The sequence below is a fragment of the Pseudomonas shirazensis genome, from assembly GCF_014268785.2.
GTDB lineage: Bacteria > Pseudomonadota > Gammaproteobacteria > Pseudomonadales > Pseudomonadaceae > Aquipseudomonas > Aquipseudomonas shirazensis.
In genome coordinates, this window is sequence record NZ_JABWRD020000001.1 from 670,392 (window position 1) to 728,062 (window position 57,671).

The following is a 57,671-nucleotide window of genomic DNA, read 5'->3' on the forward strand; positions in this document are numbered from 1 at the left end:
GCCGAGGGTTTGTACCTGGCCGTGTCGCACAATGCGCCATGCAACGTGGCCGAGCTGCGCCAGCAGCTGGCGGCGAGCATGCAAGAGGTGGCCGCCGGGCCGTTGCCCGCGCAGTGGGTCATGCACAACCTGCAGCGTTGGCGCAGTCAGAACGAGCCCGGAACGTTGCCTGGCAAGCTCTGAACGTTTCAGCCAGGCGCACTCACGTTAAGCCGCGAGCACTCCGCTTCAGCCTCAGCTCGCTGATTGAAGGTCAGTTGCAATCGCAGCTTTTCAACGTTGTCGTACAGGTTGAAGCCGTTGCAGACAGCCCCCGTGTAGAACCCAATACCGTGCTGAGGGCACGGTTTTTCTTTTGGCACAGCTGGAATCACCACAAAACGCGGCTGCATGTTGAGCGCCTCCCCAGGCAGATGCTTTAACTATTAGTCTGCATCATGCAAGGGTGCAAGCAGGCTCATGCTTGGGCGACCGACGGCAGCCTGCTGCAAGGGCGCCCGTTTTGGGCGCCACGTGCTCAGGTCGCGCTCAGAAGTCCCAGCGGGTGGTCAGCATGTAGTTGCGCGGCTCGCCATAGGCGCCCGCTTTGTAGAAGCCAAGGTTGGTGTAGTAGCTCTTGTCGAACAGGTTGTTGGCGTTGACGGTCGCCGACAGCTGTTTGGTGAACTGGTAGCGGGCCATGGCATCCACCAGCCAGTAGGCCTTCTGCGAAAACTCTTCGTAGCGTGCCTGCGGCGTGTTGTAGATGTCCTGCCAGGCCACGCTCTGCCAGCGCGCGCCGCCGCCGATAGTCAGCTTGTCGAGTGCACCGGTCAGCTTGTAGCTGGTGTACAGGGTGACCTGATCTTCCGGTTCGAAGGTGGAAATCTTCAGGTTGTTGTCATCACGCACGATCTTGTGGGTGTAGCCGGCCTGGACCTGCCAGCCCGGCGCAAGCTCGCCGGACGCTTCGATCTCGTAGCCTTTGGTGACAGCCTGGGTGCCCTTGAAGGCATAGTTGTTCGGTGTTGGCACGCGGTCGTTGTATTCGTCATCGGAGATCGAGCGGTTGTCCTCGTGCACTTCGAAGTACGCAGCACTGGCGTTCAGACGACCGTCGAGAAACTCGGCCTTGAGGCCGATCTCGTAGTTCTGGCCTTCGTCCGGCTCGAGCATCTTGTTGTCGCGATCGCGGTTGAAGGCTTCCTGCGGCATGAAGATATCGGTGTAGCTGGCGTACACCGAGTACGTGTCGTTGAGGTCGTAGATGGCGCCGACGTAGGGTACGAAGCGGCCGCTTTCCTTGTAGGTCGGGTCGAGGCCACTGATGGTGTAGTTGACCACCCGACCGCCGAGCAGCACTTTCAGGTCGTCGGTGACGTTCAGCCGCGTGGTGAAGTAAGCGCCGGTTTGGCGCACGGTATCGTCGGTGCGCTGCGAAGGCCTGCCCCAATCTGGCTCGGCAATGTTGCCGTGCCAGTTGTTGAAGTCGACCACGTTGGGCTCGCGCAGGGTGTAGTTCCAGTAGCCTTTGCCATCCCAGTTGGAGTGGGCGATGGAGCCGCCGACCACCAGTTCGTGTTCACGCCCAAACAGGCTGAACGGGCCGGAGGCATACAGGTCGGCCGAGTCGCTGACAGTCTCGCCGGTGAACTTGCCGGGGACGATCGCCGAGGTGCCGTCGGCATTCGGCGTGGTGCCCTGGATGGTGCCCATCACCGCGTGGTAGCCGTTGATCTTGTGATCGACCTGCAGTTTGCTCACCCAGCCGTTGTCGAAGTTGTGCTCGAGCATGGCGAACACGGTGCGGGTGTACTGCTCCCAACTGCTCCAGTCAGCCGCATTGTTGAACGAGCGCGAGATGTTGTTGTGCTGGCCTTGGGCGTTGAGCAGGGGGAAGCTGCCTGACCACGACGAGGCCTTGGGCAGGCTGTCCTGATAGTCGCCGCCGACGGTGAGCAGGGTGTCTGGCGACAGGTCGAACTCGAGGATGCCGTAGTACACCGGGGTCTTGCGCGAGTAGCGGTCCATGAACGAGTGCTTGTCCTGATAGGCCGCTACCGCTCGCCCACGCACGTTGCCGCTGTCGTTGAGCGGGCCGCTGACGTCCAGCTCGCTGCGGTAGTTGTCCCACGAGCCTGCGCCCAGCGTCGCGTGGCCCTGGAAGTCAGCCGTAGGCTTTTTGCGCACCAGGTTGATGGTCGCACCCAGCGAGCCTGCGCCGGTGAGCAGGCCAGTCGCGCCCTTGAGCACCTCGACGCGGTCGTAGATGGCCATGTCACTGAGGGTGTTGCCGGCTGAATAGCCGACGTTGCGCGCGGTCGAGGGGATGCCGTCGTACTGGAAGTTGTTGATCGAAAAGCCGCGCGCGTAGTAGTTGCTGCGCTCGCTGTCGAAGGCTGAAACGGTAATGCCCGGGGTGTGACGCATGACGTCGTCGACGCTGTTGAGGCCGAAGTCATCCATGTGCTGACGGGTGACCACGGTGATCGACTGTGGCGTCTGGCGCGGGGTCAGTACCAGCCGGGTGGCGGTGGCGATCGAGCCTGGGGTGTACGAGCCGGTGCCTTCGCTGACGGTACCCAGCTGATTGGAAATCACTTCGGTCGCGCCCAGCTCCAAGGCCGCGCCGTCCTGTGCGATCGGGTGCAGCGAGTAACGACCGTCGCCCTCGCGCACCGCTTGCAGGCCGGAATTAAGCAACAGTCGTTGCAGGCCTTGATCGGCAGCAAAACTGCCATCCAGGCCAGCCGTAGCCTGACCCCGCGTCAGCGCTGGGTCGAACGACAGCACCACGCCGCTTTCAGCAGCAAAACGGGTCAGCGCAGTGCCCAGGTCACCGGCCTGGATGTGGTAATCGCGCACGCTGCTGTCGGCGGCCTTGGCGGGCATGGCTAGGCCCAGCCCAAGCAGGGTGGAGAGGAGCAGGGCGCTGCGAAGGCTGGCGCTGAGGCGGCCAACCGGGAAAGGGGCGGTCATGGCGTGAAATCTCGTTGTGGGTGGCAGGCGGGCTTATCTGCCCTTCGCTGAGTAAGTCGAATGGGAATGAGAAAACCTATCATCCAGGCCGAGATTTTTTTCAGCAGCGATTGCCGTTTGGCAAACGGATGGAACCTGGCCAGCACGAGCAACTCAATCCTACGCGACGCCGTGATTCCAACCGGGTACTGATGAGGTGCTGAATGAACGCTATCGAACTGCTGGAACAAGACCACAAGACAGTGAAAAAGCTGCTCGAAGAGCTGTCCAACACCACTGAACGGGCATTGAAAAAACGCACCGAGCTGTTGGCGCGGATCGAGCTGGAGCTGCAGGCGCATACCACTATCGAAGAAGAGATCTTCTACCCTGCACTGACCCAGGCCGGCGACAAGGAAGACGCCAAAATGTACCACGAGGCCAAGGAGGAGCACCGCACGGTGGATGCGCTGGTATTGCCTGACCTGCTCAAGACGCCACCCGAAACCCTGGAGTTTTCCGGGCGGATGAAGGTGCTCAAGGAGCTGCTCGAGCATCACATCGAAGAGGAGGAGTCGGACATGTTCCCGCGGGCCAAGGAGTTGCTCGACAAGGCGACCCTGGAGCAATTGGGCGAGGCCATGCAGGCGCAGAAAAAACTGATCAAAGACGATCATCGCGTCGCTTGAGGCAACGTACGAAGAGCCAGCCGCCAAGTGAACCCTGGCGGCTGGCTCTCCACGTTCTGATTTAGAAGCTGTACTTGGCAGTCAGCATCATGTTGCGCGGCGCGCCATAGACATCGCCGCCGTATTGCCAGGATTGCGAGATCGCCGAGTAGTACTTGCGATCAAAGATGTTGTTGGCATTGAGCTGCAGGTCGAGGTTGCGGTTGACCTGATAGCCGGCCATCACGTCAGTGACTGCATAGGCACCTTGTTCAAGACGGTAGTTGCCACCGTCGACCAATGCGATGTCGTTGTACATCCGGCTCTGCCAGTTGACGCTGCCGCCGACTCGCAGTTTTTCCAGAGGGCCCTGGAAACGGTAGGTCGTGCTGATCTTGAACTGATGCTCAGGGGTGTCCGTGTCGAACTGCTTGTTGACCAGCGCCGGCTGCGCGGCATTCTTGGTGGTATGGGTGCGAGCATAGGTGTAACCGCCGCCGATCTGCCAGTTGTCGGTGAGTGCGCCTTGCAGCTCCATGTCGATACCCTGACTGCGGATCTCGCCAGAGGCTTCGTAGCAGGTAAGCTGAGTCGACGAACAGACAGTACGGTCGAGCACTTCCACCGCACGGTTCTCCTGATCGACGCGGAATACCGCCAGGCTGGCGTTCAGGGCACCGTTGAAGTACTCGCCCTTGATACCAACCTCGTAGTTCTTGCCTTCAATCGGACGCACCGGCGAATTGCTCGAGCCGCGCTCGGTCTGTGGCTGGAAGATATCGCTGTAGCTGACATACACCGAGTGATTGTCATTGAGCTCGTAGATCAGGCCGGCATAGCGGGTCACGTTGCGGGTGACCTTGTAATCGCCCTGGCCATCCTTGTCGTCGTAGTCATACCAGTCCAGCCGGCCGCCGAGGATGAGCTTGAGCGGGTCGGCCAGGCTCAGGCGGGTGGTCATGTACACGCCGTCCTGGGTAGTGACAGCACGGTCATCGGCGGTATGCAGGAAATTCGGTTTACCCGCATCGATGGGCCAGACCATAGAGTACGGGCTGTAATTGTGGTTGGTCATGTCGTAGATGCGGCGGCTGGCACCAACCACCAGTTCATGACTGCGCCCCAGCGCCTGGAACGGGCCGCTGGCAAATGCGTCCACCCCCGCCTGGTTTTCATCGTGCTTGGACTGATAAACCGTACGCTGTAGGGTTGCGCCGTCCCAACGCGACTGGTACGACCCCGAGAACAGCGCGTTCTGCTCGGCATAGTTGGCATTGACCTGCAGCTTCCAGTCATTGGCCAGGCGCTGGCGCAGCTCGGCAAACACCGTGTTGATTTCCTGGTCCTTGTTCTCCCAGTCGGTGCTCGGGTTGTACGAGCGCGGCAGGTCGAGGTGGTGGCCATCAAGGCCAACCATCGAAGAACCCCAGAAGTAGTTGGTCTTGTCCTTCTGGTGCGACAGGCCCACGGTCAGCGTGGTGTCTTCGCTGAGGTCCGCTTCGGTCACCGCGTAGAACAGGCCGTGGCTTTCTTCGGCATCGTCGACAAAGCTGTTGGCGTCGCGGTAGGAGGTGACCACACGGCCGCGCAAGGTGCCGCTGTCATTGAGCGGGCTGGAGGCATCGACCTCGCCGCGGTAGTCGTCCCAGCTGCCAGCAGCGCCGGTCAGGGTGACTTTCTGTTCGGCCAAGGGCCGCTTGCGTACCATGTTGATCGCCGCCGACGGATTGCCCGCGCCGGTCACCAAACCTGTAGCGCCGCGTACTACTTCAACCCGGTCGAACATCGCCAGGTTTGGCTGCACCCCGGCCGTCCAGCCCGAGTAACCGCTGGGGATGCCGTCATACATGATGTTGTCGATGTCGAAGCCACGCGCGGTATAGGTCTGCCGGCCAGGGCCACTGGAGAAGTTGAGGAACAGCCCCGGCGTGGCCTTGACCACGTCATTGATGCTGGTCATCGCCTGGTCGTCCATGCGCTGGCGGGTAATCACCGTGACCGCCTGTGGCGTCTCACGCATGGTCAGCGGCAGTTTGGTCGCCGTGGCCATGGCACCGGTGGTGTAGGAGCGGGTGCCTTCGGTGGTACTGCCCAGCCGCTCCGAGCTGACTTCGGTTGCGCCTAATTCCATGACAGTCGATTGCGTCCCATCCTTGGGCTTGACGGCTTCTTCGGCCACGGCATGGGCCATGCTGGCCATGCAGATGGCGGAAGCCAAGAGAGTACGCGACGGGCTGAAACGACGTTGCGGAGTAGGGCAAGACATGGCAAACGATTCCTGACGTTCTATTTGTAAATGATTCTGCGTATGAGAAACATTACCAATTAGTTTGTCAGAATTTTCCGAACGGAAATAGCCACACTCGGAAAAAAATCCAATGAATTTTTCACATTTGCCGGACTGGCGGGTTCAGTAACTGCGGCGACTGGCTCAGTCTCTGGCTTTGCCGATACGCTTGCCGGCCTGCTGGGCAACTTCCAGCGCCTGGCCATCGCGCTGCTTGCCTTGGCGGGCCTGGCCCATCAGTTGCGGGATCAGCATGCCTTCGGGCAAGTGCCGCCAGAACCTGCCCGGCATGTGCATGCGCATTGCATCGGGGTTGAGCCGGGCCGGATTGAAGATGTGCCGGTAGTAGGTGCGCCACAGATCCGCACCGGGGTCGTCGGCGTGCTGCGCCCATTGCCGCCAGGGCTCGGGGCAGTGGCGCCGGTAGTCTAGTGTATGGCCGTCGAAGCGAATGCCGTCGCGGTCGGTGGCGATCAACCAGCGCTGGCGGCCGAGGCGTTCGGCAAAGTGGCCGCTGGCACTTTCAAGAATGTCGTGGGCCGGCTGATGATAGGCGACCAGGTCCAGTTGCAGCTGCGCAGCCAGTGCTGCCGGCAGCGGCACGAAGCGCACAAACGCATGCAAGTGATGGGCTTCGCGGCTGACCTGCTTGATCCGCCGGTGCAGCTCGCTGCCGAGGCGGTCGCCGGGGAGCATGGCGGTACGATCGCCATGGGCGACCCGCCAGAGCACTTCATACAACAGGTTCCAGCGCTGCTCGCCGCAGTAGCGCGAGGCCTGTTCCAGCTGCGCCAGCAACGCCGCTGGCACCTTTGCCCGAAACGGCCCCGGGCCCTCTGGCAGGGGCGCCGGCACTGCCAGCAGATCGTCCATCGGCCCTTGCGCCCAAGTGACGTCGGCGGGGTCGATGCCATGCCCGAGCAGCGCGCGCGCCTGTTCGCGCCAGAGGCTGAATTGCTGGTCGCAGTCGAGCGCGATCATCCCCACAGGCCCATCTGCACTGGCGCTTGCGGTTCGCGCAGGCGCGCACGCAGCAGGCCGCTGCGCAAATCGGCCTGCGCCGGGCGATAGTCGCTGGTGACAATGAAAGGCCGCGCCTTGTCGAGTACGCAGCGCAGCTGGATCAGGTCGTCATAACGGATACGCCGCTCCCGGCGCAGCGCTACCAGGCGCTCGACACTGCGCAGGCCGATGCCGGGAATCCGCGCGAGCAAGGCGGGCTCGGCGCGGTTGAGGTCCAGTGGGAACACCTCGCGGTTGGACAGCGCCCAGGCCAGCTTGGGGTCGATATCCAGGTCTAGATTGCCGGCCTTGCTGAGCAGCTCGCCAGCCTTGTAGCCATAACCGCGCATGAGGAAGTCAGCCTGGTACAAGCGGTGCTCGCGCAGCAATGGCGGGGCGGCCAGTGGCACGCTGCCAGGGCTGTCGGGGATCGGGCTGAAGGCCGAGTAATACACGCGCTTGAGGCCAAACCCCTGATACAACGATTCGGAATTGCCAAGCAGGGTCCGGTCATCGGTCTCATCAGCGCCGACAATGACCTGGGTACTTTGCCCAGCAGGGGCAAAACGCGGCGCCCGCGGCTCGCCGGCTACGGCCTGTTGGCCGCGCTGGATTGTGCCCATGGCCTGGCGGATGGTGTGGCCCTGTTTTTCCGGGGCCAGGCGCTTGAGGCTTTCATCAGTGGGCAGTTCGACATTCACGCTCAGCCGATCCGCCAGGCGGCCGGCCTGCTCGATCAGTAGCGGGTCGGCATCGGGGATGGTCTTGAGGTGGATGTAGCCGCGAAACTCGTGCTCTTCACGCAGCAGCCGGGCAACTTCGATCAACTGCTCCATGGTGTAGTCGGCCGAGCGAATGATGCCGGAACTGAGAAACAGCCCGCTGATGCAGTTGCGCCGGTAGAAATCCAGGGTCAGCCGCACCACCTCTTCAGGCGTGAAGCGCGCCCGCGGCACGTTACTGGTACGGCGGTTGACGCAGTATTGGCAGTCGTACAGGCAGAAGTTGGTCAGCAGCACCTTGAGCAGCGAGACGCAGCGGCCATCCGGCGTGTAGCTGTGACAGATGCCCATGCCATTGGTCGCACCAAGCCCGTCGCGGCCGCGCGAGCTGCGCTTGGGCGCACCGCTGCTGGCGCACGAGGCGTCGTACTTGGCGGCGTCAGCAAGGATGCCGAGCTTGGCGATGAGCTCCATTAGTCGATCTCGATGCACTGAATATTCATACAGTATTTGTAGATCGGTCTGGTTGCAAGTGTTGGCCGTCGGCAATTGTCAGATGGCCCTGAAGCCCTTGCGGCAAATGCGCCGCAGCGGCTTCAGGGCCGTAGGCATCAATCGCGTTTAGGCAGTACGCCGCTGAGCAATTGCTTGGCGGTTTGCTTGATGATCCCGGCCTGATTGGGATCGCCCTGGAGCAATGCCGAGGCAAATTTCTTCGCCTGCTCAAGGGTCATATGTGGCGGCAGCGGGGGCACATCCGGGTCGGTGCGGAAATCGATCAGCACCGGCACATCACTGGCTAGCGCTTCTTCCCAGGCGGGCGCGACGTCTTCTTCACGGCTTACATAAATGCCCTTCAAGCCGATCGAAATGGCGAATAGGTGATAGGGCACATCAGGGATGTCCTGGCTGGCGGCGAACTTCGGGTCGCCCTCCATCACCCGTTGCTCCCAGGTCACCTGGTTGAGGTCCTGGTTGTTGAACACCGCGCAGATCCAGCGGCCATTGCCCCATTGCTGCCAATACTTGGCCACGGTGATCAGCTCGGCCATGTTGCTCATCTGCATCGCGCCGTCACCGACCAGAGCGATGACGCTGCGCTCCGGATGGGCGAACTTGGCGGCAATCGCGTATGGCACTGCTGCGCCCATAGACGCCAGCCCGCCGGAGAGCGAGCACTGCATGCCCTCACGGATCTGCAGGTCGCGGGCGAACCAGTTGGCGCACGAGCCGGAATCGCTGGTGATGATGGCGTTGTCGGGCAGGCGTGGCGACAATTCGTGCACCACTCGCTGCGGGTTGATCGGGTCGGCCGAGGTCAGCGCTCGCTTGGCCAGCTTCTTGTCCCAATCCTTGCGCCAGCTTTCGACCTTGTGCTGCCAACTGCGTTGGGTTTTTTCTTCCAGCAGTGGCAGCAGGGCTGCGAGGGTGTCGGCGGCATCACCGACCAGATTCACTTCCATTGGGTAGCGCAGGCTGAGCATGTCGGGGGCAAGGTCGATCTGCACGCCCCGAGCCTGGCCCTCCTTGGGCAGGAACTCGGCGTAGGGGAAGCCCGAGCCGATCATCAGCAAGGTGTCGCATTCTTCCATCAGCTTGAAGCTCGGTTCGGTGCCGAGCAGGCCGATGCAGCCAGTGACCCACGGCAGGTCGTCAGGCAGGACCGCTTTACCGAGCAGGGCTTTGGCGACACCTGCGCCGAGTTTTTCGGCAACTGCCTGCACCTGCTCACCCGCCTGCAAGGCACCGGCACCGACCAGAATCGCAACTTTCTTGCCAGCATTGAGCGCATCGGCTGCGCGCTGCAGATCGGCATCGTACGGAACTACTTTCGGCTTACTGAAGCCGATACCCGAATGCAGCGTGCCATGGGCCCGGGCTGGTTCTTCATAAGCCAGTTCCTGCAAGTCGTTGGGCAGGATCAATGCCGTGACTTTGCGCTCGCCGATGGCGGTGCGCACGGCGCGGTCGACCAGGTGGCGCACCTGCGACGGCGCGGCGGCCTGCTGCACAAAGGCGCCGGCGACGTCTTTGAACATCGACACCAGGTCCAACTCCTGCTGGTAATGCCCGCCCAACGCCGTGCGCGCCTGTTGGCCGACGATGGCCAGGACCGGCATGTGGTCCATGCGTGCGTCATACAGACCGGTCAGCAGGTGCGAGGCGCCGGGCCCGGAGGTGGCGATGCACACTCCCAGCTCGCCGGTGAACTTGGCATGCGCGCTGGCCATGAACGCGGCCATTTCTTCGTGGCGGCACTGCACGAAGTCGATCGAGCCGGCCCGCCGCAGGGCGCCGAACACGCCGTTGATGCCGTCGCCGGGGTAGCCAAAAATGCGCGTGACACCCCACTGGCGCAAACGCTCGACGAGAAAGTCACTTACGGTGATGGCCATCGGTTTCTCCTTCATTGATGCGTGGATGAAGGTTGGGACTGGCCCTGTCCCGGCGCGTTCAGATTAAACCGGCCAGAGGCGACCCCGGACACTCGGTTGAACTGATCCCGCCTGGCCCGCCTCGAAACCAGACACTCCTGAGTGGAGGCAGCACTCAACCTGGGCTAACACTGATAAGGCTGGGTCATTCATTCACCTACAGACAGAGGCGCATCTGGCCTCGCTGGAGAACCACATGACGATCACGAACACCTCGAAACTGCTGCTCGCAGGTTTCACCCTCAGTTGTGGGCTGGCCAACGCCCAGGCTGCCGAAACCAAGCGGGTGGACGTCTTGCTGGTTGGCGGCGGGATCATGAGTTCGACCCTGGCGATCTGGCTCAACGAACTGGAGCCGAGCTGGTCGATGGAGATGGTCGAGCGCCTGGACAAGGTCGCCGAAGAAAGCTCCAACGGCTGGAACAACGCCGGCACTGGGCACTCTGCGCTGGCCGAACTCAATTACACCCCCGAGAAAGACGGCAAGATCGACATCACCAAGGCGGTGGAAATCAACGAATCGTTCCAGATCACTCGCCAGTTCCTCGCCTGGCAGGTCAAGAACGGCGTGTTGAAAAACCCACGCTCGTTCATCAATTCAACGCCGCACATGAGTTTCGTCTGGGGCGATGACAACATTCGTTTCCTGAAAAAACGCTACGACGCGCTCCAGGCCAGCCCGCTATTCAGGGGGATGCAGTATTCCGAAGACCCTGCCCAGATCAAAAAATGGGTGCCGGTGATGATGGAAGGGCGCGACCCCAATCAGAAGCTTGCGGCGACCTGGACGCCGCTCGGCACCGACGTCAACTTTGGTGAAATTACCCGCCAGTACGTAGGGTATTTGCAGTCACGCGAAAACTTCAGCCTCAAGCTCTCCAGCGAAGTGCAGGACATCAGCCGCAACGACGATGGCTCCTGGCACGTCGAGTACAAGAACCTCAAGGATGGCAGCAAGTCGGCCACCGATGCCAAGTTCCTGTTCATCGGTGCTGGCGGCGCAGCGCTGCCGCTGCTGCAGAAGTCCGGCATCGAAGAGGCCAAGGATTACGCAGGCTTCCCCGTGGGTGGCTCGTTCCTGGTGACCGACAATCCAGCTATCGCCGAGCGCCACATGGCCAAGGCCTACGGCATCGCTGCAACCGGTGCGCCGCCCATGTCGGTGCCGCATCTTGATACCCGTGTGCTCGATGGCAAGCGGATGATCCTGTTCGGCCCGTTCGCGACCTTTTCGACCAAGTTCCTCAAACAGGGCTCGCTGTTCGATCTTGTGGCCAGCATGAGCTTGCACAACACCTGGCCGATGGTGCGTGTTGGCGTGCGTGAGTTCGACCTGGTGCAGTACCTGATTGGCCAGGTACTGCAGTCCGATGACGACCGCTTCGAAGCGTTGCAGACCTACTTCCCCGAGGCGAAGAAAGAAGACTGGCGCCTGTGGCAGGCCGGTCAGCGCGTGCAGATCATCAAGAAAGACGAAAACCAGGGCGGGGTGCTCAAGCTCGGCACTGAAGTGGTCGCGTCCAAGGATGGCAGTATCGCCGGCCTGCTCGGTGCATCGCCGGGCGCTTCGACTGCGCCGCCGATCATGCTCGATTTGCTCAACAAGGTGTTCAAGGACAAGCTCGCGAGCGCGCCGTGGCAGGACAAGATCAAGCAGATCATCCCATCGTACGGCACGCATCTGAACGACAGCCCCGAGCGGGTCGAGGAGGAGTGGGCCTACACCAGCGAGATTCTCCAGCTGACCCCGCCACCGGCCATCGACAAGCGTCAGGACCCGGCCAACCCGGATGATATCGACCCGGTCAGCCAGGACCATCAGACCACTGACCCTGACCTCAAGCCCTGATCAGCAAAACCTGCAATGCAGAAGGGGCGCCATCATGGCGCCCCTTCGTGTTACTGCTTAGGCTTCAGCGTCCCAGGGACGATCGCCGTGTTCATCCTTGATACGGGTCGGCAGGCCCATCACGTCCAGCGCCTTGAGGAACGGCTCGGCTGGCAGCTCCTCGACGTTGGCCATGCGCTTGACGTCCCATTCGCCGCGAGCAACCAGCAACGCCGCCGCCACTGGCGGAACGCCTGCGGTGTAGGAGATGCCCTGGCTGTCGGTCTCGGCGTAGGCTTCTTCGTGATCAGCCACGTTGTAGATGAACACTTCGCGCGGCTGGCCGTTCTTGCGGCCCTTGACCAGGTCACCGATGCAGGTCTTGCCGGTGTAGCCAGGCGCCAGCGAGGACGGGTCAGGCAGCACTGCCTTGACCACTTTCAACGGCACCACTTCAAGGCCTTCAGCGGTCTTGACCGGTTGCTCTGAGAGCAGGCCAAGGTTTTTCAGCACGGTGAAGACGTTGATGTAGTGCTCGCCGAAGCTCATCCAGAAGCGCACGTTGGGCACGCCGAGGTTTTTCGACAGCGAGTGCACTTCGTCGTGACCGGTCAGGTACAGGTTCTGCGAGCCGACCACCGGCAGGTCGTCGGTGCGCTTGACCTCGAACATGGTATTGCTGGTCCACTGGCTGTTCTGCCAGCTCCACACTTGCCCGGTGAACTCGCGGAAGTTGATTTCCGGGTCGAAGTTGGTGGCGAAGTACTTGCCATGCGAGCCAGCATTGACGTCGAGAATGTCGATCGAGTCAATCTGGTCGAAGTATTGCTGCTGTGCCAGTGCGGCATAGCTGTTGACCACACCCGGGTCGAAACCGACGCCGAGAATGGCTGTGATGTTCTTGTCCTGGCATTCTTCGAGGTGTTTCCACTCGTAGTTGCCGTACCACGGCGGGGTCTCGCAGATCTTGCCCGGCTCTTCGTGGATGGCGGTGTCCAGATAGGCAACGCCGGTATCGATGCAGGCGCGCAGCACCGACATGTTGAGGAATGCAGAGCCTACGTTGATCACGATCTGCGATTCGGTCTCGCGGATCAGTGCCTTGGTCGCCTCGATATCGAGTGCATTTAGCGAGAAGGCGTGGATATCGGCGGGAACCTTGAGGCTGCCCTTGGCCTTGACGCTGTCGATGATGGCCTGGCATTTGGAGATGTTCCGTGACGCAATGGCAATACGACCGAGTTCGTCGTTATGCTGCGCGCACTTGTGGGCCACCACCTTGGCGACACCTCCTGCACCAATGATAAGAACGTTCTTCTTCAATTTATCCCTTGCTCCTTACTGAAGGCCTGACTTACGACAGGCTGGAAACGTAGTCTTCAAAACCGAACTCGCGGACCACTTCGACGCTGCCGTCGAGTTGCTTGACCACAATGGATGGCATTTTCAAACCGTTGAACCAGTTTTTCTTGACCATGGTGTAACCGGCCGCGTCGATGAACGACAGGCGATCACCAATGGCCAGCGGACGATCGAATTGGTACTCGCCGAAGATGTCACCGGCCAGGCACGACTTGCCGCACACCATGTAGCTGTGCGCGCCATCGTTCGGGGCCATCTTGGCGTCGAGGCGATAGATCAATAGGTCGAGCATGTGCGCTTCGATCGAGCTGTCGACCACGGCCAGGTTCTTGCCGTTGTACAGGGTGTCGAGCACGGTCACTTCCAGCGAGGCACTCTGGGTGATGGCGGCTTCGCCCGGCTCCAGGTACACCTGCACGCCGTACTTCTCGGAGAAGCCCTTAAGGCGTGCGCAGAACTCGTCCAACGCATAGTCGGCACCGGTGAAGTGGATACCGCCACCGAGGCTGACCCACTCGACCCTGTGCAGCAGATGGCCAAAGCGCTCTTCGATGTGCGCAAGCATCTTGTCGAACAGGCTGAAGTCGCCGTTCTCGCAGTTGTTGTGGAACATGAAACCAGAGATCTGGCCGATGACCTGCTCGATCTTCTCCGGGTCCCATTCGCCGAGGCGGCTGAATGGGCGCGCCGGGTCGGCCAGCAGGTAATCGGAGCTGCTCACTTGCGGGTTGACGCGCAGGCCGCGGACCTTGCCTTCGGACTGTTCGGCAAAGCGCTGCAGCTGGCCGATCGAGTTGAAGATGATCTTGTCGCAGTTGGCGAGCATGTCTTCGATTTCGTCATCGGCCCAGGCCACGCTGTAGGCGTGGGTTTCGCCGACGAACTTCTCCCGGCCCAGTTTGAGCTCGTAGAGCGAGGACGAAGTGGTGCCGTCCATGTATTGCTGCATCAGGTCGAATACCGACCAGGTGGCAAAGCACTTGAGTGCCAGCAGCGCCTTGGCGCCGGAGTGTTCGCGCACGTAGGCAATCTTCTCGAGGTTGCCCAGCAGCTTCTGTTTGTCGATGAGGTAGTACGGCGTCTTGATCATTTAAGGCCCCCGGCCAGGCCGGCCAAAAAAAGGACACGCATTGTGCCTTCACTGGCCGCATATCGAAAGGGTCGTAGACGCATTTCGTCAGAGTTGTGTGTCGCCCTGCACCTGTTGTCGCCATTGGGCGAACGGCGAGGAATTATTTCCCGCAGCTGAGGCCTAGTAAAACAGACAGATATGACGGTCGTGAGGACGCATCAACCGATGAGCACAAAATACAAAGTGGGCGATACGGTGCGCTGGAATTCCGAGGCCGGGGTCATTCACGGCACGGTGACCAAGGTGCATCTGCACGATGTCGAGTTCATGGGCAGGCAGCGCCATTGCTCGGAGGATGAGCCGCAATACGAGGTCAAAAGTGCCAAGACCGGGCACCTGGCGATGCACCGTGAACACGCCTTGCACAAGGAGTGAACCTTCGCCGTACTCGACCGGTCGCAGCAAATACCTTCATGCAAAAAGGACGTTAACGATGAAATCGATGACTCGACTGTTCACAGGTCTCGCTCTGGTAGGTGCATTGGGCGCAAGCGCAGCCTGGGCTGACCAGCCTGGCGCCGACTGGAAAGTCACCAAGGATCAGGCCGAAGCCAGCCTCAAGGCCGCCGGCTACACCCAGATCACCAAGATCGAGGCCGACGACGGCCATTGGGAAGGCGAGGGCGTCAAGGCTGATGGCATGAAGTACGACTTCCATGTTGACCCGTACAGCGGCAAAGTCACCAAGGACGAGATGGATCATTGATGGGCAGTAACTGACGTTTTCTGCGGTGGTGCTCTTGGCCCGTGCTCGTCACGGGCTTTTTTTACGCGCTTGGAAAGAGCTACTGCGCAGCCAACCACAGCTGAATCTGCTCAAGCGTGGCCGTAGCCCCACCACACACGACCAACAGCACCTTGCGGTAGTTACCCAACACCTCTGCTTTATAAGCCAACGCCAGTGCCGCACCGCAGGCCGGCTCGACCAGCAGACGGTGATCGGCGAGGAAGCGCTCACACGCCTGCAGCGCCTCGCGGTCCGTGACCAAATGGCTTTCAACCGGATGGCTGCGCGCGCATTCCAGCGCTTGCTCCGCAACCCGCTTGGCGCCCAGGGAAGTGGCGATGGAGCTCAGCGCAGGCAGCTCGACCGTGTGACCAGCCTCGACTGCGGCGTGAAACGACGCCGCGCCTGTGGTCTCTACCGCCAGTACCGGCACATCGTCCCAGCCATTGCGCTTGAGGCCTTCGACTACGCCGCTGAGCAGGCCGCCACCACCGACCGACAAGATCAGCGCATCGGGCTTGCAGCCGGCAGCGGCGACTTCGTCGATCAGGCTGGCGTGGCCGGTCCACAGCAGTGGGTCATCGAATGGATGAATGAAGGCATCATTGGCGCCGACCAGGGTTTGCGCCAGCTGGTTGGCTTCCTGCCAGGAGCCGCCGTGGACGATGACCTTGGCGTCCTCCAGGCGCAGCAGCTGCCTGGCCCGCTCGCTGGTGGTCTCGGGGACGACCACGGTCACCGGCACGCCCAAACTGCGCCCGGCAAAGGCCACCGCCAGCCCGGCGTTACCGCCCGATGAAGATACAAAGTGACGCGCACCGCGAGCATGGTGCAGCTCACAGGCGTGGCCAACCCCGCGCAGCTTGAACGAGCCGCACGGCTGCAGGGCGTCGAGCTTGAGCCAGATCGAACGGCCGGCGGCGAGCGACATCGGCCGCGATTCGATCAAGGGGGTTTGGATGTGCAAAGGCATGCTGATCTCCGCTGGATTATGGCTGGCGGGGCGCTGCAGTGGGCTCGCCACGCAGCTGCTCCAGATAGTTGTAAACGGTGTAGCGGGTCACGCCGAGCGCGGCTGCGGCCTTCTCGACCCCACCCTTGACGATGAACAGGCCGCGCTCCTGCATCAGGCGCACGGCCTCGACCTTGGCCTGCTTGTTGAGCCGGCCCTGACCAGATGAAGCCAGGGCGCTGTCGATGATCTGGGTCATCAGCAGCGCCATGTCGGCCGCGTCCTCAACCACCGCCACTGCAGATGGCGCGGCAGTCACTGGCTGCAGCTGGGTGAGAAAGGCGAGGGCGGCGTCCAGCCCACTGTTGTCGACGTTGATGCACAGGCTGGCGAACGGCTGCCCTTCGCTGTCGCGCAGGATCGCCGTGGCGCTGCGCAGGGTGCGGCCTTTGATCAAGGTGGGGTAGTCGGGCAGGATCACCGGCTCGCAGCCAGGCTGGTTGGCCGCCTGCATCAGGGCCTTGAAGCCCTGGTCCTGCTCCGGCGCGGCAAGGATCGGGCTGCCGACTACGCGCCCAGATAGCTGGCCATTGGCGATGGCCACCACCGATTGCTCGGGCTGGTCGAGGTCGTGCAGGAGGATTTCCATATTGCGCCCGGCCACGCTGCCGATTGCCGCGATGGCGGCTTTCAGCGTGGAGAGGACAATCTGGCGTTCACGAAGAATGTGTGCAGCGCGCATGGATAATTCAACAAAATGTCAATTTTTAACATTCTGTTGAATTATCGCGAGGGCGTCAATCGCCAGCGCGTGGTTTAGCCCAGTGCCGGAGTGCGCGGCGGCACGATGCGGCGCGAGCCGGTCGACTCGAAGGCGCAGGCGAAGCTCAGCAGGGCCGAGTCATCGTAGGCACGGCCGGCAAAGGTCAGCCCGACCGGCATACCGATATCGGCCATCACACCCATCGGCACGGTTACGGTCGGCACGCCCAGGTGGCGGATCGCGAGGTTACCGTTGGCAACCCAGACGCCGTTGCTCCAGGCAATGTCGGCCGAGGCCGGATTGACGTCGGCATCGGCGGGGCCAACATCGGCCACCGTCGGGAACAGCACGGCGTGCAAGCCAAGCTGGTCCATCCAGTCTTCCAGGTCGAGCTTGCGCGTCTGCTCCAGGCCGCGCAGGCCATCGGCAACGGTGTCGATCTGATCCCAGCTCTTGAGGCCGCGCTTGGCCATGTTGACGTATTCGTCCATGCCGGCCGCGAGGTCGTCTTCACGGTTAGGCAGGGTGCCCGGGTCGTGCGGGAAGATCTGCGGCCCGTCGACATCGGCGAGGCAGTTGAGCTTGGGGTCGTTGTTGGCGCGCAGGAAGTCGTCAAAGGCCCAGCCGGACAACTCCCACAGCTCGTCGTGGAGAAACTCCTTGCTGACGATGCCACGGTTGTACACGGTCGGCGCGCCCGGGCGATCGCCTTCGCAGTTGGACACCAGCGGGAAGTCCACCTCGATCACTTCGGCGCCGGCGGCTTCCAGCGCCTGGCGTGCCTGCTGCCACAACGCGATGACGCTTGGGCGAGTGTGGATACGCTGGCCGGTCGGGCCACCGATGCCAGGTTTTTCCGAGGTGCCGGCGAGTTCGTCGGCATTGATATACATGCGTGGCACGCCGAGGCGCTTGCCTTGCAGCGAGCTGGCATCCTGCGCCAGATCAAGATAAGACGCCGGGCGCACCGCTGATGCCTTGGGGATCGGTACCCACGGCTGCAGGCGCCACAGATCGCCACGGGTGTCGGCGTCGTCGGCCACCACCACGTCGAGGATTTCCAGCAGGTCGTGCATGGTCCGCGCAAACGGCACCACCACATCCATGGTCGGCGTCAGCGGCCAGTTGCCGCGCACCGAGATCACCCCGCGCGACGGCGTGTAGGCGCACAGGCCGTTGTTCGAGGCCGGGCCGCGGCCGCTGGACCAGGTTTCTTCAGCCAGGCCAAACGCGCAGAAGCTCGCGGCGGTGGCGGTGCCGGCACCGTTGGACGAGCCGGAGGCAAACGGTGCGGTCAGGTAGGCGGCGTTGTACGGGCTCTCGGCGCGGCCATACACGCCGCGCTGCATGCCGCCGTTGGCCATCGGCGGCATGTTGGTCTTGCCCAGGCAGACCGCACCGGCGGCGCGCAGTCGCTCGATGGTGAAGGCGTCCCGTTGCGCCACCAGCTTGGCAAACGCCGGGCTGCCGGAGGCGGCGGTCATGCCTTTGACCAGATAGCTGTCCTTGGCGGTGTAGGGGATGCCTTCCAGCGGGCCGCGGCTTTCACCACGAGCACGGCGAGCATCGGACGCCTGGGCTTCGGCGATCGCCTCTGGGTTGCGCACCACGACCGCATTCAGCGCGCTGGCGCTGTCGGTCGTGTCATAGGCATCGATGCGTGCCAGGTACGCCTTGACCAGTTCGACCGCTGTGGTGCGGCCAGCTTCGAGCGCGGCGCGCAGCTCGGCAATGGAAACCTCGGTTACCTCGATCATGCTGTCACCAAACGTATACAGGTGGGGGCTAGTGGCGCGAGTGTACAAGAAGGACTGGGGGGAAGCAGGCTTGCAGCGGGGAAAAGCATTGTTGCAGGGCGGCATTTATTGGCCCTATTTTCCCTGAGCATTGATCGTTTTCCTACAGACATTGTCGGACGAACCATGCACGGTCTACGCTTGACCTGAAAAAAAGTGCGCATGATGCGCCACGCTGGAGCCAACTTTCTGATGTCGACACCGCCTGACAAAACACCAAAAGCTACTATCAATCCCCCTGTCTTCTGGATTTCTGCTGTCCTGCTGTTGCTGCTCGTGCTTTACGCGAGCGTGTTCCAGGCCCATGCGCAAAGCCTGTTTGCGCACATCCAGGGCTGGATCATCGGCAACGTCAGCTGGTTCTACATCCTAGCCGTGGCAATCATCCTCGGCACTGTGGTGTTCCTCGGCATCAGCCGCTATGGCGACATCAAACTCGGGCCTGACCACAGCACCCCCGACTACAGCAGCACAACCTGGTTTGCCATGCTGTTCTCGGCCGGCATGGGCATCGGCCTGATGTTCTTTGGCGTGGCCGAGCCGGTCATGCACTTTCTCAAGCCGCCCATTGGCGACGGCGGCACGGTCCAGGCGGCGGGGGAGGCGATGCGCATCACCTTCTTCCATTGGGGCCTGCACGCCTGGGCAATCTATGCCATCGTCGCGCTGATCCTGGCCTATTTCAGCTTTCGCCAGGGCTTGCCGTTGACCTTGCGTTCGGCGCTGTACCCGCTGATTGGCGAGCGTATCTATGGCCCGCTCGGGCATGCCGTGGACATCTTCGCCATCATCGGTACGGTGTTCGGTGTCGCCACTTCGCTGGGTTTTGGCGTGGCGCAGATCAATACCGGGCTCAATGCGCTGTTCGGTGTGCCGGTGTCGACCGGGGTGCAGATCGCCTTGATCATCGGCACCACCTTCCTCGCCACCTTGTCGGTGATGTCTGGCCTGGACAAAGGCATCCGCCGCCTGTCCGAGCTGAACCTGGGTTTGGCGGTGCTGCTGTTGCTGATGGTCATGCTGCTGGGGCCGACCGTGTTGATCCTGCAGACCTTCGTGCAAAACACTGGCGGTTACTTGAGCGAGATCGTCAGCCGCACACTCAACCTGTACGCCTACCAGCCAACCGACTGGATCGGCGGGTGGACCTTGTTCTACTGGGGCTGGTGGCTGGCCTGGTCGCCCTTTGTCGGCCTGTTCATTGCGCGGATTTCCCGTGGCCGGACCATTCGTGAGTTCGTCACCGGCGTGCTGCTGGTACCGACCGCGTTCACCCTGCTGTGGATGACCGTGTTCGGCAACACCGCAATCCACATGATCCTCGACGAGGGCCTGACTGACCTGGCCATGGCGGTCGACAAGGACACCTCGCTGGCACTGTTTGCCTTCCTTGAACACTTCCCGTTCGCCAGCGTGATCAGCACCCTGGCGGTGATCATGGTGGTGGTGTTCTTCGTCACCTCGGCGGATACCGGGGCGATGGTAGTGGACATGCTGGCGTCTGGTGGGCAGGAGAACACCCCGTTGCGCCAGCGCGTGTTCTGGGCGGCGAGCATGGGCCTGGTGGCGATTGCGCTGTTGCTGGCCGACGGCCTCAAGGCGTTGCAGACGGCAACCATCGCCAGTGCGTTGCCGTTCACCCTGGCGCTGCTGTTCAGTACCCGCGGGCTGCTCAAGGCGCTTAAGCTGGACGCCACCAAACGTGATCTGCGCTATCAGGCACTGGCGATTTCGCCAACAGCCTCGCGTGCTGCCGGTAACTGGCAACGGCGCCTGCGCACCCTGGCGATGTTCCCGCGGCGTGCCCACGTCTCGCGGTTTATCGCCGACGTTGGCTTGCCAGCATGTGAGGCGGTGGCTGATGAGTGGCGCAGGCAGGGTTATGACTGCAGCGTCGAGCAAGGCAGCGAGGGCAGCGTGATGCTCAAGGTCGGCCCGAGCGAGGGCACCTTCGTCTACGAGATCAGGCCGCAGGCGTATGCCACGCCAAGCTTTGTCACCGCCAGCGATGCGCCGCCGGGCGAGGAGCGCAAGTACTTCCGCGCCGAGGTGCACCTGCGTGAAGGCGGCCAGGACCATGACGTGATGGGCTGGTCCAAGGATGAGGTGATCGGCGATATTCTTGATCACTTTGAGCGGCATCTGCACTACCTGCACCTGGTAGGCTAAGCCAGGCGTTACTCGTAACCGGGCGAAAAAAAGCCCCGCAGGCCAGGCCTGCGGGGCAAACGGTTGGGGGAGGAGCCAACCAAAGGAGCTGTTGCTAGGCCATCCGCTTTCGTGCGTCTGGCTTGAGTACGTCGGGGTGCGTAGCGCCCCCCAGCGTCATCGCAGACTAGCCACCGTCTCAGGCTGCCACCCGCCACCCAGCGCCTTGTAGATCGCGACGATGCCGCGATACAACTCGACTTCGCCCTGGGCCTGGGCATCTTCCGCGCTGAGCCGCTCGCGCTCGGCATCCAGCAGTACCAGATAATCCACGGTGCCTTCGCGATAGCGGATCGAAGCCAGATCGGCGGCCTTGCGGCTGGCATCGCTCTGGCGCATCAAGGCCTGCAAACGCTGTTGGGTCTTGCCGTAATCACTGAACGCATTGGATGACTCTTCCAGCGCCAGCAGCACCTGCTGTTCGTAGGTAGCCAGTGCGCCTTCGGCGTCAGCCTTGGCGCCACGGATGCGCGCACGTACGCTGCCCAGGTCGAACGCTGCCCAGGTGATACTCGGGCCAAGCCCCCAGGCATTGGCGGCGGACGAGCCGATCTGCGAGCCACGCGCGGCGGTGAAGCCAAGGAAGCCACTCAGGCTTACCCGCGGGAACAGGTCGGCGGTCGCTACCCCAACGTTGGCGGTCGCCGCTGCCAACTGGCGCTCGGCGCTGCGCACATCCGGGCGCCGACGCAGCAGTTCAGCGGGGTCGCCGATCGGCAGTGCTTTGGCGATTGCCGGCAGCTGTTTAGGCGACAGATCTACGCTGAGCTGATCCGGGCGCTGGCCGAGAAGAGTGGCGATGCGGTTTTGTGCGCGCACCTGCTGTGCCTGCAGTTGCGGCACGGTGGCCTCGACTGCCGCCAGGCGGGCATCGGCGCGAACCACGTCGAGCTCGTTGCCGACGCCGGCATCGCGCAGGGTCTCGGTAATGCTGCGCGAGTCCTGCTGGGTCTTGAGGTTGGCCAGGGCGATTTTTTCGCGCAACTGCGCGCCACGCAGCTGGCCATAGGCATCGACCAGCTCGGCGATCATGCTCACCTGCAGCTGCTGCAGGTCGGCCGCGGCGGCGGCCTCTTGCGCTTCGCTGGCTTCCAGTTGGCGCTGAATGCGGCCGAACAGGTCCAGCTCCCAGGCCATGTCCAGGCCCAGGTCATAGCGTTCGCTGTTGACCCGGCGCTCGGTCTGGCCCGGGATCTGGCCTTTGCCCAGCTCACTGCTGGCGCGGCTGCTCACCACCGGCAGGTTGTCGTTGTCGACATCCTCCCGGATCGAGCGCGCCGCCTTGAGCCGGGCGAAGGCCACGCGCAGGTCGCGGTTGCCTTGCAGCGAAGCCTGCACCAGCTGGTTCAGGGCCGGGTCGTCGAACTGCTGCCACCACACGCTTTCAAAGCGGCTACGGTCGAAGGCCTTGACCTGGAACTGGTTGCCCAACTGCGCCGGCTCGGTGTTCGGCGCCTGGTAGTCCGGGCCCACCGCGCAGGCCGCCAGGGTCAGCGCCAACAGGCTCGGGGTCAGTGGTTTGAGCAGGTTCATGCGTGGTTCTCCAGCGGCTTGGCTTGCGCGGCCTTGCGGGCCTCGCGACGCTCGACATAACGGCGGATCAGGACAAAGAACACAGGCGTCAGGAACAGGCCGAACACGGTCACCCCGATCATCCCCGAGAACACCGCCACACCCATTGCATGGCGCATCTCGGCACCGGCGCCGGACGAGAACACCAGCGGCACCACGCCCATGATGAAGGCAATCGAAGTCATCAGGATCGGCCGCAGACGCAGGCGGCAGGCTTCCAGGACCGCGGCCAGTGGGTCGAGCCCTTCGGCTTGCTTGTCCTTGGCGAACTCGACGATGAGGATGGCGTTCTTGCACGCCAGACCCACCAGCACGATCAGGCCGATCTGGGTGAAGATGTTGTTGTCACCGCCCGACATGATCACCCCGGTAATCGCCGACAGCAGCGTCATCGGTACGATCAGGATCACCGCCAGCGGCAGGCTCCAGCTTTCGTACTGCGCCGCCAGCACCAGGAACGCCAGCAGTACGCAGAGCGGGAACACCAGCAGTGCGGTGTTGCCAGACAGGATCTGCTGGTAGGTGAGGTCGGTCCACTCGTAAGTCATGCCGTTGGGCAACTCGGCCTTGAGCAGTTTCTCGATAGCCGCCTCGGCCTGGCCGGAGCTGTAGCCTGGGGCGGCGCCACCGTTGATTTCTGCGGTGATGTAGCCGTTGTAGTGCATCACCCGGTCTGGCCCCGAGGTGTCGCTGACCTTGAGGAAGGTCGCCAGCGGGATCATCTCGCCCAGATTGTTACGCACTTTCAGCTGACCGATCTGCTCGGCGTCGAGGCGGAACTGCTGTTCGGCCTGAACGTTGACCTGATAGGTGCGGCCAAAGCGGTTGAAGTCGTTGGTGTACAGCGAGCCCAGGTAGACCTGCAGGGTGTCGAAGATATCGTTGATCGCCACGCCGTGGGTCTTGGCCTTTTCCCGGTCGATGTCGGCATCGACCTGCGGCACGTTGACTTGATAGCTGGTGAACAACCCTGCCAGCTCGGGTACGTTGTGGCTCTTGGCAATGATGTTCTGGGTTTCTTCGTACAGCGCTTCGTAGCCGAGGTTGCCGCGGTCTTCGATCTGCAGGCGGAAGCCGCCAATGGTGCCCAGGCCCTGCACCGGCGGCGGTGGGAAGATCGCGATATAGGCATCCTGGATATCGGCAAACTGGGCGTTCAAGGCTGCTGCGATGGCCGCTGCCGACTGGCTCGGGTCGGTACGCTCGTCAAACGGCTTGAGCGGGGTGAACACGATGCCGCTGTTGGGGCTGTTGGTGAAACCGTTGATCGACAGGCCTGGGAAGGCTACCGAGTCGGCCACACCGGGCTGCTTGAGGGCAATCTCGCTCATGCGCTTGATGACGGCTTCGGTGCGGTCGAGGCTGGCCGCGTCGGGCAACTGGGCGAAGGCAACCAGGTACTGTTTGTCCTGCGCCGGGACGAAGCCGGTCGGGGTCGAGGCGAAGCCCAGGTAGGTCAGCACCATCAGCCCGGCATAGACGAACAGAGCGATGCCGCTGGAGCGGATGACCCGGCCCACGCCGGCCACGTAACGCAGGCTGGCACGCTCGAAGAAGCGGTTGAACGGGTTGAACAACCAGCGCCCGAAAATCCGGTCCAGGGCACGCGAGAAGCGGTCCTTGGGCGCGCCGTGTTCTTGCAGCAATACCGCCGCCAGTGCTGGCGACAGGGTCAGCGAGTTGAAGGCCGAGATCACTGTCGAAATAGCGATGGTCAAGGCGAACTGCTTGTAGAACTGCCCGGTCAGCCCGGAGATGAACGCTGCCGGGATAAACACCGCGCACAGTACCAGCGCCGTAGCGATGATCGGCCCGGTCACTTCACTCATGGCCTTTTGCGTGGCTTCGAGTGGTTTCAGGCCCAGGCCGATATTACGCTCGACGTTTTCCACCACCACGATGGCGTCGTCGACCACGATGCCGATCGCCAGCACCAGGCCGAACAGCGACAGGGCGTTGAGCGAGAAGCCGAACAGATGCATCACGGCAAAGGTGCCGATCAGCGAGACCGGCACGGCCAGCAGCGGAATGATCGAGGCGCGCCAGGTCTGCAGGAACAGAATCACCACCAGTACGACCAGAATCAAAGCTTCGAACAGCGTGTGCACGACGGCTTCGATCGAGCCACGGACGAACACGGTCGGGTCATAGACGATGCTGAAGTCCATCCCTTCGGGAAAGTCCTTTTTCAGCTCGGTCATCTTCGCCCGGACTTCGTCGGAGATTTCGATGGCGTTGGACCCAGGACGCTGGAAGATCGGGATCGCCACCGCTGGCTGGTTGTTCAGCAGCGAGCGCAGGGCATATTGGCTGGAGCCGAGTTCGACCCGGGCAATGTCCTTGAGACGGGTGATTTCACCATCGGCACCGGCGCGGACGATGATGTTCTCGAACTCTTCCTCATTGACCAGGCGGCCCTGGGTGTTGACCGACAGCTGGAAGCTGGTCGAACCTGGCGCAGGTGGTGCACCGAGCTGGCCGGCAGCGACCTGACGGTTCTGCTCGCGAATCGCCGTGACCACATCGGTGGCGGTCAGGTTACGCGAGGCGGTCTTGTTCGGGTCGAGCCAGACCCGCAGCGAGTAGTCGCCCATGCCGAACAGCTGCACGTCACCGACGCCGCCCAGGCGGGCCAGCTCATCCTTGATGTTGAGGATGGCGTAGTTGGACAGATAGAGCATGTCGTAGCGCTGATCCGGCGAGGTCAAGTGCACGACCATGGTCAGGTCGGGCGAAGCCTTGTCGACGGTGATACCAATGCGCGTGACTTCTTCGGGCAGCTTGGGCTGGGTCCGGGTGACGCGGTTCTGCACCTGTACCTGAGCGTTGTCCAGGTCAGTGCCCAGGGCAAAGGTGATGGTCAGGGTCAGCTTGCCGTCGGCGGTCGACTGCGAGGACATGTAGAGCATGTTCTCGACACCGGTAATGGCCTGTTCCAGTGGCGCGGCAACGGTGTCGCCGATGACCTTGGGGTTGGCCCCGGGGAAGTTGGCGCGTACCACAACCGTAGGCGGGACCACTTCGGGGTATTCGCTGATCGGCAGTTGGAACAGCGCAATCGAGCCCGCGATCAGCAGGATCAGCGACAGCACGGCGGCGAAGATCGGCCGGGTAATAAAGAATTTGGAGAAGTTCATCGGTGTCGTCCCTTAACCGCGCGGTGCCTGGGCACTGGCGACTTTCACACTGGGGCCGGCCACGCGCGGCGCCGGGTTGCTGGCTTCAAGCGCCTGACGCTGCTGGGCGAGGTTGGTCAGGGTCTGCTCACTGGCCATGGCGCTCTCTTCTGGAGTCACCTGCGAGCCTGGGCGCACCCGCTGCAGGCCCTTGACGACGATACGCTCGTCCTTGTTCAAGCCGCTGCGGACGATGCGCAGGCCTTCAAGCTTGGGGCCCAGTTCAACGGCGCGGTAGGCAGCCTTGTTGTCCTGGTCCATGACCAGCACGAACTTCTTGCCAAGGTCGGTGCCGACCGCTTCGTCGTTGATCAGCACTGCGTCGTACTTGGCGCTGCCGACCAGCTTCAGGCGGGCGTACAGGCCCGGGGTGAACTGGCCGTCAGTGTTGTCGAACACGGCGCGGCCGCGGATGGTGCCGGTGCGCGGATTGACCTGGTTGTCGACGAAGTTCATCTGGCCCAGGTGCGGGTTGCCGGTTTCGTTGGTCAGGCCCAGGTACACCGGAGTGCTCTGTCCACGTTGGCCGTCACGCGCCAGCTGGGTGTACTTGAGGTACACGCGCTCGTCGGCGTCGAAATAGGCATAAACCTTGTCGGTGGACACCACCGAGGTTAGCGGGGTGACATCGGCGCTGACGATGTTGCCGGCGGTGAACTCGGCGCGGCTGACCCGGCCGCTGATCGGCGCGGTGACCCGGGTAAAGCTCAGGTTGAGGCGGGCCAGGTCCAGTTGGGCCTGGATCGCGGCAACCCCGGCGCGGGCTTCGGCGGCGGCGCTGCTGCGCGACTCGGCCAGCTCGGCGGAGATGGCGTTGCTGTCACGCAGACGCTCGCCGCGGCGGGCTTCGTTTTCGCTGCGCTGGGCGCTGGCGCGGGCTTGTTGCAGTTGTGCTTCGAGGCGGCGGACTTCGGCCTGGAACGGGCGCGGGTCGATCTGGAACAACAGGTCGCCCTTTTTCACCTGGGCGCCTTCGGTAAAGGCCACCTGATCGATCTGGCCCGATACCCGTGGGCGGACTTCGACGGTTTCTGGCGCTTCGAGGCGGCCGGTAAACTCGTCCCACTCGTTGATCGGTTGCTCGATCACCTTGGCCACGGTGACCTTCGGCGCGGTCGGAGCCTGCACGGCGTCTGGGGTACGGCCGCAGGCGCTGATCACCAGCACTGCCAGGGCAGCGAGGGGATAACGCAAGGGTTTGAGTGATTGTTCCATGGAGAAATCCGCCAATGTATATGGATAGTGGGGCGGATTCTGCGCGGCGCGCGGGTGGGGAACGAATCGAATGGGCCGAAGGTTATTATCATCCAGAATGATAAACCCACTGCCGCCATCGATACTGCGCATGGCCAGCATGCCGCGCTGAGGCGCGGATAGGCAAAATAACGTCAGGCCTTAGGTAAATGCTTGCCCGGCCAGCGGTGCTGCAGCAAGGGGCTGAGGTAAGGTAGCAGGGATAAATCAGAGCGCGCCGCCGACGGCGCCCCAGAGGTGCCTGTGGCTTCCTATACCTTGCGTCAGTTGAAGTATTTCGTCACCACGGTGGAGGCCGGCAGCGTTGCCGAGGCTTCGCGCCAGTTGTATATCGCCCAGCCGTCGATCTCTACCGCGATCAAGAACCTGGAAGAGAGTTTTGGCGTGCAGCTGTTTATCCGCCATCACGCCCAGGGCGTGTCGCTGACGCCCAGCGGCAAGCGTTTCTACGCCAAGACCAAGTCGCTGCTGCAGATGGCCCACGAGTTCGAGCAGAACGCACTGGCCGACAACGACACGGTGGCTGGGCAGATCGACATCGGTTGTTTTGAAACGGTGGCGCCGCTGTATTTGCCGCGTTTGATCGCCGGGTTTCGCGAGCGTTATCCGGGGGTCGACATTCGCTTGCGCGACGGTGAACAGCAGGAGCTGATCCAGGGGCTGACTGCTGGCACCTTTGACCTGGCGTTTCTCTACGATCATGACCTGGATGGCACCATCGAGGCCGAGCCGTTGATGGCGCCGCAGAAACCTTACGTGTTGTTGCCGGAGAAACACCGCTTTGCGGGTCAGGCGCAGGTGTCGTTACGCGATTTGTGCCCAGAGCCGATGATACTGCTCGACGTCGCGCCGAGCAGGACCTACTTCGTCAGCCTGTTCAATGAGTTGGGGCTGACGCCGAATATCGTCTTCAGCTCGCCGTCGATCGAGATGGTGCGGGGGATGGTCGGGCAGGGGTTTGGTTTTTCGTTGCTGGTGACTCGGCCGCATTCCGAGTGCACCTACGATGGTCAGCGACTGGTCACGGTCGACATTGCCGAGCCGGTGGAGTTGTCGGGGTTGGCGGCAGCGCACTTGAAACGGGTGCAACTGACCAAGCCGGCGCAGTTGTTCGTCGAGTTTTGCCGTGAGCAGTTGGCCAGCCTGTAAAGTGTGGGGCCGCTGCGCGGCCCCAGCAATTTCAGCCATGCCGCTCAGTCCGGCACCACCGCAATCACATCGATCTCCATCAGCCACTCAGCCTGCGCCAACCCGGCGACCACCAGCCCGGTGGAAATCGGGAACACGCCCTTGAGCCATTTGCCGACCTCCTGATACACCGGCTCGCGGAAGCGCGGATCGGTGATGTAGGTGGTGGTCTTGACGATGTGCGACATGTCCGAGCCGGCTTCTTCAAGCAGCTGTTTGACGTTCTTCATGGCCTGCTCGGCCTGGGCACGCGGGTCGCCCAGCCCGACCAGGCGGCCGTCGAAGTCGGTGCCGACCTGGCCGCGCACATACACGGTGTTGCCGGCGCGCACCGCCTGGCACAGGTCGTTGTCGAGCGACTGGTTAGGGTAGGTGACCTTGGTGTTGAACATCCGTACGCGGGTATGAGTAGGCATCAGTGGGCTCCGACGGTGCTGAGGTTGTGAGGTTGGGCCGCGGCATCGGCGTCGCGCTGATCACGGTCGCGGTAGGACAGGTAAGTGCGTTGCGTGGCGATATGACCGGCGACGTGCTTGGCGTCGTGCCACACCCCCCAGATGAACGACGAGCCGCGCCGCGACAGCCACGGCAGGCCGAGGAAGTACACCCCAGGCTCCTGCGACACGCCGCGTTGATGTACTGGCTTGCCGTTGCTGTCGAATGTATTGACCTGCAGCCAGCTGAAGTCGACGCCGTAGCCGGTGGCCCAGATGACGCTGGTGACGCCGGCCGCGATCAGGTCCAGTTGCAGGATCGGTTCGCTGATGCAGGCCGGGTCGGGCAGGCGTTTGCGGGCTTCGGGTTCTTCCGGCAGGTCCAGGCCGTTGCGCTCGACGTAGGCATCGGCGGCGTCGAGCAGGGCCAGGTAGTTTTCGTCGCCGCGGCGAATGTTGTCGGCCAGGTTGTTCTGGAAGGTGGCGACACCGTTGTCGAATGACTCGGTCAGGCCGACCAGGGTCATGCCTTGGTGGGCGAGGGCGCGGAAGTCCACCGTGTGGCCGCCACGGGCGCCGCTGACGGCGATGGTCACGTGCTCACGGCCAGGTTTGGCGATTTCTGCATCCCATTCGCCCAGTACCCCCAGCCACCAGCAGAAGTCGCGGTTGCGGTAGGCGCGCGGCGGGCGGTCGTGGGCGCCGACCGAGAGGTACACCTTGCGCCCGGCACGCATCAGCTCTTCGGCGATCTGTACGCCGGAAGAGCCCGCGCCTACTACCAGTACCGCGCCTTCAGGGAGCTGCTCAGGGTTGAAGTACGCGGCAGAGTGGATCTGCTGCAGGCGTGGGTCCTGCGGGGCAATGGCGGGGATGACCGGGCGCTGGAACGGGCCGGTGGCAGCCACTACGCGGTTGGCGCGGATGGTGCCCTGGTTGGTCTCGATGACAAAGCCTGGGCGGTCGGCATTGCGTACAACCTTCTTCACTTCAACGCCAGTGCGTACCGGCAGATTGAATTTGCGTACATAGCGCTCGAAGTAATCGGCCACCTGCTCCTTGCCGGCGAAAGCGTCGGCGTCCAGGTCGAATTCCAGGCCGGGGAAACGGTCGTGCCAGACCGGGCCGTTGGCCACTAGCGAGTCCCAGCGGCCGCTGCGCCAGGCCTCGGCAATGCGGTTGCGCTCCAGCACCAGATGCGGCACGCCGAGTTTGCTCAGGTGTTCGCTCATGGCGACCCCGGCCTGGCCGGCGCCGACGATCAGCGTGTCGATTTCGATGTTGTTCAATGTCATGTTCGAGCCCTTTTTGGAAGGCGATTTGATCAGGTCGGTGGGAGACCGCCTTTGCCTGGGGCCAGACTAGGGACTGCACAATAGCGGCGAAAATACTATTTAGCTGGGACTTGCCGATAAATTGGCGAAGGCCATGCGCAGCAAGGGCTGCAGCGTGGTTTGGCAGTGCTGTCAGGGTTATTTTGTTGGCCGTGAGTTTTTTCCTGTGCAGGGGCAACAAAAAAGGTCGTTTCGTGGGCTGGGCGGGCTGTCCAGAATGCTCGCTAACGAGTGGCGGGCAGTTTTCTTCCGCCTGATCTTCGCCTGATACAGGAGCTGAACCATGACCTTTTCCATCATTGGCCGCTGCGCCGAAACCGGCCAGCTTGGTATCGCCATCAGTTCTTCCAGCATCGCGGTAGGCGCCCGCTGCCCATGGGTGCGCGCTGGGGTCGGTGCAGTTGCCAGCCAGAACATCACCCTGCCTGCCCTTGGCCCGCAGGTCCTTGATGCGCTGGAGCGAGGCCAGCTACCACCCGCCGCACTGGACCAGGTGTTGACGGCCAATGGCTGGAGCGATTACCGCCAGGTCACAGTGATCGACAGTCATGGCCGGGTCGCGCTGTTCTCTGGCAAGCAGGCCTTGGGCGTACACAATGCCGTGGCCGGTGAGCAGTGCGCGGCGGCGGGCAATCTGCTCGCTTCGCAGCAGGTGATCCAGGCCATGGTCGACGCCTTCGAGCAGGCCGGTGGGCACCTGGCGGATCGCTTGCTGGCCGCCATGCACGCGGCTGTCGCGGCAGGTGGCGAGGCCGGGCCGATCCATTCGGCGGCGTTGAAGATTGCCGGTGAGCTGACCTGGCCGCTGGTTGATCTGCGTGTGGACTGGGCCGAGCACGACCCGATTGGCCAGCTCGATGGTCTCTGGCAAGCCTACCGGCCGCAGATGAACGACTACGTGACCCGCGCACTCGATCCGACCCGTGCACCGAGTTACGGAGTGGCGGGCGATGAGTGAGCTGAGCAGCCAGCAGCTGTTGGGGCGGCTAATCGGCTTTGCCACGGTCAGCCGTGATTCGAACCTGCAACTGATCGGGTTCATTCGGGATTACCTGGCTGAGCTGGGGGTAGCGAGTGAGCTGTTTTTGAACGCCGAGGGCACCAAGGCCAATCTTTTTGCCAGCATCGGTCCGACGGATCGCGGCGGCGTAGTGCTGTCGGGGCATACCGACGTGGTGCCGGTCGATGGCCAGGCGTGGACCGTCGACCCGTTTGTCATGACCGAACGCGATGGCCGCTTGTATGGTCGCGGCGCGGCGGACATGAAGGGGTTTATCGCCTCAGTGCTGGCGGCGGTGCCGGCGTTTCTCGCGCAGCCGCTGCACACGCCCGTGCATCTGGCGTTTTCCTATGACGAGGAAGTCGGCTGCCTCGGCGTGCGCTCGATGCTCGAGGCCTTGGCCGAGCGGCCGCACAAACCGCGTTTGTGTCTGATTGGTGAGCCGACCGAGCTGAAACCGGTGCTTGGCCACAAGGGCAAGCTGGCGATGCGTTGCCAGGTGCATGGCGCGGCCTGTCATTCGGCCTATGCACCTTACGGGGTGAATGCCATCGAGTATGCGGCGCGGATGATCGGCAAGTTGGGCGAGATTGGGCAGGTGTTGGCCGAGGATCAGGATGCACGTTTCGATCCGCCGTTTTCGACGGTGCAGACGGGGGTGATCAAGGGTGGCCGGGCATTGAATATCGTGCCTGAGGAATGTGAGTTCGACTTTGAAGTGCGGGCGTTGCCGGGGTTTGCTGCAGAGACTGTGGCGGATCAGTTGCAGGCCTACGCCGAGGCCGAGTTGTTGCCGCGGATGCGGGCGGTGAGTGCCGCGAGTGATATTCGGCTGTGGCCTTTGAGTGCGTATCCTGGGTTGGCTACGGCGGCTGATAGCGAGGCTGCGCGGTTGGTGGCGTTGCTCAGTGGGTCGAGTGAGTTTGGCACGGTGGCGTTTGGGACTGAGGGAGGGTTGTTTGATCAGGCGGGGATAGCGACGGTGGTATGTGGGCCGGGGAGCATGGAGCAGGGGCATCGGCCGGATGAGTTTGTCAGTGTGGCGCAGTTGTTGGGATGTGATGCGATGTTGTTGCGGTTGGTAGATTATTTGCGGGGCTGATGACTGCGCCGCTTCGAGTGGCGCCAGCTAGCCTTGGCATACCCCTCTGGTGGTTGGCCGTGCTGTGCGCTTCTGCTGTACCGGTGGCTCACTGTTTGACGGCCCGAGGCCATGTGTCAGCTCTGTAAACCGTTAGATAGTGCGTTCAAACGTAAGGCGTTTCTCTCGCCGCTGTAGGACGCATCCTGTTCGCTTTTGGCGGGGAAAAATACCGGTCAGAAGCTGCTAGTTTCCCTGGCTCAACAAGCACAGGGCGTTTGCAGATGCGCGTGATAATTGACGGTAAAGGTCAAGCTGTCGATGGCGATGATACGACAACGGGGGCGGTGTGCATCGCCACGGGTGATGGCTACATCTGTGATGGCCGCATGGTGCTGCGTGTCGGCGACAAGACCACAGCGTGCCCGTTGTGCGCCGAACCCGGCACCGTCGCCGAAGGCGCGCCGTGCTTTATCTCCGATGGCAGCGAAGTAGCGGTCGATGGTTCGCTGGTGCTGTGCGCTTGCCCGCCCGGTACGAACCGAGTTGTAGCGCCACCTGACTTTGTCCCGCCCTGGCGGGAGACAAGATCTTCGCGCGTGGTCGGCCCAGGCGCGCAGAGCTTTGGTCAGCCTGTGCATTTCGTTGATAGCCGGCCGTATATCAATGAGCCAGGCTTTCATATTGTCCAGCGCAACATGTCCTTCCCTCAGGTGCTGCTGCACTTGGCTGAGCAGGACGGCACCTTGCCGATCTCGCGCCTGCAGATGCTCAACCCGACGTTCCAGGACGGCTTCAAGGCCGGCGAGATTTTCGTCATAGGTGACCCCGACAACGGCGATGCCTGCACCCGCGAAGAAGCTCAACTGATGGCCGCCGCACAGCAGGCCCGCGACTCGCTGGCGCTGCTCGACTACGACGAAGCCGAATTCATGATGGAGCATCAGGCTGAAATTGCAGGGCTGCTGACAGGCGCGAGTCAGTCCATGGGTGTCGGTAAGGACGTGCTGGAGCAAGGCCTGAGGCAGGTCCGGGCGACCTTGCTGGAGGTCGATCAGTTGCACAAGCAGCAGTTCGCCAAGTTCGGCCACCTGAACAGCCCGGAGTTTTTTGCTAGTCGACAGAAGTTGCTCAGGCAACTGGATGGACAGTTGAAAGCGGCGTTTTTGAACAAGCGTCTGAATCTCGGCCCGTACGAGCGTCTTCGCCGTGATCTGAAGATATCTACCAAAAGCCTGGTTCACCATTGGTCAAAAGCCGGTGGGCCGGGGCAGATTCCGGGGTATGCGACGCATCTGGATGAGGTGGCGAAGGCGGCTAAGTACGTCAAGTATGGCGGACACATCGGCACAGCCTTGGGAGGCACTTCGTCTTATTTGAAGGTGGAAGAGGTATGTCGGGCGGGCGAGACCCAAGAATGCAAGCGGGTTCGGTTTACAGAGGCTGGTAACTTCTCGGGTGGAATTGCCGGTGCCGCGGCTGGTGCGACCATGGGTAAGGGAGGCGCTGCGGCAGTATGCGGTTTCACCATTGGCTTCGCACCAGTGTGCGGGTTGATATTAGTGGCGGCTGGCGGAGTAGTAGGAGGGATGTTTGGTGCTGGAGTAGGCGAGGAGTTTGGTGAATTCTTCCATGAGCTTACAAATTGATGATAGCTCTAGTTAGTGCTTGGCCGACCGAGGTGAAACTGCTGCTCTACCTGACACCCATGATTTTAATGTGTGTGGGACTTGCACTCCGGCTCTTAATGATTTTGGGGGGCGATTTGGAGGATATGGAGCGAATCGTATCGAACAATAGGCGATTGGCATCTGTAGCCAGGCAAGATAATTCAACTTTGAAAGGTAAATGGTTTTTTATTGCAGAGTTTTCTGCGTTGTTAACGTATAAACGCCTCCTGATCTGGGGAGGGCGGATTTCCGCTGAGGATCTAAATTGTATTCCCCGTAGCTTGCGCATGCGCCTGCGCATATCAACGGCGTGCCTACATGTTGGTTTTTTTGGGGTAATGCTACTTTACTTTGTACGCGATGTGTCATCTGAGTAGCTCTGAGTGCGAGTGAGGAAATAATATGCGTTAAGCTCGGGATGAACCCTGATGGTATAAGTGAAAATTTAAGTTGACGAATACGGGTCTGTCTTTATGGCCGACGATTATTGGATTCACAGGGATGGTGATTGTTGCCGCAGCCCTGGCCCCATGGGCTGCAAGCACAAAAAAATCTGACACTCCCAAAAGCGACCCCGAGCAACCGCAAAGGGCCACAAAGCCGTGCCCCCACGAGCGCTTCAGAAGCTGGCCTTGACCTGCAATCCCACCACCAGCGCATTATCGATATCGGCCCCGGAAAACGCTCCAGGCTCGATTATGTACTGCACGTCCGGCCGCAGATTCAGCCAGGGCGTGGCCTGATATCCATAGCTCAGCTCGATCAACTGCTCAGCACTGTCGATATTCGGGAACTCCCGATCACTGCCAGCAGCTGCATGCTCCAGCACATCCCGACTACGTGGATTCGGCACTGCTCGGCCATAGCCCAACGACAAGGTGTCCCGCGGGCGGCCTGCAAATGGCTGGTACAGCACCACGCCCGTGCCATACCACTTGGTAAACGGCGATGCCGCCTTGCTCGACGCCGAGTATTGACCAAACGCATGCAGGCTACGGCCCGCCAGGGCGGGGTCATTCCATACCGCCTGATCAATCAACAGGTAGTGCCCACCTCGGCCAGCCACCTCGTCATCACTGCCAATGCGTTTGACGTTGGAGCTGTCGTAGTAATAACCCAGCTTGTACTCTCCCGGCAGTTCGCCCTGCAGTTTGTATACCAGCTCAACCGGCACAACCGTGCCTGTGGTGTGCTTGGGGCCCAGCTTCCAGGCACGGCTGGAATTGCCATTGCTTTCGGGGTCAACGTTGAACGCCGCCACGCGTACTTGCCAGGCTGGCGAAAGGTCATATTTGACCCGCGCACCGAGCCGTGCATTGGGGTAGTTGGTCCAGCCACTGCCGCCGGACATGTTCAGCGGATGGCCGCAGAAGCCGGCGTTCATGAAGTTGCACAGGATGCCGCTGTCGAGGCCGCCGAGGTCGTTGCCCATGGCCATGTAGCCGAGCTTGATGTTCAGCGCCGGAGTGAAGCTGCGTTCGTAGCTGAGCTCGGTCAGGCGTGTGTACAGGCCGCCGAAGTTTTCCTGGATCGGCAGGCGGTTGCCTACCAGTTCCTCCGAGGCGCTGTGGCCGCGGCGGTCGTTGATGCTCAGTTGGACCTTGCCGGCGTTATCCACCCCATACAAGCGGGACAAGTCGAACTGCACGCCCAGCTTGATGTTCTGTGAATAGCGCGCCGAGCGGTGCAGGCCGCCATCGGCGTTGTAGGCGGTCTCGCCGCTGTAGTCGGCGCTGAACTTGACGCCATCGTCTTCAAGTTGATGGCGCAAACCGCCCCAGTCACCACTGAGGGTGCTGCGCTGGAGCAGATCGGCTTCGGCCATGGCGCCGTTGCTGGCCAGTACCAGCAGCAGGCTGGCGGTGATGCGGGTAGGAGTAAAACGGAACACGGAGGACATTGCGCAGCTTTCCTGGGAATCGCGAGGGGGTGATAAATAGCGCCGCTGAAAGCATGAGGCCGCTCCTGCAAAGGGTGTGCAGGAGCGGCCTCATGCCGCACGGGAGTGACGCGCGTTATGGCAAGGCGTAGGCCATTACATAATCGCCACGGTCGGTCGACTGGCGGGCACCGCCAGCGGTGACGACCACGTATTGCTTGCCGGTCTTGGGCGAGACGTAGGTCATCGGGCCACCCTGGCTGCCGACGGGCAGGCGGGCTTTCCAGACCTCTTCACCGTTGCCGCTGTTGAAAGCGCGCAGGTAGAAGTCCTGGGTGCCGGCGATGAACACCAGGCCGCCTTGGGTTGACAGGGTGCCACCCAGCGTCGGCAGGCCAACCTTGATCGGCAGGTGCATGCGGATGCCGAGCGGGCCGGTGTCTTCAACGGTGCCGACCGGCACTTGCCAGGCGACCTGGCGGGTCTTCATGTCGATCGCGGTCAGGGTGCCGAATGGTGGCGCCTGGCAAGGGATGCCGGCAATCGACAGGAAGCGGTTCTTGTTCACCGCGTACGGCGTGCCTTTCAGCGGTACCGCGCCCATGCCGGTGTTCAGCGCTTCGCCACCACCGGCGGCTTTGCCCTGGTTCTGCGACGGGATCATCTGGATCCACAGCCCCAGGCGCATGTCGTTGACGAAGATGAAGCCATGCACCGGATCGGTGGAGATGCTGCCCCAGTTCATGCCGCCCAGCGAGCCCGGGAAGCTCAGCGACAGGTCGGTGCCTGGCGCGGTATAGAGGCCGTCGTAGCGCATCTTCTTGAAGTCGATGCGGCACAGCAGTTGGTCATACGGGGTTGCGCCCCACATGTCCGATTCGGTCAGGGTCTGCGCGCCGATCTGCGGCATGCCGACTGACTTCGGTTGGGTCGGCGAGTACGGTTCGTTGGGGATGTTGCTTGGCTTGACCGGCACTTCGTCGACCTGGGTCAGCGGTTTGCCAGTGGCACGGTCGAGCACGTAGATCTGCCCGGCCTTGGTGCCGATCACCACCGCAGGGACGGTCTGGCCGTCGTCCTTGGTGAAGTCGATCAGGCTCGGCTGCATCGGCAGGTCGAAGTCCCACAGGTCGTTGTGGACGGTCTGGTAGACCCACTTCTCGTTACCGGTGGTGGCGTCCAGCGCCAGTACCGATGCGCCGTAGGTGTGGTCGAGCTTGCTGCGCTCTACACCATAGATGTCGGTGGACGACGAACCCATCGGCAGGAACACGGTGTTCATTGCCGGGTCGTAGGACATCGGCGCCCAGCTGTTCGGCGTGCTGCGCACGTAGGTGCTGCCGTCAGTCGGGGCGTTACGATCTTCAGGGTTGCCTGGGTCAAAGGCCCAGCGCATTTGCCCGGTGATCACGTCAAAACCACGGATCACGCCACCTGGCATGTCGGTCTGGACGTTGTCGGCAACACGCCCGCCAACCACCACGGTGGTACCGGCCATCAGCGGTGCCGAGGACAGCTGATAGAACGAATCCGGGACATCGCCCAGGCCCGCCATCAGGTTGACCTGGCCGTTGTTGCCAAAGCCTTGGCAGAACTCGCCTGTATCCGCGTCGACTGCAATCAAGCGGCCGTCGATGGTGTTGGTCAGCAGGCGGCGCTGGCAGTTGGCGCCAGGGGCAACCGTGGCTGCAACGACCGGCGAGCTGTTCGGCTGGGAGGGCTGGGCCAGCGGCGCGCTAGCGTCGAAGTAGGCCATGCCGCGGCAACGCTGCCAGACTTTCGACTGGGCGTTGATGGTGTTTTTCCACAGCTCTTTGCCGGTGTCGGCGTCGAGTGCGATCAGGTTGTTGTGCGGGGTGCAGATGAACACTTTGTTGCCGACTTGCAATGGGGTCAGCTGGTCTTCGGCACCGTTGCCGTCGCTGAGGGCGACATCACCGGTGTGGTAGGTCCAGGCGACCTGCAGCTTGTCGACGTTGCCACGGTTGATCTGGTCGAGGGCGGCGAAGCGGCTGCCACCTTCGGTATTGCCGTAGTGAGCCCAGTCTTTCTGCGCTTGCGCAAGTTCGACGGCGGTCAGCCCGGGGCCTTTGCCAGTTGGGGCGACGCTTGGGTGGGCGACGAACATGTTGCCGGCCGCGACCATGACTGCTACCGCCATGACGCCAGCGACGGCGTAGGCGCCGCGGCCAGTGGCGGTGCCGTTGGCGCGGGCCAGCAGCGGGTACACCAGCGCGACTACGGTGCCGATCACGGCAAACATGAACAGGCGCGAGAACAGCGGCCAGAACACCAGGCCGGTGTCGAGCACTGCCCACAGCGCGGTGCCGAGCAGGAACGCGGCATACAGCCAGGCGCCGGCGACCTTGCGACGGGCGATGAGGATACCGGCGATGGCCATGGCCAGGCCGCCGATCAGGAAGTACCAGGAGCCGCCCAGGCCGGCCAGCTTGATGCCGCCGGCAGCCAGCAGCAGGCCGAGCAGGGCGATGATCACGCCCAGGCCAACCAGAATGATTTTCGAGGCGCCAGAGGCGCGCGGTGAGTCGTTCATGCCAAGGATCTCGCAAGTGGAATGCGCCGAGTTTAAGCCCTTAGCAAGCTAATTAACAAGTTGGTACATTTACGCTTGAGGCCTATTGTCGCAGGCCTGAGCTTGCCAAGATGCCTCGAAAAGCTTAGATCAAGTCGCCAATTTCAGGTTACAAACGGCCAAATCAATAATGTGAAAATTTCGCGAAAAAGCTCGATCTGGCGTTGTCGAGGTGGTTTTTTGCGTCTGACCCCTGCGGTTAAGCTGACGGACTGGTCAGGTAAGGCTGGCCGGGATTGCACCTAGGCTCCGTTTGGAGCAAGGTTGGCCGATTTGGCGGACAACAACTGCGATGGACAAGCTGCTGGCAATCAAGGCCTTCATGGCAACCGTCGACGCGCGCGGCTTCTCGGCTGCAGCGCGTAGCCTTGGGGTCGCCACCTCTTCGGTGACGCGCCTGGTCGACGCCCTGGAGGCTGAACTGGGCGCCGCCTTGCTCAACCGCTCCACCCGGCAAGTCAGCCTGACCGAGGCGGGCGCGAGTTATTACCAGCGCTGCCGCGAGGTGCTCGAGGCATTGGCCGAGGCCGATGCCAATGTCGGCGACCGTGGCGAGGAGCCCGTCGGGGTGCTGCGTTTGTGCCTGCCCGTCGAGTTCGGCCGGCGGGTGATAGCGCCGCATCTGGGGCGCTTTCTCGCCGCGCATCCGGGGCTTGAGCTGGACATCGACCTGAGTGATCGCTTCGATGACCTGCTCGAGGGTCGCTACGATGTGAGCATTCGCCTGGGCGAGGCCGCGGCCAATGACGAGCTGGTCTGCCGTCCGCTCGGAAGCTTTCAGCGCTGGCTGGTGGCAAGCCCCGCGTACCTCGCCGGGCCCGCGCCGCTGGAGCACCCACGAGGCCTCAAGGAACACGCCTGCCTGCGTTTTCGCTATGGGCAGTCCGCACGCCCGTGGCGCCTGTCACGTGACGAGCAGGCGCTGGAGCTGGATATCAGCGGGCCGCTGCGCAGCAGTAACGCCGACGTGCTGCGCGAAGCTGCACTGAGTGGCGCCGGCATCGCCTTGCTGGCCGACTGGCTGGTGCGCGAAGATGTCGCCGCCGGGCGTTTGCTGCGGCTGTTGCCTGATTGGCAGATCAGCCCCGGCTCCGCCAGCAACGCGATCAATGCCCTGTACCTGCCCAACCACCGCGGCTCACGCCGGGTACAGGCGTTTGTCGGCTTTTGCGAGGCACTGCTGGGCGAGTAAGGGCAGGGCGTTGCGCTACGCGCAAAGACCCCTTGCGCAGCCGCTGGATTCTCTTGCCCTGCACCGCTGGGTAACGTGCACAGCATCTCCCCTGATCATCCACCGAGGCACCTGCACATGAGCCCATCCATCGCTGCCAGCCAGCCCTCCACCGCAGGCCTGAGTCGGGCCCTGGTAACCCTGTTGGCATTTTGCTGTGGCGCGATCGTCGCCAATATCTACTACGCCCAGCCGATTGTCGGCCTGATTGCGCCAGATCTTGGCCTGTCAGCCGAGCACGCCAGCCTGATCGTGTCGCTTACGCAGCTCGGCTACGCGCTCGGTCTGCTGTTACTGGTGCCTCTGGCAGACCTGGTGGAAAACCGCCGGCTGATGGTTGCTACCGCAGTGCTGGCTTGCATCAGCCTGGTCCTGGCGGGCACCAGCAGCAATGGCCAGGGTGGCTTGTTTCTTGGCTATGCCTTGTTGATCGGCTTCAGCTCGGTGTCGGTGCAGATGCTCATTCCTCTGGCAGCGCACCTTGCCCCTGAGCAACAGCGCGGGCGCGTGGTCGGCAATATCATGGGTGGCCTGTTGCTGGGGATACTGCTGGCACGGCCACTGGCGAGCGTGGTTGCTGACCACTTCGGCTGGCGCACAGTGTTTATCGGCGCCGCCGGGATCATGTTGGCGATCATCCTGTTGCTGGCGCTGACCTTGCCGCGGCGGGTGCCCGAGCACAAAGCCAGCTATGCGCAACTGATGGCCTCGTTGGCAGGGCTGTTGCGCCGCTACCCGGTGCTGCGTCAGCGCTCGCTGTATCAGGCATTGATGTTCGCCGCGTTCAGCCTGTACTGGACGGCGGTGCCGATGGCATTGAGCGGGGAGCATGGCCTGTCGCAGAGCCAGATCGCAGTGTTCGCTCTGGTAGGCGCAGTCGGCGCAGTCGCTGCACCATTGGCCGGGCGGCTGGCTGATGCCGGGCATGCCCGCCGCGGCTCGCTGCTGGCATTGGTGCTGGCGCCGCTGGCGCTATTGCTGGGCCTGAGCGCACCGGGGTTCAGCGTGATCGGCCTGGCCATGAGCGGGGTACTGCTGGACTTTGCCGTGCAGATGAACATGGTGATCGGCCAGCGTGAGGTGTATGCACTGGACCCGGCCAGCCGCGGCCGATTGAATGCGCTGTACATGACCAGCATCTTCGTCGGCGGCGCAGCGGGTTCGGCGCTGGCCAGTCCACTGTATGAGCAGCTCGGCTGGCATGGCGTAGCGCTGGTTGGCGCCGCGCTGCCACTGCTGGCGCTGGGCATATTCGTGCTGCGTAGCCGGCGCGGTTGAAGGCGCCGCTTCAATGACTGTAGCGCGAGCCGATTCAACTCAAGCGATCACAGCGGCGCACCAAATAGTCCGGTCCAGTAGATCCCGGCATCGCTTTTGGGGTCCACGGCGTAGGCCGCGCCCAGTTCGCTGAAATCGGGGTTCATCAGGGTCGCGCAATGGCCTGGGCTGGCCAGCCAGCCATCGATGACCTTGCGCGGAGTGTCCAGCCCGGCCGCGATGTTTTCGCCGACCAGCCGGTAGGAGTAGCCGGCCAGTTCGGCGCGGTCACCCGGGGTGCGGCCATCACGGTCGATATGATCGAAGAAGTTCTGATTGGCCATCGCCCGGGTATGGTCTGCAGCAACGCCGGCCAAGGTCGCGTTCCAGCTGAGCGGCGCGGCGGCGGCGAACGGCTGGCCACCACATTGGCGGGGCACCTGGCGCGCTGCATTGATCTCCTGCAGCAGCTTCTGGCCCTCGGCCTGCCAGTCACCGAGGCGACCACTGAGCAGCGGCCGAGCCAGCACGATGCGCCAGTCGCGGCCTTCCTGGCTGACGCCTATATCGACGAACTGCGGGTCGAGCACCACCTGGCAGAAGCTTTCGGCGATGGCCTTCATCGCCGCCGGCGCATCGCGGGGCCCGGACAAGCTGATCGCCTGCACATTGACCATCGGGTAAGCCGCGCGGGACATCGCCTGCTGCAGGTCGCGAGTACCTTCCGGCGACAGCGCCAGGCGGGTATCGCTGCTCAGCGGCGGCAGCTCCAGCGAACCCTCGCCGGCGCAGCTCTGCGGCTGGCTGCGGTAGGCATTGATCGACGCGATCAGTTGCCCTTCCTCGCTGGTGAATGCCTGGGCGCCACAAGACACGCCGAGGCCTAGCGTCAGCACAGTAAGACAGGCAACGGATGACAGGACGCGCATGTGTATCTCCCTATCTGGCAGCGCGAGACTCGGCGCTGCTCATCCTACACAAGCATCTGGCTTTTGGCCCTGCGTCGTGCGGTGCAATTGAACGGCCGATTGTCGAACATTATCGGCAAAAGAGGGAGTAGACCTTTCTTGCTGAAGAAAGTGCGGTACTTGCTGGGAATTATTTGCATTCTCAGCGGGGCAACCACCGTTACTGTCCGCCGGCCAACAGTAATGCAACAGTTTGCCCGTCGCCATTCACTGCTAATAAGGCCTAACCCAGCAAAATCAGGCAGTTGCAACCCGGCACAAGTCCTGCAATAGCCCTGGCATCACCCTTGGTCCCGTGCAGGAGCATCCTTGAATAACTCCATCCTCCCCCTGACCTTGATCAGTGTTGCATTGATGCTGGTCGGCTGCGAACGCACCGAGCAGGTCAGCGCCCATGGCGATCAGCCGGTCCACGGCGGCACACTGGTGTACGCCACCGACCGCGAACCAACCTGCCTTGACCCGCACGTCGCCGGGGACATGCCGCAGGTATTCGTTGCTCAGCAATACCTCGACTCACTGGTGTCGATGGACAGCCAGGGGCGCGTCGGCCCATGGCTGGCCACGCACTGGCAGGTCGCCGCCGATGGCCTCAGCTACACCTTCCAGCTACGCCGCGATGTGCGCTTTACCGATGGCACGCCGTTCAATGCCGAGGCGGTCAAGGCCAACCTTGATCACATGGCCAACCCCAAGACCCAGTCGAGTACCGCCGGTGGCTATATCCGCCAGTATCGTGGCACCGATGTGATCGACGAGTACACCGCTGTGGTCCACCTGGCAACGCCCTATGCAGCGTTTCTTGAAGTGCTGGCGCAGGGCTTTCTCGGTATTCAGTCGCCTACTGCGCTCAAGCGCAGCCGTGACGTCAACTGCGAAAGCCCGGTCGGCAGCGGGCCGTTCAAGGTGGCGCGCTGGGACCGGCAGAACCAGGTCGAGCTGGTGCGCAACCCGGACTACAACTGGGCGCCGCCAACCGCCCAGCACCAGGGCCCGGCTTACCTGGAACGGATCGTGTGGAAGTTCATCCAGGAGCCGTCGGTACGCTTTGCCTCGCTGCAGGCCGGCGAAGTCGATGTGATCGAAACCCTGCCGCCCGAATCCCACGAGGCCGCACGGCGCAACCCGGATGTCGAGCTGATCGTCGCGCAACGCCCGGGCAACCCCACCAACGGCACTTTCAACCTGCGTCGCGCACCGTTCGATGACATCCGCGTGCGCGAAGCCTTTGTGCGCAGCGCCGATATCGAGGGCGCGCTGAAGAGCGTTTATTTCGGTGAATTTCCCCGCGCCGGCGGCCCGCTGAGCATGGCCACGCCGTTCTACAGTGCCGATTTCGAGCACAGCCAGGACTACCAGCCGGCCCGCGCCGGCAAGCTGCTCGATGACGCTGGCTGGACCAGCCGCGATGCCGAGGGCTACCGCAGCAAAGACGGCAAGCGCCTGCGCGCAACGGTGTTGATCGGAGCACGCACACCACCGTCGGAGCTGACCTTGTGGGAGCAGGTCCAGGCCACCACCCGCCAGGCCGGGATAGAGCTGGTGCTGGAGCAGATGAGCGATGTGCAGGTCACGGCCCGGCAGGCCGCCTGGGACTACGACATCCGCATTGGTTACTGGAATACCAACACCCCGGACGTGCTGCGGATCATCTTCAGCTCGGCCTTCGTACAGCCGGCCGGGGTCGGTGGCTACCACCAGAATTCCTCAGGCTACGCCGATCCCGGCTTCGACAGCCTGCTTGATCAGGCCCTCGCCACGCAGCAGCCGGAGCAGCGCCGCGCGCTGTATCAGCAGGCCCAGGCGCAAGCCGCCGGGCAATACCTGCAGCTCACCACCTATCCGCAAAGCACCCGCCTGGGCATTTACAAGACCGCCCGAGGGGTGCGCCTGGAGCCGTCGTTGGCGGTCACTTACCTGTATGACGCCTGGGTGATCAAATGAGCAGTGCAACTGAACTGGCAATAGCCGACCCGCGCCGCGAGCGCCTGGCCGCACTCGGCCGCCGCGCAGTAATCCGCCTCGGTGGCGGGTTGCTGGTGCTGTGGGCCGTGGCGACGCTTACGTTTTTTGCCTTGCGTCTGATGCCGGGCGACCCGGTGCTGGCGATTCTCGGTGGTCCCAGCGGCAACCCCAGTCCGGAAACCATCGAAGCCACGCGCATCGAGTTCGGCCTGGATAAACCACTGGCCGTGCAATACCTGCTGTACCTGGGCCGCCTGCTGCAAGGCGACCTTGGCGTGTCCTACTCGCAGCACCTGCCGGTGACGCGGGTGCTGGCCGAGCAGGGCGGTGCGACGCTTGAGCTGACCATCGCCGCGTTGCTGCTGGCCTGGGTGCTGGTGTTGTTGCTAACGGTGATCACCGCCGGGCGCGGTCGTCTGATCGGCGGGCTGGCCTCGCTGGCGGAAACACTCAGCGCCGCCTTGCCGCACTTCTGGCTTGGTGTGGTGCTGCTGGCGGTATTTGCCTTTGGCCTGCGCTGGTTCCCGCCGGCGGGCAGCGACAGCCTAGCCAGTTTGGTATTGCCGGCATTCTCTCTGGCCATTCCGCTGGCGGGCTTCATCGCCCAGGTGACCCGCGAGTCGCTGGAGCTGACCCTGGAACAACCGTTCATTCTCACTGCCCGCAGCCGTGGCTTGAGTGACCTGGCCGTGCGCTTCCGGCATGCCTTGCGCCATGCCTTGTTGCCTGGCGTATCGCTGTCGGGATGGGCCATTGGCGCGCTGATCAGCGGCGCGGTGGTGTGCGAAGTGATCTTTTCCCGCAAGGGCATCGGCCGCCAGTTGTATCAGGCGGTGCAGGCCCAGGACATGCCGCTGGTGATCGGCATCAGCCTGGTAGTTGCTGCGGGCTATGTGCTGGCCAACATTCTGGTGGACCTGCTCTACCAGTGGATCGACCCCCGCCAACAGGAGGCCACGCCATGAGCGACCTGATACTTGACCGTGTGCAGGCGCCGCTGCGCCGTCGGCGCCGGATCACCCTGCCGCCAGTCGGCGCAAGCCTGGCCCTGCTGTTTCTGGCCGCGTTACTGCTGGCTGCGCTGTTTCCCGAGCTATTTACCCACGTCGACCCACTGGCAATCGTGCCGCGCGATGCGTTCCAGGCGCCGAGCTGGGCGCACTGGCTGGGCACTGATCAATCCGGACGCGACATCTTTGCGCGGACCATTCACGGCGCCCGCCAGAGCCTGTTGATCGGCGTCGCCGCCACGGCGTTGTCGATGACCATCGCAATCAGCCTGGGCTTGCTTGGCGGCCTCGGTGGTGCGCGGGTCGACCGCGCTGTCGGCTGGCTGCTGGAGGTGCTGTTTGCTTTCCCCAGCTTGATCCTGGCGTTGCTGTTCGTGGCGGTGTTCGGCAGCGGCGTCGGCACGCTGATCGTTGCCACCGGCCTGGGGGGTGCGCCCGGTTACGCGCGCATGGTGCGTGGCCAGGTGCTGGCGGTGCGCAACGCCGGCTACATCGAAGCGGCGCGCGCGCTCGGCCATCCCACCTCGCGGATTGTGCTGCGCCAACTGCTGCCCAACGCTATGCGCCCACTGGTGGTGACCATGACCATGGGCGTCGGCCAGGCCATTGTCTGGGCCTCGGCGCTGAGTTTTCTAGGCCTAGGCGCCCGGCCGCCGGCACCGGAGTGGGGGACCATGCTGTCGATGGGCCGCGACTTCATCGCCAGCGCCTGGTGGCTGACGTTCTTCCCTGGGCTGTTCATCGTTCTTACCACCCTGGCCACGACGGTCACGGGGCGCTTCATTCAACAACGCCTGGAGGGCCGCCAAGCATGAGTGACAAGACCTTGATCGTCGACGGCCTGACGGTGTCGTTCGCCGGCCAGAGTGTGGTCCGCGACCTGAGCTTTACCCTGGCGCCCGGGCGTTGCGTGGCCTTGGTCGGCGAGTCCGGCTCGGGCAAGAGCGTCAGCGCCCGGAGCCTGGTCGGCCTGACCGGCACGGGCGCCGAGGTGTCGGCGCGCCAATTGCGCTTTGCCGACCACGACCTGCTTGATCTCAGCGAGCGTCAGTGGCGGCAGGTGCGCGGCAAAGACATCGGCTTTGTCTTGCAGGATGCGCTGGTCTCGCTCGACCCGTTGCGACCGGTCGGCAAAGAGATCCTTGAAGTGTTGCAAACCCATGGCTACGGCGACCGCCAGCAGCGTGCGGCGCGGGTGCATGAGCTGCTTGAGCTGGTCGGCGTGCCGGACCCTGCACTACGCGCCCGCCAGCGCCCCGGCCAGCTATCGGGAGGCTTGCGTCAGCGTGCCCTGATCGCCAGCGCGCTGGCCATGCAGCCGGCGCTGGTGATCGCCGACGAGCCAACCACTGCGCTGGATGCCACGGTGCAGGCGCAGATTCTGCAGGTGTTTCAGCAGATCAAGGCGCGCGGTGCGTCGCTGCTGATCATCAGCCACGACCTGGCCGTGGTCGCCCAGTTGGCTGACGAGGTGCTGGTGCTGCGCCATGGCGAAGTGGTCGAGCAGGGGCCGATGCAGCAGGTGCTGCGCGAGCCTCGACATGCCTACACCAAGGCGTTGCTGGCGGCGGTGCCAGCCGAGCATCCGCGGGGCACCCGGCTGTCGCCGCAACGCGTGGCCAGCACGCCCAGGCTGGTCAAGCGTGGCCTGGGCGAGGTCCTGCTCGAAGGCCGTGACCTGGGCAAGCGCTACACCGGCCCGGACCGGCGGGCGAGGCAAGTGGTGCAGGGCGTCAGCTTCACCCTGCACGCCGGCCGCACGCTAGGCATCGTTGGTGAGTCCGGCTCGGGCAAAACCACCGTGGCGCGCCTGGCGCTGGGTCTGCTGACGCCAGACCAGGGCCAGGTGCTCTATCGCGGCAAAACCTGGAACCTGCCCGACGATGCCATCGCCGAGGCCAGCCGGCGGCCGCTGCGCCGCGAAATCAGCGTGATCTATCAAGACCCGCTCGGTTCGTTCGACCCGCGCTGGACGGTTGCGCAGATTTTGGATGATGCCTTGCAGGTCGCCGGCGTCGAGGCGCCAGCACGGCCGGCGCGGATTGCCGTGCTGCTCAATCAGGTGCGCCTTGCCGCGGACCTGGCCCAGCGCCGGCCGTTGCAGCTGTCGGGCGGCCAGCGTCAGCGCGTGGCGATCGCCCGCGCCATCGCAAGCGAGCCGAAGCTGATCATCTGCGACGAGCCGGTGTCGGCGCTGGACGTTTCGGTGCAGGCGCAGGTGCTGGATCTGCTCGCTGATCTGCAGGACGAACTGGGCCTGGCCTACCTGTTTATCTCTCACGACCTGGGGGTGATCCGCCATGTCAGCGACGACGTGCTGGTGATGCGGCACGGCCAGGTCGTCGAGCATGCACCGGTCGAGCAGCTGTTCCGGCAGCCGGCCCATAAATACACCCAGCGTCTGCTTGGCTCAGTACCGCGCCTGCCCGGCGCGGGCACTGAATTGGTCGTACCGCCGCTCGACCTCGAGCATGAGGCCTTCGACCTGTTCGACGAAGCAAGACTGTGGAAAATTGCCATCTAAGGACTGCCCCATGACTACCTTTCAACGTTTGCCTGCCCAAGCCCCAGCCAATACCGTCGCCGCGCTCAAGGCCCGTGTCAGCGCCTTGCTGCCGGCGATTGCCGCCGGCGCTGCCGAGCGTGAGCGCGAGCGCCGGCTGCCCTATGCGGCCATTGCCGAGCTGGCCGCGGCCGGCCTGTACACCGTGCGTATCCCGCAGCAGTACGGCGGCCCTGGTGGCAGCGTCAGTGATGTGATCGAGTTGCTGCTGCAGGTGGCCGCCGCCGACTCCAACGTCGCCCAGGCGCTGCGCCCGGGCTTCGCCTTTGTCGAAGGCCTGCTCGCGGCCAGCGCCGAGGGTGCCGAACAGGAGCGCGTGCGCTGGTTTGCCGTGTACCTGCAAGGTGCGGTGATCGGCAATGCCGGCTGGGAGCTGGGCGGTGCCAATGGCGCCATTGCCGCGCGTTTGGTGCGCGAGGGCGATCACTTCCGCGCCAACGGCAGCAAGTTCTATAGCACCGGGGCGCTGTTTGCCGACTACGTCAGCGCGGTGGCGCTGGACGAGGACGAGCAGCCGGTGTCGTTCATCCTGCCGCGTGACCGCGAAGGGCTGGAGCTGGTCGACGACTTCGATGCCATGGGCCAGCGCCTGACCGCCAGCGGCACCACCCACCTGCACAACGTGCGGGTCGAGGCCAGTGACATCCGCACGCGCACCGTGGAGGAGGGCAAACGCACCATCGTCACGCCGTTCCTGCAGCTGTTTCTCGGCACCGTGCTGGCTGGTATCGCCCGCAATGCCCTGAACGACGCCAGCCAGTTTGCCCGTGAGCATGCACGGCCCATCAAGCACAGCAGCGCCAGCCAGTCGGTCGATGACCCTTACGTGCAATTGTCGGTGGGCGATATTGCCGCCAGGGCTTTCGGTGCCGAGGCACTGGTGCTCAAGGCCGCCGCCAGTATCGATCGCGCCTGGGCCGCGCAGTTGGATGAAAGCGCCGTCGAGCAGGCTGCACTGGAAGTCGCCCAAGCGCAGTACCTGGCAGCCGAATTGGCGCTGAAAGCCGGCGAAACCCTGTTCGATGTCGGCGGTGCCTCGACCACTGGCCGTCAGCACAACCTCGACCGGCACTGGCGCAATGCGCGCACGGTGGCCAACCACAACCCGCGCCACTGGAAGGCGGCGGTAGTCGGCGCCTGGCAGCTCAAGGGCACCCGGCCACCCGTCTCGGGGCTGTTTTGACGGCTCAGCCGGCGGCGCTGGTCGGCCATCTGCAAAGCCCCAAGGTGCCGGTGATCATCGGCGCTGCGCTGTTCATGGAACTGCTCGACAGCACGGCGGTGATGACCGCGCTGCCGAGCATGGCCGCGGATTTTGGCGAGCCGGGCCTGCGCATGAACCTGGTGGTCTCGCTGTACATGCTGGCCCTGGCGCTGTGCGTGCCGATCAGCGGCTGGGCGGCCGAGCGTTTTCGTCCGCGTCAGGTAATGCTGCTGGCGATGGGCTTGTTTACCGGCGCCTCGCTTACCTGTGCGCTGGCTGACACGCTCTGGCAACTGTGCCTGGGGCGAATGCTGCAAGGTGCGGCCGCAGCGCTGATGACGCCGGTGGGGCAGGTGATCATCCTGCGCTGGTCGAGCCGCGATCAGCTGCTGCAGTCGATGTCGTGGCTGGCGTTGCCGGCCTTGGTCGGGCCGTTGCTGGGGCCGCTGTTGGGTGGTTTGTTGGTGACGGTGCTGTCGTGGCACTGGATCTTTCTGGTGAACCTGCCGATCTGCCTGCTTGGCTGCTGGTTGATTCTCAAACATGTGCCGGACTTCCCGGCGCGCAGCGTACCGCCACTGGACTATCGCGGCCTGCTGCTCAGCGGCGGCGCGTTGGCGCTGCTGGTGGCTGGCCTGGAGTCGCTAGGCCTTGGCCAGTTGCCGCGGCCATGGGCCCTCGCGCTGATCGCCGCCGGCGGGCTGTTTGCCCTCGGCTATTGGCTGCATGCCCGCCGCCATGCCAGCCCGCTGGTCGACTTGAGCTTGTTGCGCCTGCGCAGCTTCGGTGTTGCCCAGGCGGGCGGGGGGCTGTTCCGGCTGGGCTCGGCGGCGCAGCCGTTTCTGCTGGTGCTGTTGCTGCAGAACAGCCTGGGCATGAGCCCACTGGCGGCGGGGTGGTTGATGGTCAGCGGCGGCGTCGGCGCGTTGTTGATGAAGTTGCTGGCAGTGCCGCTGGTACGCCGTTACGGCTACCGCCGGGTACTCAGCTGCAACGCGCTGCTCAGCGGCGTGGGCATCGCCTTGTGCGCAGCGTTCGACCGCGACACGGCAGTGTGGTTGATGGCGGTGGTGCTGTTTGCCGCAGGCCTGGTGCGCTCGTTGCAGTTTTCCACCCTGGGTGCAGCGAGCTATCAGGATGTGCCAGGCGAACGCTCGGCGGCGGCCAGCTCGCTGTCGGCGATGTCGGTGCAGTTGACCATGGCCATGTCGGTAAGTATGGCTGGGGTGATGCTGGGGATTCTGGCCGCGGCTGATAGCAGGGTCGAGACGTCTGTCGAAGATATCGCTGCAGTGATGCTGTTGTCGGCGCTGTTGTGTGTGCTCTCGGGTCTGGTGTTCCGGCGTTTAGCCAACTGATGAACGGGGCCGCACAGCAGCACCGTTCATTGGTCGATCAGTGCGCGCCGGCGGCCTTGCTCAGGTCGCTCTCGGCCCACTCGGTGTAGATGCAGGCATCGGCCACCGCCCAGCGCACCTTGACCGTGTCGCCCGGCTGCATCGGCATACCGGCTGCCGACAAGGCCTTGACCGTCATCTCGGTGCCGCCTGCGCTGACCACATGGCAGGTCTGGCTTTCACCGAGGAACAACACTTCGCTGACCTTGGCACTGACTTCGTTCCAGCCTGCCGGCAAGGGCTCCCGCGCTGCCTGTTCGGCGCTCAGGGCCAGGGCTTTTTCTGGGCGCACCATGATCAGCGCGTCCTGCCCGGCGACCAGTCCTGGGGTCAGGCGAATCGCCAATGGCTGCCCTTCGAAACTGCCGGAGCCGTTGCTGCTGGCCTTGATCCGGAAGAAGTTCGAGTTGCCCAGGAACGACGCCACAAAGGCATTCGGCGGGTTCTGGTAGAGGTCATAACCGCTGCCCAGGCCGACGATCTTGCCGTGGCTGAAGATGGCGATGCGCTGCGACAGGCGCATGGCTTCTTCCTGATCGTGGGTCACGTAGACGATGGTGATACCGAGGCGACGGTGCAGCTGGCGCAATTCGTCCTGCAGGTCTTCGCGCAGTTTTTTGTCCAGTGCGCCGAGCGGCTCGTCCATCAGCAGGATGCGGGGCTCGTAGACCAGCGCACGAGCAATCGCCACGCGCTGCTGCTGGCCGCCGGAGAGCTGCGCCGGGCGGCGGTGGGCGAACTGCTCGAGCTGCACCAGCTTGAGCATGGCGTCGACGCGCTTGCTGATCTCGCTGGCGCTGAGCTTGCGGATCGCCAGCGGGAAGGCAATGTTGTCGCGCACCGACAGGTGCGGGAACAGTGAGTAACGCTGGAACACCATGCCGATGTCGCGCTTGTGCGGCGGCACATTGACCAGCGATTGCTCGTCGACCAGGATCTCGCCGCTGCTCGGGGTCTCGAACCCGGCCAGCATCGACAAGGTGGTCGACTTGCCCGAACCGCTGGAGCCGAGGAAGGTCAGGAATTCGCCGTTCTGGATATCCAGGTTGATGTTGTCGACGGCGGCGAAATCGCCGTAATGCTTGTTCAGATTACGCAGGCTGACAAGGGTCTTGTTCGGCGCGTTGTCTTTCATCACTGCACTCATTGTTATTGTCTCCGGGCACTCAGGCGCTGACTGGATTGCGCCGGCGCAGGGCGGCGGCGATGAGCATGACCAGGAGCGACAGGCCGATCAGCAACGTCGAAGCGACGGCGATCACCGGGGTCAGGTCCTGGCGCAGGGTGGTCCACATTTTGACCGGCAGGGTCTGCAGGTTGGGGCTGGCCATCATCACACTGAGCACCACCTCGTCCCACGACACCAGAAACGCGAACAGGCCGCCGGCGATCATCCCCGGGCGAATCGCCGGGAAGGTCACCTTGAAGATCGCCTGCAGGCGCGAGGCGCCGCAGATCACCGCAGCGTCTTCGATCGACTGGTCGAACAGCTTCAGCGAGTTGATGATCGAGATGATGGTGAAGGGCAGGGCGACGATCACATGGCTGACGACAAAGGCGAACAGCGTCCCGGTGTAGCCGAGCTTGAGAAACAGCGCGTAGACCGCCACGGCGATGATCACCAGCGGCACGATCATCGGCAGGGTAAACAGGCCGTAGAGCATTTCCCGCCCGGGGAAGCGCCCGCGCACCAGGGCGAAGGCGGTCGGCAAGCCCAGTGCTACTGCGCACACGGTGGTGAGCACGGCAACCTTGAGGCTGGCCAGGGCGGCGTCCATCCACTCCGGGTTGGAGAAGAACTGGCCGTACCACTTCAGGGTCCAGCCTGGCGGTGGGAATACCAGCCATTGCGAGGAGCCGAATGACAGCAGCACGATGAACAGGATCGGCAGCAGCAGAAACGCGGCAATCACACCGGTGGTGGCATACAGGCCAAACCGCAGCGGGCGGCCCATGGCATTTGGAGTCAGGAGCATCGCGGCTTACCTCGCATTGCCGACCGGGGATTCCGGCTGCAGCTTCAGGTACAGGTAGAAAAGCACCAGGGTGATCAACACCAACAGTGCGGCGGCAGCGCTGGCCAGGCCCCAATTGAGGAACGACTGCACCTGCTGGACGATGAACTCGGGCAGCATCATGTTCTGCGCACCACCGAGCAGGGCCGGGGTGACGTAGTAACCGAGCGACATGACGAACACCATCAAGGCCCCGGAGAACAACCCCGAGCGGCACAGCGGCAGGAACACCTTCCAGAAGTTGGTCCACGGGCTGGCGCCACAGATGGAGCCTGCCTGCAGCACCATCGGGTCGATGGCGTGCATGGTTGCCTGCAACGGCAGCACGATGAACGGGATCATGATGTAGCTCATGCCGATCACTACGCCGGTCAGGTTGTGCACCATTTCCAGCGGCGCATCGATGATGCCCATCGCCATCAACGCCTTGTTGATCACTCCGGAGGCCTGCAGCAGCACCAGCCACGAGTAAGTCCGTGCCAGCAGGCTGGTCCACATCGACAGCAGCACGATGTTCAGCAGCCAACGGCCCCAGCCCTTCGGTACCAAGGTGATCGCCCAGGCCAGCGGAAAGCCCAGCAGGACGCTGATCAAGGTCACCAGGCCGGCCACCGAGAAGGTGTTGAACAGCACCCGTGCATAGGCCGAGTTGGCGAACAGCTGCTCGTAGTTGCCCAGCCCCGGCACCGGCTCGAGCACGCCGCGCAGGAGCAGGCCGATCAGTGGCGCAAAGAAGAACAGGCCAAGGAACACCAGCGCGGGCAGCAGGTTACGGCTGCCGCGCCAGCGCTGACCCATCCCGCTGCGGCGGGTGGCCGTGCCGGGGGCGCCGGTGCCGCTGGGGGCACCTTGCGCGTTGTGCAGGGCGTTGATGGCGACTTTCATTTGACCAACCACTCATTCCAGCGCGCAGCGATAGCCTGGCCGTTTTTCGCCCAGTAGGCGAAGTCCAGCGTGACCTGATCCTGGGCGTAGGCGGTGGGCAGGTTCGGCGCCAGTTCAGGTTTGAGCTGGCTGACGCTGTCGAGGTTGACCGGGGCGTATGCGGTGAGGTTGGCGAACTCGGCCTGGCCCTTGGCGCTGCTGGCGTTGGCCAGGAACTTCATCGCCGCGTCCTTGTTCTTGGCGCCTTTGGGAATGACCAGAAAATCAGCCATGACCAGGTTTTGCTTCCAGCTCACACCGACTGGTGCGCCGTCTTGTTGCAAGGCATACACGCGGCCGTTCCAGAACTGCCCCAGCGACACTTCACCAGACGCCAGCAGTTGCTGCGACTGGGCGCCGCCGCCCCACCAGACGATGTCTTTCTTGATGGTGTCGAGTTTCTTGAAGGCGCGGTCCAGGTCCAGCGGGTACAGTTTGTCGGCGGCTACACCATCGGCCAGTAGGGCCAGTTCCAGCACGCCGGGGCTTGGCCACTTGTACAGGGCGCGCTTGCCGGGGAAGGTTTTGGTGTCGAACAGCGCCGACCACTCGACCGGCTTGTTGCTACCAAGCTTGCCTTCGTTGTAACCGAGCACAAACGAGAAGAAGAACGAGCCGACGCCGTGGTCGGAGACGAACCGCGGGTCGATCCGGTCGCGTTTGACGGTGTTGAAATCCAGCGGCTCGAGCAGGCCTTCTGCTGCGGCGCGCAGGGCAAAGTCGGCTTCGACGTCCACCACATCCCACTGCACGTTGCCACTCTCGACCATGGCCTTGAGCTTGCCGTAGTCGGTCGGGCCGTCCTGCACCACCTTGATGTTGCTCTCTTTGGAGAACGGCTCGGCCCACGCCTGCTTCTGCGCGTCCTGGGTCGTACCGCCCCAGCTGACGAAGTTGAGGCTGTCGGCGGCCTGGGTGGCCTGACAGGCCAGGGTCAGCAGGCTGGCGGACAGCACTGCGCTTACACGTTTGCTCAACAGCATGGTTACGCCCTCGTTACTTTTGTTATTCGAGGCGGGTTCTGTCACCCGCCAATATGTTCGGGAGCAGCGATTTCAACGATGTGGTGCGGCCGGGTTTGAGTGTAGGAGCCGGCCAGGATTTCAAGGTCTACGGGATATCATATTATGGTATTCCAAACTTTTCGCAAGAGGCATCCGTGCACCGGCGGTCAGCGATTGCTCAAAGCGCAGCGGTCTCGAACGGGATGCTTTGCACCACTTCAAGCTCATACCCAGCCAAACCCGCGTACTTGAGCGGCGGCCCCAGATGGCGCAGTTTGCCCACGCCCAGGTCCTGCAGAATCTGCGCGCCGGTGCCGACCTCCGAATAGACCTTGGACTGGCCTCGCTGATAGGGCCGCACGGGCTGGGTCAGGTGTGGCACACGCTCCAGCAACGCTTGCGAAGACTCGTGATTGGCCAGCACAACCACTACCCCGGAGCCTTCTTCGGCGACCCGTTGCAGGGCGGCCCACAAGGTCCAGTTGGCGGGACCGGCGTACTCGGCGCCGACCAGGTCGCGCAGCGGGTCGATTACGTGCACACGTACCAGGGTGGGTTGTTCGCGGCGGATATCGCCCATGACCATGGCCATGTGCACGCCACCTTCGATCCGGTCTTCATAGGTCACCAGACGGAAGGTGCCGTGCACGGTGGGCAGTTCGCGCTCACCGATGCGCTTGATGGTCTGCTCGGTGCTCAGGCGATAGTGGATGAGGTCGGCGATGGTGCCGATCTTGATGCCATGCTCGGCGGCGAACATTTCCAGGTCGGGGCGGCGGGCCATGGTGCCGTCGTCATTGAGCACTTCGACGATGACCGAGGCCGGGCTGAACCCGGCCAGGCGTGCCAGGTCGCAGCCGGCTTCGGTATGCCCGGCCCTGGTCAGCACGCCGCCTTCGCGGGCGCGCAGGGGGAAGATATGCCCCGGCTGGACCAGGTCCTCGGGGCGAGCATCGGCCGCCATCGCAGCCGCTACCGTGCGCGCGCGATCAGCGGCGGAGATACCGGTGGTGACGCCGCTGGCGGCTTCGATGGAAACGGTGAAGGCGGTGCTGAATACGCTGCCGTTGCTTGGCACCATCTGCTCAAGGCCCAGTCGCTGGCAGTGCTCGTCGGTAAGCGTCAGGCAAATCAGCCCGCGTGCCTGGCGCGCCATGAAGTTGATCGCCTGGGCGTCGCAGCGTTCAGCCGCGATCAGCAGATCGCCTTCGTTTTCACGGTCTTCGTCGTCCACCAGCAGGACCATCTTGCCTTGACGATAGTCCTCGAGAAGTTCTTCGATGCTGTTGAAAGCCATGCTGCACGCTCGCTGTGGTTTGGTGATTATTGTGGTATACCATCATACACAACAATCTGAAAAACTGGAGAGCAGCGGATGAAGGCTTACTGGATCGCCCACGTCGATATCAGCGACCTCGAGCAGTACCAACAGTACACCCAGCGCGCGCCGGCAGCGTTCAAGGCGTACGGCGGCAAGTTCCTCGCCCGGGGCGGGCGCAGTGAAGCGTTGGAAGGCAGGTCGACACCGCAGCGCAGTGTGGTGATCGAGTTCGATTCTTATGAGCAGGCACTGGCCTGCTATCGCTCGGCGGAATATCAAGACGCCTGTAGCCACCGACAAGGGGTGGCCAAGGCTGAGGTAATCATTGTTGAGGGGTTCGAGGGTTGAGCGCTGCGTGAAGCAGGTGAGGGGCCAGCACTGATGGCCCCTCTGCTCATGCCATCCCAGGCAGCTCGTTCGGGCGCAGGTCAAATACCAGCACTTCGGCGTCGTGGCCGTTGGCCAGGCTCAGCACCTGCTCCTGGCGTAGCCGCACGCCGTCACCTTCGCTGAGCAGCTGGCCGTTCAGCTCGATGCTGCCGCGGGCAACATGCACATAAGCATGGCGGTTGTCCGGCAGCTTCAAGCTGGCACGCTCATCACCGTCGAACAGCCCGGCATAGACCTTGGCATCCTGGCGCACCTGCAGCGAGCCCTGTGCACCATTCGGCGAGATGATCAGGCGCAAGCGGCCACGTTTGTCAGCAGCGCTGAAGTGCTGCTGCTGATAGCGCGGCTCGGCGCCTTTGACCTGCGGCACGATCCAGATCTGTAGAAAATGCACCGACTCGTCATGGCTGTGGTTGAACTCGCTATGGGCAACACCGTGGCCGGCACTCATCAGTTGCACGTCACCGGGGCGGATCACCGAGCCGGTGCCGAGCGTGTCCTTATGTTCCAGCGCGCCTTCCAGCACGTAGGAAAAAATCTCCATGTCCCGGTGCGGATGCTGACCGAAGCCCTGGCCGGGCGAGACGCGGTCGTCGTTGATTACCAGCAGGTCGGAGAAGCCTTGCTCTTCAGGGTCGCGATAGCTGCCGAAGGAGAAGGTGTGAAACGATTTCAGCCAGCCATGAAAGCCCAGGCCGCGGTCTTGTGCTTTGCGAAGTGTGAGCATGGTGATTCTCCTGTGAGCCTGCGCCGGGAAGGCTTTGGGCTGTTGATGGATGAATCTTACTGTCGCTCAGCATAATGAAAAACTAGCTTTTAAGAGATTAACTGTCAGGTTCAGGGTGACAATCCTGCGCCAATACAGCAAGGTGAGCTTTATCTGGATCTATCATCAAGCGACTGATTCAGTTCAACGATCCCGAGGCGTTTCGATCAACCACTAAACCAATAGATGCCCAGGCAGACAAAAGCCGCTATAAAGCGCTCGACCGTCACCAAGAGCAACCCGATGAACCCATACGAAGACATGCGCATTTTCACCCAGGTCATGCAGGCCGGTAGCTTCACCGCGGCAGCCGACCTGCTGGGCATGTCCAAGCAGTCGGTCAGCCGGCGCCTGATGCAGCTTGAAGAACGCCTCGGCGTACGCTTGCTCAACCGTTCGACCCGGCGCCTGGACGCAACCCCGCTGGGCCAGCAGTACTTCGATTCAGCCGTGCGCCTGCTCGGCGAGATGCAGCAGGCCGAGCAGGACATCAGTGGCCAGACCCAGGTTCTGCGCGGGACCCTGCGCTTGAGCGCGCCGCTGTCGTTTGCCATCAGCCATATGGGCAGCTTGCTCACCGAGTTTCTGCAACTGCATGCGCAGTTGATCGTCGAGATCGACCTTAGCGACCGCGCAGTGGACCTGATCGGCGAGGGCTACGACCTGGCGCTGCGAATTGGCACGTTAGAGGACTCAAGCCTGGTTGCGCGGCGTATTGCAAGTATCGAGCGGGTGTATTGTGCCAGCCCGGGCTATCTAGCCGCGCGCGGCACACCGCTCGAACCCGAAGCGCTGCGCGAGCATGATTGCCTGCCCTATGGTCATTCACGCCAGGTGCAGTGGCAGTTCAAGGGCCAGGGCAAGACACTGCAGGCGATCGCCGTCAGTGGGCGCATGCGGGCCAACAATGGCGAGCTATTGAGAGATGCGGCGATTGCCGGGATGGGGGTGACCTACTTGCCGGCCTTCATTGTCGAGCAGGCGCTGGCCGATGGGCGTCTGGTCAAGCTGCTCGAGGCCTGGACACCGCCGCCGCTACAGCTGTCGGCGGTGTATCCGCAGCACCGCCAAATCGCTCGGCCGGTGCAGGCCTTTGTCGAGTTTCTGCGCGAGCGGCTGTAGCCAAACCGGGCCGGCGCGAGGCCAGCCCGTGATGGCCTTGGCTCAGGCAGTTGCAGCCAGTTTGGCGCTGGTCTGGCGACGACGATAGGCGCTGTCGCGGCTGGCCAACCACCAGTACAGCGGCGAGGTGATCAGCAGGCCGACCAGCCACGACAGGTCGGCGCCGTTGATGTGCTCGGACACCGGGCCGACATACAGTGGGGTGTTCATGAACGGGATCTGCACGATGATGCCTACGGCATAGGCCAGCAGCGCCTGCGGGTTGTAGCGGCCGTAGATACCGCCATCGACCTTGAAGATCGACTCGATGTCGTAGTCGCCCTTGTGGATCACGTAGAAGTCGATCAGGTTGATCGCGGTCCACGGCACCAGTACCACCAGCAGCACCAGCACCATGTCGACGAAGTGGCCGATAAAGTCCGCCGAAGCAAACACTGCCACCACGCAGCAGGCTGCAAGGACGATCAGCGACAGCACCGCGCGGCTCTTGGCGGTGGGGATCCAGCGCCAGGCGAAGGTCTGGATCAGGGTGAT

General features: G+C 63.0%; 46 protein-coding genes (2 of these 46 cut by a window edge). 20 read left to right on the top strand and 26 right to left on the bottom strand.

The features are described 5' to 3' along the window. On the top strand, positions 1-183 hold the final stretch of the coding sequence (locus HU736_RS02815; protein WP_186699879.1) for a substrate-binding periplasmic protein. The gene continues 642 nt to the left of window position 1, outside the view; 183 of the gene's 825 nt are visible here — the last part of the coding sequence; the start codon falls outside the window, past its left edge; its stop codon occupies positions 181-183. Positions 184-188: 5 nt separating this feature from the next. Here the strand turns inward: HU736_RS02815 and HU736_RS02820 are convergent, their stop codons facing one another. Both HU736_RS02820 and HU736_RS02825 read right to left on the bottom strand, forming a co-directional pair. Next, a complete protein-coding gene (locus HU736_RS02820) occupies positions 189-392 on the bottom strand; it encodes a hypothetical protein (protein ID WP_186699881.1) in 204 nt (67 codons plus the stop codon). 136 nt (positions 393-528) lie between these two features. Beyond that, on the bottom strand, positions 529-2,958 hold the full coding sequence (locus HU736_RS02825) for a TonB-dependent siderophore receptor (protein WP_186699884.1): 2,430 nt from the start codon (positions 2,956-2,958) through the stop codon (positions 529-531). A gap of 203 nt (positions 2,959-3,161) precedes the next feature. Between HU736_RS02825 and HU736_RS02830 the strand changes: the two genes are divergently transcribed. Further along, complete coding sequence (locus HU736_RS02830; protein WP_186699886.1) at positions 3,162-3,626, top strand: PA2171 family ribosome-binding persister protein; 465 nt, start codon at positions 3,162-3,164, stop codon at positions 3,624-3,626. A gap of 61 nt (positions 3,627-3,687) precedes the next feature. Here the strand turns inward: HU736_RS02830 and HU736_RS02835 are convergent, their stop codons facing one another. From HU736_RS02835 to HU736_RS02850, 4 genes are all read right to left on the bottom strand, one after another. After that, positions 3,688-5,871, bottom strand: a complete 2,184-nt coding sequence (locus HU736_RS02835) for a TonB-dependent siderophore receptor (RefSeq protein WP_186699888.1) — start codon at positions 5,869-5,871, stop codon at positions 3,688-3,690. Between the two features lie 165 nt (positions 5,872-6,036). After that, positions 6,037-6,879 carry a TIGR03915 family putative DNA repair protein gene (locus HU736_RS02840; RefSeq protein WP_186699890.1) on the bottom strand — a complete coding sequence of 281 codons (843 nt, stop codon included), beginning with the start codon at positions 6,877-6,879 and terminating at the stop codon, positions 6,037-6,039. Beyond that, a complete protein-coding gene (locus tag HU736_RS02845; RefSeq protein ID WP_186699892.1) occupies positions 6,870-8,090 on the bottom strand; it encodes a putative DNA modification/repair radical SAM protein in 1,221 nt (406 codons plus the stop codon). The genes HU736_RS02840 and HU736_RS02845 overlap by 10 nt, the downstream gene beginning before the upstream one ends. 137 nt (positions 8,091-8,227) lie before the next feature. Beyond that, complete coding sequence (locus HU736_RS02850) at positions 8,228-10,012, bottom strand: thiamine pyrophosphate-requiring protein (RefSeq protein ID WP_186699894.1); 1,785 nt, start codon at positions 10,010-10,012, stop codon at positions 8,228-8,230. 235 nt (positions 10,013-10,247) lie between these two features. Between HU736_RS02850 and mqo the strand changes: the two genes are divergently transcribed. After that, complete coding sequence (mqo, locus tag HU736_RS02855; RefSeq protein ID WP_103437052.1) at positions 10,248-11,900, top strand: malate dehydrogenase (quinone); 1,653 nt, start codon at positions 10,248-10,250, stop codon at positions 11,898-11,900. A 57-nt stretch (positions 11,901-11,957) separates the two neighbouring features. Here the strand turns inward: mqo and HU736_RS02860 are convergent, their stop codons facing one another. Together HU736_RS02860 and HU736_RS02865 are read right to left on the bottom strand one after the other, a co-directional pair. After that, positions 11,958-13,202: a saccharopine dehydrogenase family protein gene (locus tag HU736_RS02860; RefSeq protein ID WP_103437053.1), complete on the bottom strand. Its 1,245-nt coding sequence runs from the start codon at positions 13,200-13,202 to the stop codon at positions 11,958-11,960. Positions 13,203-13,233: 31 nt separating this feature from the next. Next, positions 13,234-14,331 (bottom strand): carboxynorspermidine decarboxylase, encoded by a 1,098-nt coding sequence (locus tag HU736_RS02865; protein WP_186699896.1) that lies wholly within the window; start codon positions 14,329-14,331, stop codon positions 13,234-13,236. A gap of 207 nt (positions 14,332-14,538) precedes the next feature. On the opposite strand from HU736_RS02865, the gene HU736_RS02870 reads away from it, so the two are divergent. Then, the gene (locus tag HU736_RS02870; RefSeq protein WP_186699898.1) at positions 14,539-14,748 is read left to right on the top strand and encodes a hypervirulence associated TUDOR domain-containing protein; all 210 of its coding nucleotides are present in this window, start codon (positions 14,539-14,541) and stop codon (positions 14,746-14,748) included. Between the two features lie 58 nt (positions 14,749-14,806). Continuing rightward, entirely contained in the window at positions 14,807-15,079 is a 273-nt protein-coding gene (locus HU736_RS02875; protein ID WP_101318720.1) for a PepSY domain-containing protein, read from the top strand. 79 nt (positions 15,080-15,158) lie between these two features. On the opposite strand, the gene HU736_RS02880 is transcribed toward HU736_RS02875, so the two are convergent. The 3 genes from HU736_RS02880 to HU736_RS02890 all read right to left on the bottom strand — a co-directional run bounded on the left by HU736_RS02880 (position 15,159) and on the right by HU736_RS02890 (position 18,572). After that, complete coding sequence (locus tag HU736_RS02880; protein ID WP_186699900.1) at positions 15,159-16,073, bottom strand: pyridoxal-phosphate dependent enzyme; 915 nt, start codon at positions 16,071-16,073, stop codon at positions 15,159-15,161. A 16-nt stretch (positions 16,074-16,089) separates the two neighbouring features. Then, positions 16,090-16,794, bottom strand: a complete 705-nt coding sequence (locus tag HU736_RS02885; protein ID WP_186699902.1) for a helix-turn-helix transcriptional regulator — start codon at positions 16,792-16,794, stop codon at positions 16,090-16,092. Between the two features lie 74 nt (positions 16,795-16,868). Continuing rightward, positions 16,869-18,572 carry an amidase gene (locus HU736_RS02890; RefSeq protein ID WP_186699905.1) on the bottom strand — a complete coding sequence of 568 codons (1,704 nt, stop codon included), beginning with the start codon at positions 18,570-18,572 and terminating at the stop codon, positions 16,869-16,871. A 231-nt stretch (positions 18,573-18,803) separates the two neighbouring features. On the opposite strand from HU736_RS02890, the gene HU736_RS02895 reads away from it, so the two are divergent. Next, complete coding sequence (locus tag HU736_RS02895) at positions 18,804-20,780, top strand: BCCT family transporter (RefSeq protein WP_186699907.1); 1,977 nt, start codon at positions 18,804-18,806, stop codon at positions 20,778-20,780. A 156-nt stretch (positions 20,781-20,936) separates the two neighbouring features. On the opposite strand, the gene HU736_RS02900 is transcribed toward HU736_RS02895, so the two are convergent. The 3 genes from HU736_RS02900 to mexE are packed head-to-tail and all read right to left on the bottom strand — an operon-like array spanning position 20,937 to position 26,782. Further along, positions 20,937-22,352 carry an efflux transporter outer membrane subunit gene (locus tag HU736_RS02900; RefSeq protein ID WP_186699910.1) on the bottom strand — a complete coding sequence of 472 codons (1,416 nt, stop codon included), beginning with the start codon at positions 22,350-22,352 and terminating at the stop codon, positions 20,937-20,939. After that, complete coding sequence (locus HU736_RS02905) at positions 22,349-25,528, bottom strand: efflux RND transporter permease subunit (protein ID WP_186699912.1); 3,180 nt, start codon at positions 25,526-25,528, stop codon at positions 22,349-22,351. The genes HU736_RS02900 and HU736_RS02905 overlap by 4 nt, the downstream gene beginning before the upstream one ends. 12 nt (positions 25,529-25,540) lie before the next feature. Then, the gene (mexE, locus tag HU736_RS02910; protein ID WP_186699914.1) at positions 25,541-26,782 is read right to left on the bottom strand and encodes a multidrug efflux RND transporter periplasmic adaptor subunit MexE; all 1,242 of its coding nucleotides are present in this window, start codon (positions 26,780-26,782) and stop codon (positions 25,541-25,543) included. Positions 26,783-27,064: 282 nt separating this feature from the next. Between mexE and HU736_RS02915 the strand changes: the two genes are divergently transcribed. After that, complete coding sequence (locus HU736_RS02915) at positions 27,065-27,970, top strand: LysR family transcriptional regulator (protein WP_101318735.1); 906 nt, start codon at positions 27,065-27,067, stop codon at positions 27,968-27,970. Between the two features lie 44 nt (positions 27,971-28,014). On the opposite strand, the gene HU736_RS02920 is transcribed toward HU736_RS02915, so the two are convergent. Both HU736_RS02920 and HU736_RS02925 read right to left on the bottom strand, forming a co-directional pair. Further along, positions 28,015-28,425 carry a RidA family protein gene (locus tag HU736_RS02920; RefSeq protein WP_103437061.1) on the bottom strand — a complete coding sequence of 137 codons (411 nt, stop codon included), beginning with the start codon at positions 28,423-28,425 and terminating at the stop codon, positions 28,015-28,017. Beyond that, the gene (locus HU736_RS02925) at positions 28,425-29,738 is read right to left on the bottom strand and encodes a flavin-containing monooxygenase (protein ID WP_186699916.1); all 1,314 of its coding nucleotides are present in this window, start codon (positions 29,736-29,738) and stop codon (positions 28,425-28,427) included. The genes HU736_RS02920 and HU736_RS02925 overlap by 1 nt, the downstream gene beginning before the upstream one ends. Positions 29,739-30,060: 322 nt before the next feature. Here HU736_RS02925 and HU736_RS02930 point away from each other — a divergent pair, with 322 nt between their 5' ends. From HU736_RS02930 to HU736_RS02940, 3 genes are all read left to right on the top strand, one after another. Next, entirely contained in the window at positions 30,061-30,735 is a 675-nt protein-coding gene (locus tag HU736_RS02930) for a DUF1028 domain-containing protein (RefSeq protein WP_103437063.1), read from the top strand. Then, positions 30,728-31,879 (top strand): acetylornithine deacetylase, encoded by a 1,152-nt coding sequence (gene argE, locus HU736_RS02935; protein WP_186699918.1) that lies wholly within the window; start codon positions 30,728-30,730, stop codon positions 31,877-31,879. The genes HU736_RS02930 and argE overlap by 8 nt, the downstream gene beginning before the upstream one ends. Positions 31,880-32,142: 263 nt before the next feature. Continuing rightward, entirely contained in the window at positions 32,143-33,507 is a 1,365-nt protein-coding gene (locus HU736_RS02940; protein WP_217862383.1) for a PAAR domain-containing protein, read from the top strand. A gap of 640 nt (positions 33,508-34,147) precedes the next feature. On the opposite strand, the gene HU736_RS02945 is transcribed toward HU736_RS02940, so the two are convergent. Together HU736_RS02945 and HU736_RS02950 are read right to left on the bottom strand one after the other, a co-directional pair. After that, positions 34,148-35,428 carry a carbohydrate porin gene (locus HU736_RS02945; protein ID WP_186698505.1) on the bottom strand — a complete coding sequence of 427 codons (1,281 nt, stop codon included), beginning with the start codon at positions 35,426-35,428 and terminating at the stop codon, positions 34,148-34,150. A gap of 115 nt (positions 35,429-35,543) precedes the next feature. Beyond that, positions 35,544-37,961 carry a glucose/quinate/shikimate family membrane-bound PQQ-dependent dehydrogenase gene (locus tag HU736_RS02950; RefSeq protein ID WP_186698503.1) on the bottom strand — a complete coding sequence of 806 codons (2,418 nt, stop codon included), beginning with the start codon at positions 37,959-37,961 and terminating at the stop codon, positions 35,544-35,546. A 331-nt stretch (positions 37,962-38,292) separates the two neighbouring features. Between HU736_RS02950 and HU736_RS02955 the strand changes: the two genes are divergently transcribed. Together HU736_RS02955 and HU736_RS02960 are read left to right on the top strand one after the other, a co-directional pair. Then, positions 38,293-39,192, top strand: coding sequence for a LysR family transcriptional regulator (locus HU736_RS02955; RefSeq protein WP_103437067.1), 900 nt, complete (start codon positions 38,293-38,295; stop codon positions 39,190-39,192). A gap of 117 nt (positions 39,193-39,309) precedes the next feature. Then, positions 39,310-40,509 carry an MFS transporter gene (locus HU736_RS02960; protein ID WP_186698501.1) on the top strand — a complete coding sequence of 400 codons (1,200 nt, stop codon included), beginning with the start codon at positions 39,310-39,312 and terminating at the stop codon, positions 40,507-40,509. A 47-nt stretch (positions 40,510-40,556) separates the two neighbouring features. On the opposite strand, the gene HU736_RS02965 is transcribed toward HU736_RS02960, so the two are convergent. Continuing rightward, entirely contained in the window at positions 40,557-41,417 is an 861-nt protein-coding gene (locus HU736_RS02965) for a CAP domain-containing protein (RefSeq protein ID WP_103437069.1), read from the bottom strand. 393 nt (positions 41,418-41,810) lie between these two features. Between HU736_RS02965 and HU736_RS02970 the strand changes: the two genes are divergently transcribed. Genes HU736_RS02970 through HU736_RS02995 form a run of 6 tightly spaced genes read left to right on the top strand, consistent with a single transcriptional unit; the run spans position 41,811 to position 49,556 of the window. After that, a complete protein-coding gene (locus HU736_RS02970) occupies positions 41,811-43,400 on the top strand; it encodes an ABC transporter substrate-binding protein (RefSeq protein WP_186698544.1) in 1,590 nt (529 codons plus the stop codon). Then, on the top strand, positions 43,397-44,386 hold the full coding sequence (locus tag HU736_RS02975) for an ABC transporter permease (protein ID WP_186698498.1): 990 nt from the start codon (positions 43,397-43,399) through the stop codon (positions 44,384-44,386). The genes HU736_RS02970 and HU736_RS02975 overlap by 4 nt, the downstream gene beginning before the upstream one ends. Then, positions 44,383-45,246 (top strand): ABC transporter permease, encoded by an 864-nt coding sequence (locus HU736_RS02980; protein ID WP_186698496.1) that lies wholly within the window; start codon positions 44,383-44,385, stop codon positions 45,244-45,246. Before HU736_RS02975 ends, HU736_RS02980 begins: the two co-directional genes overlap by 4 nt. Next, positions 45,243-46,955 (top strand): dipeptide ABC transporter ATP-binding protein, encoded by a 1,713-nt coding sequence (locus tag HU736_RS02985; RefSeq protein WP_186698494.1) that lies wholly within the window; start codon positions 45,243-45,245, stop codon positions 46,953-46,955. The genes HU736_RS02980 and HU736_RS02985 overlap by 4 nt, the downstream gene beginning before the upstream one ends. Positions 46,956-46,965: 10 nt before the next feature. Next, the gene (locus HU736_RS02990) at positions 46,966-48,177 is read left to right on the top strand and encodes an acyl-CoA dehydrogenase family protein (protein WP_186698492.1); all 1,212 of its coding nucleotides are present in this window, start codon (positions 46,966-46,968) and stop codon (positions 48,175-48,177) included. Then, entirely contained in the window at positions 48,174-49,556 is a 1,383-nt protein-coding gene (locus tag HU736_RS02995) for an MFS transporter (protein ID WP_186698490.1), read from the top strand. The genes HU736_RS02990 and HU736_RS02995 overlap by 4 nt, the downstream gene beginning before the upstream one ends. A 37-nt stretch (positions 49,557-49,593) precedes the next feature. Here HU736_RS02995 and HU736_RS03000 read toward each other — a convergent pair whose 3' ends face one another. The 5 genes from HU736_RS03000 to ribBA form a co-directional block, all read right to left on the bottom strand. After that, positions 49,594-50,742, bottom strand: coding sequence for an ABC transporter ATP-binding protein (locus tag HU736_RS03000; RefSeq protein ID WP_103437075.1), 1,149 nt, complete (start codon positions 50,740-50,742; stop codon positions 49,594-49,596). A gap of 19 nt (positions 50,743-50,761) precedes the next feature. Continuing rightward, a complete protein-coding gene (locus HU736_RS03005; RefSeq protein WP_103437076.1) occupies positions 50,762-51,571 on the bottom strand; it encodes an ABC transporter permease in 810 nt (269 codons plus the stop codon). A gap of 6 nt (positions 51,572-51,577) precedes the next feature. Beyond that, positions 51,578-52,495 (bottom strand): ABC transporter permease, encoded by a 918-nt coding sequence (locus HU736_RS03010; protein WP_101318771.1) that lies wholly within the window; start codon positions 52,493-52,495, stop codon positions 51,578-51,580. After that, positions 52,492-53,517 (bottom strand): ABC transporter substrate-binding protein, encoded by a 1,026-nt coding sequence (locus HU736_RS03015; RefSeq protein ID WP_186698488.1) that lies wholly within the window; start codon positions 53,515-53,517, stop codon positions 52,492-52,494. The genes HU736_RS03010 and HU736_RS03015 overlap by 4 nt, the downstream gene beginning before the upstream one ends. A 199-nt stretch (positions 53,518-53,716) precedes the next feature. Next, positions 53,717-54,835, bottom strand: coding sequence for a bifunctional 3,4-dihydroxy-2-butanone-4-phosphate synthase/GTP cyclohydrolase II (gene ribBA, locus HU736_RS03020; protein WP_186698486.1), 1,119 nt, complete (start codon positions 54,833-54,835; stop codon positions 53,717-53,719). A 78-nt stretch (positions 54,836-54,913) separates the two neighbouring features. Here ribBA and HU736_RS03025 point away from each other — a divergent pair, with 78 nt between their 5' ends. Then, the gene (locus HU736_RS03025; RefSeq protein ID WP_181107251.1) at positions 54,914-55,207 is read left to right on the top strand and encodes a DUF1330 domain-containing protein; all 294 of its coding nucleotides are present in this window, start codon (positions 54,914-54,916) and stop codon (positions 55,205-55,207) included. A 46-nt stretch (positions 55,208-55,253) separates the two neighbouring features. Here HU736_RS03025 and HU736_RS03030 read toward each other — a convergent pair whose 3' ends face one another. Further along, positions 55,254-55,976, bottom strand: coding sequence for a pirin family protein (locus tag HU736_RS03030; RefSeq protein ID WP_103437080.1), 723 nt, complete (start codon positions 55,974-55,976; stop codon positions 55,254-55,256). Positions 55,977-56,258: 282 nt separating this feature from the next. Here HU736_RS03030 and HU736_RS03035 point away from each other — a divergent pair, with 282 nt between their 5' ends. Next, positions 56,259-57,137, top strand: coding sequence for a LysR family transcriptional regulator (locus tag HU736_RS03035; RefSeq protein ID WP_186698484.1), 879 nt, complete (start codon positions 56,259-56,261; stop codon positions 57,135-57,137). A gap of 42 nt (positions 57,138-57,179) precedes the next feature. On the opposite strand, the gene HU736_RS03040 is transcribed toward HU736_RS03035, so the two are convergent. Beyond that, positions 57,180-57,671 carry the final stretch of a purine-cytosine permease family protein gene (locus HU736_RS03040; protein ID WP_186698482.1) on the bottom strand. 921 nt of this gene lie beyond the right edge of the window, so only the last 492 of its 1,413 coding nucleotides appear in the window; its start codon lies off the right edge, out of view; it ends in the stop codon at positions 57,180-57,182.

Coding starts and splice junctions, on each gene's coding strand:
- HU736_RS02820 (WP_186699881.1), bottom strand. CDS start 392: ATGCAGCCGCGTTTTGTGGTGATTCCAGCTGTGCCAAAAGAAAAACCG.
- HU736_RS02825 (WP_186699884.1), bottom strand. CDS start 2,958: ATGACCGCCCCTTTCCCGGTTGGCCGCCTCAGCGCCAGCCTTCGCAGC.
- HU736_RS02830 (WP_186699886.1), top strand. CDS start 3,162: ATGAACGCTATCGAACTGCTGGAACAAGACCACAAGACAGTGAAAAAG.
- HU736_RS02835 (WP_186699888.1), bottom strand. CDS start 5,871: ATGTCTTGCCCTACTCCGCAACGTCGTTTCAGCCCGTCGCGTACTCTC.
- HU736_RS02845 (WP_186699892.1), bottom strand. CDS start 8,090: ATGGAGCTCATCGCCAAGCTCGGCATCCTTGCTGACGCCGCCAAGTAC.
- HU736_RS02850 (WP_186699894.1), bottom strand. CDS start 10,012: ATGGCCATCACCGTAAGTGACTTTCTCGTCGAGCGTTTGCGCCAGTGG.
- mqo (WP_103437052.1), top strand. CDS start 10,248: ATGACGATCACGAACACCTCGAAACTGCTGCTCGCAGGTTTCACCCTC.
- HU736_RS02865 (WP_186699896.1), bottom strand. CDS start 14,331: ATGATCAAGACGCCGTACTACCTCATCGACAAACAGAAGCTGCTGGGC.
- HU736_RS02870 (WP_186699898.1), top strand. CDS start 14,539: ATGAGCACAAAATACAAAGTGGGCGATACGGTGCGCTGGAATTCCGAG.
- HU736_RS02875 (WP_101318720.1), top strand. CDS start 14,807: ATGAAATCGATGACTCGACTGTTCACAGGTCTCGCTCTGGTAGGTGCA.
- HU736_RS02880 (WP_186699900.1), bottom strand. CDS start 16,073: ATGCCTTTGCACATCCAAACCCCCTTGATCGAATCGCGGCCGATGTCG.
- HU736_RS02885 (WP_186699902.1), bottom strand. CDS start 16,794: ATGCGCGCTGCACACATTCTTCGTGAACGCCAGATTGTCCTCTCCACG.
- HU736_RS02890 (WP_186699905.1), bottom strand. CDS start 18,572: ATGATCGAGGTAACCGAGGTTTCCATTGCCGAGCTGCGCGCCGCGCTC.
- HU736_RS02895 (WP_186699907.1), top strand. CDS start 18,804: ATGTCGACACCGCCTGACAAAACACCAAAAGCTACTATCAATCCCCCT.
- HU736_RS02900 (WP_186699910.1), bottom strand. CDS start 22,352: ATGAACCTGCTCAAACCACTGACCCCGAGCCTGTTGGCGCTGACCCTG.
- HU736_RS02905 (WP_186699912.1), bottom strand. CDS start 25,528: ATGAACTTCTCCAAATTCTTTATTACCCGGCCGATCTTCGCCGCCGTG.
- mexE (WP_186699914.1), bottom strand. CDS start 26,782: ATGGAACAATCACTCAAACCCTTGCGTTATCCCCTCGCTGCCCTGGCA.
- HU736_RS02920 (WP_103437061.1), bottom strand. CDS start 28,425: ATGCCTACTCATACCCGCGTACGGATGTTCAACACCAAGGTCACCTAC.
- HU736_RS02925 (WP_186699916.1), bottom strand. CDS start 29,738: ATGACATTGAACAACATCGAAATCGACACGCTGATCGTCGGCGCCGGC.
- HU736_RS02930 (WP_103437063.1), top strand. CDS start 30,061: ATGACCTTTTCCATCATTGGCCGCTGCGCCGAAACCGGCCAGCTTGGT.
- argE (WP_186699918.1), top strand. CDS start 30,728: ATGAGTGAGCTGAGCAGCCAGCAGCTGTTGGGGCGGCTAATCGGCTTT.
- HU736_RS02940 (WP_217862383.1), top strand. CDS start 32,143: ATGCGCGTGATAATTGACGGTAAAGGTCAAGCTGTCGATGGCGATGAT.
- HU736_RS02945 (WP_186698505.1), bottom strand. CDS start 35,428: ATGTCCTCCGTGTTCCGTTTTACTCCTACCCGCATCACCGCCAGCCTG.
- HU736_RS02950 (WP_186698503.1), bottom strand. CDS start 37,961: ATGAACGACTCACCGCGCGCCTCTGGCGCCTCGAAAATCATTCTGGTT.
- HU736_RS02955 (WP_103437067.1), top strand. CDS start 38,293: ATGGACAAGCTGCTGGCAATCAAGGCCTTCATGGCAACCGTCGACGCG.
- HU736_RS02960 (WP_186698501.1), top strand. CDS start 39,310: ATGAGCCCATCCATCGCTGCCAGCCAGCCCTCCACCGCAGGCCTGAGT.
- HU736_RS02965 (WP_103437069.1), bottom strand. CDS start 41,417: ATGCGCGTCCTGTCATCCGTTGCCTGTCTTACTGTGCTGACGCTAGGC.
- HU736_RS02970 (WP_186698544.1), top strand. CDS start 41,811: ATGCTGGTCGGCTGCGAACGCACCGAGCAGGTCAGCGCCCATGGCGAT.
- HU736_RS02975 (WP_186698498.1), top strand. CDS start 43,397: ATGAGCAGTGCAACTGAACTGGCAATAGCCGACCCGCGCCGCGAGCGC.
- HU736_RS02980 (WP_186698496.1), top strand. CDS start 44,383: ATGAGCGACCTGATACTTGACCGTGTGCAGGCGCCGCTGCGCCGTCGG.
- HU736_RS02985 (WP_186698494.1), top strand. CDS start 45,243: ATGAGTGACAAGACCTTGATCGTCGACGGCCTGACGGTGTCGTTCGCC.
- HU736_RS02990 (WP_186698492.1), top strand. CDS start 46,966: ATGACTACCTTTCAACGTTTGCCTGCCCAAGCCCCAGCCAATACCGTC.
- HU736_RS03000 (WP_103437075.1), bottom strand. CDS start 50,742: ATGAGTGCAGTGATGAAAGACAACGCGCCGAACAAGACCCTTGTCAGC.
- HU736_RS03005 (WP_103437076.1), bottom strand. CDS start 51,571: ATGCTCCTGACTCCAAATGCCATGGGCCGCCCGCTGCGGTTTGGCCTG.
- HU736_RS03010 (WP_101318771.1), bottom strand. CDS start 52,495: ATGAAAGTCGCCATCAACGCCCTGCACAACGCGCAAGGTGCCCCCAGC.
- HU736_RS03015 (WP_186698488.1), bottom strand. CDS start 53,517: ATGCTGTTGAGCAAACGTGTAAGCGCAGTGCTGTCCGCCAGCCTGCTG.
- ribBA (WP_186698486.1), bottom strand. CDS start 54,835: ATGGCTTTCAACAGCATCGAAGAACTTCTCGAGGACTATCGTCAAGGC.
- HU736_RS03025 (WP_181107251.1), top strand. CDS start 54,914: ATGAAGGCTTACTGGATCGCCCACGTCGATATCAGCGACCTCGAGCAG.
- HU736_RS03030 (WP_103437080.1), bottom strand. CDS start 55,976: ATGCTCACACTTCGCAAAGCACAAGACCGCGGCCTGGGCTTTCATGGC.
- HU736_RS03035 (WP_186698484.1), top strand. CDS start 56,259: ATGAACCCATACGAAGACATGCGCATTTTCACCCAGGTCATGCAGGCC.